This window comes from Mesorhizobium sp. M0598 (assembly GCF_040320865.1).
Classification (GTDB): domain Bacteria; phylum Pseudomonadota; class Alphaproteobacteria; order Rhizobiales; family Rhizobiaceae; genus Mesorhizobium.
This window is the reverse complement of the sequence record NZ_JAMYQL010000021.1, coordinates 57,672-111,794: the sequence shown is the minus strand read 5'-3', so window position 1 is coordinate 111,794 and position 54,123 is coordinate 57,672. Positions and strand designations below refer to the sequence as shown.

The window sequence follows — 54,123 nt, the reverse complement described above, 5'->3', positions numbered from 1 at the left end:
CAGGTGCTGAATCGAGTCATCATTCCGCTGTCGATGCCGGGGCTGGTGGCGGGCGCAGCGCTCGTCTTCGTCCCGGTTGTTGGTTCGTTCATGGAACCGCGCATCCTCGGCGGCCGTACCGGCACCTTTTACGGCACTGTCATCGAGGACCAGTTCGTCGCCGTGTTCAACTGGCCGCTGGGTGCTGCGCTCTCCTTTATCCTGTTGGCCGTCGTGCTGGTCATCCTGGCGGTTGCCTCGCCGGTGCTGCGGAGGGCTACGTGATGGCGACGACACGTGTTCTCGAATGGCTCGGCCGCCTCTACATCTGGCTATTGCTCGCCTTCCTCTATGTGCCCATCATCATCATGGCGCTAATGTCTTTCAACGTTTCGCCCTTCTACCAGCTGCCGTTCGAATGGACGACGGAATGGTATGTCTCGCTGTGGCAGAACGACCAGCTTATCTCAGCCACCTGGAACAGTGTCGAAATCGCAGTCATCACTACCATCATCTGCGTCGTGCTTGGCTCGGCGGCGTCACTTGCGCTCTACCGCTATGAGTTTCGCGGCAAGAAATTCCTGCAGGCGCTGCTGTTTCCGCCAATCGCCATTCCGTGGCTGATAACCGGCACGGCGATGTTGATCTTCTTCTTCGGCGTCGGCATTGGGCGCGGCCTGTTCGCTATCCTGCTTGGCCACGTCGCGCTTGCGCTTCCCTACGTCATTGTCGTCGTGTCGGCCCGACTGCAGACCTTCGCGCACGAGCTGGAAGAGGCGGCGCGCTCGCTCGGCGCCAATCAATGGCAGTTGACGAACCGCGTCACGCTGCCCTGGATCATGCCGGGCGTCATTGCCGGCGGGCTGTTCGCCTTCGCCGTGTCCTTCGACCAGTTCGTCGTATCCTACTTCTTGTCGACGCCCGGCCAGACGACGCTGCCGGTCGAAATCTACGCCGCGATCCGCAAGGGATTCACCCCCGAGATCAATGCGGTCTCGACGATCATCATTGTCGTGTCGATGGCACTGATGCTGCTGACGGCGCGCTTCTTCAAATTCGGCGGAGAGAAGTAATGGCTGGCGTCCAAGTAGCGAACGTGTCGCGCGCTTTCGGTGCCCACAAGGCGCTGGACGATGTGTCTATCGATTTCGCCGATGGCGGCTTCTATGCCCTGCTCGGGCCGTCAGGCAGCGGCAAGACCACGCTGCTGCGACAAATCGCGGGCTTCGACTTTCCCGATTCCGGTCGCATCACCATAGGTGGTGAGAGCGTCGAACGGGTGCCGGTCGAAAAACGGCGCATCGGCATGGTGTTCCAGAACTACGCCCTGTTTCCCAATATGAGCGTCTCCGACAATATCGCCTTCGGCTTGTCGGTGCGCGGCGAGCAAAAGGCGGTGATTGCCAGCGAGGTGCAGCGAGCACTCGACCTCGTGCAGCTCAGCAGGCTCGGCGGCCGACGGCCGCACCAGCTGTCCGGCGGCCAGCGCCAACGGGTGGCGCTCGCTCGCGCGATCGTCATCCGGCCGCGCGTGTTGTTGCTCGACGAGCCGCTCGGGGCGTTGGACAAGGCGCTGCGGGTCGACATGCAGATCGAGCTCAAGCGCATCCAGCGCGAGATCGGCATCACCACCATCTTCGTCACCCACGATCAGGAAGAAGCGCTGACGATGAGCGACCGTATCGGCATTCTGCGCGATGGCAAGCTGGTGCAGGAAGGCCCGCCCGAGGAGATCTACGATCGGCCGACGAGTGAGTTTGCCGCCACCTTCCTGGGCGACGCCAACATCCTTCGCGGCGACAGCACGGGCAACGGCATCCGGCTGCCGGACGGCACAGCGATTGCCGTCGGCTCCGGTACCAAGCTTGCCGCTGGGGCCAAGGCAAGCTGCGCCGTGCGGCCCGAACGCATCCGCATCTTCACCGATGCCGAGGCTCCGGATGCGGCCAACGGGAATCTGCTGCGAGGCCAGGTATCGAAGCGCATCTTCGCCGGAAATAGCAGCACCTACTTTGTCGAGCGTGCTGGCCAGACGCTCAAGGTGATTGTGCAGAACACCGGCGCTGTCAGGCTGGCGGAAGGTCAGGATGTCGTGCTGCGTTGGTCGCCGGAAAGCACCGTCTTGATCGTCGCGGGGTAGCAGGCCAGAGATACACCACTGACCGACTCAGATGGGGCTTTTGTGATGGCAAAAGATTGCGACCTCCTGGTTGAGGTCCGCGCCAGAAACGCCGATACGTCCCCCCTACGAGACCATCGCAATTTTTTGGTGGTCTTGCGGCCCGGAGCAACCGATCCCGGCAATGGGATGGACAACGACATGGTTGGCATCGCCAAGGTCTTGCCGATTGATAGTTTCACTCAGAAGCGGTGCGCCGGGCTTGCGGCTAGTGCGCCGTTTGCTGCTGTTTTGAGATTTGGCCAGGTGCGATTCATTGGCCTCGAAGACAAGCCTCCGTCAAGCCAGGCATCACGATCTTTGCCTCTAATCCTCCCACATTCAATGTCGCTTTCGGGACCCGGCAAACCGATCCAAGCCACGGCTGCGAGCACGCGCCCTGGGGAGCCGGAGTAGACCTTTGAGCGGGGTGCGGATGGCAGCTTTGAACGTGCGATCCCATCGTCCCGAACGATGTAGATTTACCAGCAAGTCGTTATTGTTCCTGGGCTCCTTCGCCACGTTCGCTCACGACTGGTCGCGTTTCCTTTCGCCGTTTCTGTGGGAAACCTGTGGGATGAGCACACCGCGTTTGTGCCTTGTGATTTGAGTTATACTCGGAACGGTTTGCGGCGACTTGGAGAAAACTGGCTTCTTCGTGATCTTCTCGGCGGCGTCTGCCAAGAAATTAGGATGATGATGGCCGTAAGTTTCGATCAGGACATCCACTGTAATGCCAAGAAAGCCCGCAGCCTGCCACATATCGGTGCCGGCCTGCATCATCCAAGTCGCCGCGGTGTGGCGGAACACGTGCGGAGTAACGTCGGGCCCTAGGCCGGCGATTTCGCGCGCCGTCTTGAAGCTCTTGTCTATCGACTGCACCGGCTTTCCATTCCATTCCACGACAAAATCCTGCGATATCTTGCGACCGATGTTCGCACTTTTGCCGCCCGATTTGGTCTCGATGTGAAGATCAGTGCGCGCCCAGCGCCGGAGGTGCGCCAGCAGCCGCTCGGGCAACGGTACAGGGGGTTGGCGCTTCTTGGTCTTCCTTGTGCCGGTGGCACCGCGATAGAAGATACCGCGGTCTAGGTCCACATGACCGCGCCCTTTCGTTGGGCGCATGGCGGCACCGCAGATTGCGGCCGAGCGCGTTCCTGTATAAAGTGCGACGAGGATGAAGCGCGCGAGATGTCGCCCAGTGCGCCGGCCGCTCTCTTGGCCCTTCCATGTCTGCTTCATACGCCAAGCTGCCCAGATCAGTGCGGCCGCCTCACTGCGGGTCAACCAGCGTTCGCGGGCGGCGGCCTTGTCTGGCAGGGTGATGACCGGTGCGGCGGTTGTATAACCCTCCTTGCGGTAGTAGTTGATGGCGGCACGAAGATCCTCGAGTTGGCGGCGCGCCGCGGCTTCGGTGGGGCGCGACGCAATGTACTCGCGGCAGAGTTTGCCATTGATGGCGGCGAGAGTTTTTTCCCCGAAGTAATCAAGGACCTTGTCCAGCCGAGCCGCCGTCTCTTCTGGTGTCGCGTGCTTCGGTGCAACCTCTTTAAGGTAGAGGTTGACCACATCGGCAATTAAGACGTCCTCGGCTCCCCGCGCTCGGTGGTATTTGCTTCCGATGTAGGCGGCGAGCGCCTTTTCAGCTTCAGTTCCTGGACGGCCTTTTTCGCCGCCGCCAGCGCTGATGAAGCTGGATCCATCGCGGATAAACCATCCAGCTTTGTTTCGGCGCGTTCCATCTTTTTTCCAGCTTTCGTCACGCCATACCAGGCGTGGCCCTTTCGACGTCCGCGGCATAGTTCCCTCATCCTCGCGATTGCCATCAAGCTCACGTATTCCTTTCCGGCGATTAGCTCCGTTTCAAGTCGACCGGCGTCACGTTCCTTGCGTAGGCCTGCTGCGCTCATCGAGCCGTCGGGAAAGGCAATTCGCGCAGCGATTTCGACGCGCAGTGGTGTGGTCTCGTCGAATTGGTCGGGGATTTTCATAAGAAGTCCTCAGCAGTTCTTAGGTCCGAGCTGTTCGCCGACCTCGTTGAGCACTCCGTCCTGTCTCGCCGTTCTGGACATGGTCCTGCCGGAGAACTCTTCTCCAAAAAACCGGCTGCGAAAACCGCCCGCCGGAGGTGCTGCGGCGAAGAGGCGCCTTCGACCTGTCAATCGGAGTGGTTGCGCAACAAGTCTATGGCTGGCCTCTGCTTCCAGTCCGGCCAGACACACTCCTAAAGGGATCCGACCGTCGTTCCAGTATCAATACTGCCGGCAGGGCCTATTGCGTCGCAACGCCCGCGCGCGCCGCGCCGCCTTCAGGCGAGCAGGGCAGCGGAGTATCTCCTTCGCTTCTTGGCTGGCAGCGTCATTGCTGGCGACGATTAGCGGCAGGCCGCCCGTGATGACCAACCACGTCCAAATCGATTTCCCGTCGCAAAAAGCGCTCTGTTCGCTCTCGAACTCAGCCGCATGCCCTCGGTGTCGCACGCCACAGCGCCGAAGGCGTGATGAAGAACGCAGATGCTTCCAATGGGGCGACCGGCCCCGCTCGTCGTTCATCGCCGCGCTGTGGTCCTTAATCGCTACTGCTGCACGTTTGTATGTTGCAGCCGCGTTTGTAAACAGGAACGCCGTCACTGAGTTGCTACCCCGCGACAACCTCGGTTGGCTGCCAAGCACAAGAGGACGAGGAGTGCCGGGATCTCCATGACGAGTTTGAAGGTCGAGAGAGAGGCTCTCGACTGCCCGTCTCGGAGTACATCCCGATGGCGACTACCCCTCAGAAAATTACCCTTCTGTCCTCGCGAGACATTGCCTTCAAGAACGTGGAGTTCTCCATGTCCCAGGTCCGCGTCAAGGCTGACATCTGGATCGAGGACCTACCTGACCTCGTAGCTGAAGTGACGACCCACTCGCACCTCATCGTGCGCAAGACGACCAGTGGTTGCATCGAGCGCCTTGCCGTCGAGATTCGCGCAGGGTCGGCCAGTCCCACTGAGCCACAGGCGCCCGAACCCGCAATTCTGGGCAAGCTGCTGGAGCGCTATCAGCGCATCGACGCGCGGGAGGATGCATGATGCCCCGACACGATGCGTCCGAACTGGCCCACCGCCTGGGCCGACAGGCCGAAGCGGTTTGTCGCCACTATCTTTCGAGCGGACATCGCGAGGGACGCTACTGGCTTGTTGGCGATGTCCGAAACACGCCGGGTCGCTCGATGTTCGTGCGGCTCGTCGGCTCGCAGAGCGGAAAGCGCGCAGCCGGCAAATGGACTGACGCGGCGACCGGGGAGTATGGCGATCTTCTCGATATCATCCGCGAAAGCCGCGGCTTGAGCGACTTCAGGGACGTTGCCCATGAGGCAATAACGTTTCTCGGCCTACCCCATCCCGAACCAGAGCAGACATCAATCCGGTCGAAGTTGCTGGCCGCGCCGTCGGAAATGTCGGAGAAAGCGCGTCGGCTATTTGCGATGTCGCAGCCGATTGCGGGTACGGTCGTAGAGGCGTATCTGCACAACCGCAGTATTGCCGCTTTGCACGGGACCGGAAGTCTGCGTTTTCACCCGCGCTGCTACTACCGGCCCGACGAACAAGCGCCGACTGAGACCTGGCCGGCGATGATCGCTTCCGTCACCGATCTCGACGGCCATTTGACTGGCGTACATCGCACATGGCTTGATCCTTCCGGCAGGGGCAAGGCACCGGTCGGTACGCCGAGGCGCGCGATGGGCGATCTTCTCGGTCACGCGGTTCGCTTTGGCCCGCCGGGCGACGTCATGGCGGGCGGCGAAGGCATCGAGACCGTCTTGTCGCTTCGGTGCATCCTGCCCGATATGGCCATGGCAGCGGCACTCTCGGCCGCCCATCTTGCTGCCATGCTGTTCCCCCCCACACTGAGACGGCTCTACATCGTGCGCGACGCCGATCCAGCCGGTAACGGCGTGCGTGACATCTTGATCGAAAGAGCGAATGCTGCCGGGATCGAGCCGGTCGTGCTCTCGCCGGCACTTGGGGACCTCAACGAAGATCTCTGTACGCTAGGCGTGGATGCCGTTCGAGCAGCAGTCCGTGTTCAGCTCGCCCCCCAGGACATCGCCCGTTTCATGGCAGTGGCGGGATAACTCGGAACGAACAGCCTGTCCGCTGTCGCTTGCATCACTTGGATGCTCCTGAAGTCGAAGAGAACCGCGCCTGCGGGCCTTCCAGAGGGCGATCGGCCAGCAAACGACCCGGACCCGCAATGTCTCCGGCCGACTATTTTCCGGCGCGCTCCCCAAGGGAGCGCTTTCCATCGCGAAGCAAAATAGCCGGCCTTCACCCTCCTCCGCTGACACTCCGGCCCTTCGCTTCGCTGCGGGTGCAGGTCCGTCCCGTCCGCCGGCTTCCGTCGCCATGAAGGCCGCGAGGGTCGCGGTCCAACCGGCGGAGCATCCAATGAGCGAGCATGACGACTACGAACCACAGCACTCGTCTTCACCCATCGACCACGTCCTCACCGAACTCCAGCTCTATGGCTACCGTCCCTTCGTGGATGAGCCTGATCCTCGACCGCTTCCAGAGGGCCACTGCGTCGCCGGCGCGATGGCCGACATCTTCGACGCCCTCATCGTGGCACTGCAAGACACTCGCCTCGAGCCCGATCTCGACGATCTTCTGTGGTCGACCGTCAACATCTTTCACCGCGCCGCAGATCGGATCGAGCGCGAACTCGATCACAACGAGCAGGCGCAACGCCGCAGCCAGCGTGAGCAGGACGGCAGCGAAGTGAAATCGGTCGAGCTGGAACGCCTGACGGCCGAAGGGCAGACGCTGATCGAACGCCAAAGCGCCTTCGAACTGATGCGTGATCAGGCCGCGGAGCACTACGAGCGCCACACCGGATCGAGTTGGCGACCGCGCAGCGGATCGATGGTCAACCATCGCAACATGACCTCTGCGCTCATCGACAGCCGCGATTTTCTCAGCGCCAAGAAACGCGCCTCGCAGGAAGTCCTTCTGCCACCTGGCCCGAAAATCGCCTTCACCGCTGGGCTCGACTTCAATGACCACCAGCTGATCTGGGCCAAACTCGACCAGGTCCACGCCAGGCATCCCGACATGGTATTGATGCACGGGAAATCGCCGAAGGGTGGCGAAAAGATCGCCTCCTGTTGGGCAGACCATCGCAAGGTACCCCAAATCGGCTTTGCCCCTGATTGGACAAAGCATGCCAAAGCCGCCCCGTTCAAGCGCAATGACGCAATGCTGGAGGCGCTGCCGATAGGCGTCATCGTCTTTCCCGGGACCGGAATTCAGGACAATCTTGCAGACAAGGCAAAGAAGCTCGGCATCCCAGTCCTCGACTTCCGCCCCAAGGGAGGCGGCGCGTAAGCGCTGCCCGCCCTACCCTTTTTTCGATTGTACGATACGGCCGCGGTCGGGCAGCGTGTACTGTATTTGCAGTTCGCTGGAGTGCTTGGCCCGGGATGCCGGATCTCCGCCCGGCGCCGCCCGTCTTTTGCGATACTCAGTCCGCGCCCTAGCAAAGGCGCGCGACGCCGTCACGCTTGCCGTCAACGTTTCAGCTGCGTCGCAGCTGGCATCACAGCTGCGAATAACGACGCCCGTTCAACCGAACAGGGGCTGGATCTGGGCGAATTCACCGAACAACCGGCGCGGGCAGGATGTTTTTTTCTGACCGGCCGTCGCATTGTTAACGTTGTCGCTGGCACGGCATCGCGCGACGCACAGTTCGAATCCACGACGGCGTGCCGTCTCGTTCCAAAGATAGCGGATATCCGGTGATGCACGTCAGCCGTGACTTGAACCATCACGTGCGTGCCTTAAGCGCGGTGCCGACAACAGCCTGCGACTTCGCGATGCCTGTACAGAGGAGCATCGAGGCCGGTGATCGTCGTAGCCGGGATTTCGCCAGCGACGGTATCGCCAGGTTCTCCGTTGATGTCTCTATCTGGTGGGCCGCTCCAAACGGCCTCTTTAATGGGCTGATCTGGCCGAAGGTCGGCTGCGCCTCGATCGCCTAAGCCGCAATGGCGCCGATCGACTTTCTTCCCCTGCCGGCTGCGCCGTCATTCCTCGCCAAACAACAAAGTCGCTTGGCTGCCATCCTCCGCTGGCGCTGCGGTCGCAAGCGATGCGGCGTCGATCGCCTCCGGCCCGCGGATCGCCATCGAGGCCGCAATGGTGCGGGCTCGAAACAGAGTTCAAGGAGAAAACTCATGGCGATAATCGGAACCTTCAAGAGGACCGGCAACAACGAGTTCACCGGCGAAATCGTCACCCTCTCGCTCCAGACCAAGAACGTCCGCGTCGTGCCCGAGACCAACCGCTCTGGCGACAGCGCCCCCAGCCACCGTGTCTTCGTCGGGCGGGTCGAGATCGGCGCCGCATGGTCCAAGCGCTCCAATGACGGCCGCGACTATCTCGGCGTGAAGCTGGACGATCCGAGCTTCACTGCTCCGATCTACGCGAACCTCTTCAACGATGAGGAAGGCGAAGGCTACAGCCTCATCTGGTCGCGCCCCAACGGCCGCCGCAACGCGGAGTAAGGCCCCGACCAAGGCTCCGCCCGGACGAACAGGGCGGGGCCGTCCTCCTTTTCACGACAAGGTGAGCGCAGTCGCTGCGCAACGAGCTCCGTCGGACTTGGGGCGACTACCTGTCGTGTTCGCGACTGGAGACTTCATTCCTGCATGTTGCCTCGCCGATCATCGAAAATTGGCGGTGTTTCCCGCGTCAACTCACGGTGCCGATTTTCTGATCAACTCGCATGGGTCCACATTCAGCGCAGTTGCGATCCTCCCAAGAACACTGATGCTGGCCGAGACCCGAGCGCGCTCGATCGATCCGACGTAACGCATGCTCAGTCCAGAGCGGGCGGCCAGTTCCTCCTGCGTCACGTTCTGGTCATGGCGCAGACGACGCATGTTGGCCGCCATGATCTCCTTGAGATTCATGACGGATTAGGGACCAGAAAGGGAACTATCGTTCTAGGAATGATCGTTCCTATTCGCTATGATTGGTGCTCGATCTAAAGGACGGCTCCTTCGAGATCGCGATCGAAATATGAACGGTCAAATACAATGCTTAAACCGCTGCTCGATCCTGATGTCGCCGACATTGCGCCGGATGCCCCGGTCCTGACCGGCTATGACGAGGAGCGTCTGCTCACCTACATTCGCCTGCTTGACGCGGCAGCGGAAGATGCCGATTGGCGAGAGGTGGCCAGGATCGTCTTGCATATAGACCCGGAGCAGGAGCCGGAACGAGCGTTCCGGTCCTGGGAGACCCATCTTGCCCGCGCGCGATGGATGACGACCAGCGGCTACCGATATCTTCTCGCTGGCGGCGCTCCGCACTGACGCGGCCGGCGCTCCATTTTGCTGAATCGGCATAATGGTTTGCCGACTCTCAAACTATCCAACTTCCTTATGCCCCTGAATGTTGACGCCGACGCCTCACATCCGGGTACGCGGAGAGGACAGGAACAGTGCAAGGCGATTGGACCGATCCGGCGGCGTATTCACACATGTGCAGCTACCAGGCTACGGAGTTCGCTGCCGAGTATCTGATCCGGAATGACGAATTCGTGGCAGAGTGCAGCCAGCTTGCATCGCAATTCGCTGGTTCTGGAGAACCTGCCGGTCAGCCCGATCTCGCCGCCCGTTGGGGCGCGCGATTTCAAAACTGCCGGTGCCGGACTTCCGAAAGCTGACAATATCATCTGGACAGAACAGGCCTCGCCGCGCGTGCTCCGGGTCATGCGGGTATCTGCATCCCATCAAACAGTTCGACCTTCCAGCCTTGCCGGAGCCAGCGTTTGGCCGCAGGACGAAGGCCTTCACATTATTTGGTCTACCTTAATTGGGAAAAGTCATCTCGTCGCTGACGACCGCGCCGGTGAATTCAACGCTATCCTTCTGCCGCTCGACGCTGCATTCGAGACGCGGCTCGATGCAGCGCGCCGGTTCTGGCGCGCACTGAACGGCCGGGCAGCCAGTCCATCTTACGGCGCGCTGCCGCAACAGACCAAGACCAGGCATATCCTCAATTTACGCGCACATGATGGTCACCGCACGGGTGCAACCTATCGTCAGCTCGCGGAGGTGCTGTTTTCGCAGGAGCCGATTGTGCCGCGAGATTGGCGTGATCATCATCTCCGCCACAAGGTCCGAGCTATCTTACGCCGTGCAGCTTTTTTAGTCGCCGGCGGCTATCGCGATCTTCTCTTCTACCCCCACAACCGTAGCGAAAAGTCCGGCCGCCGAAGTCCTTCTTCGGGGTAGCAAAAACGCGCCCCCCAATCTTTGCCCTCCCTCGCCTTTCCTGATTTCGATCATGGTCCACTTCGCGCGTCCCGGCAGGCCAGGACGACAGCAGAACCGAATGGAGATCGAGCGATGTCGAAGGGTCCCGCGGACGCGCCCCAAAAGTATTTGCGCACGAAGGAGGCAGCACCCATCGTCGGGCTCTGCGCCCGCACACTCGAAAAGCACCGGACCTACGGCACCGGCCCAAAATACCGAAAGGTCGGCGGGCGCGTTCTCTACGACATCAACGACCTGCACGCCTGGATAGAGCTGGGGGCACGCACCTCCACCAGCGATGTCAACGCGACCTATGTTCCGCCGGCAAAACCCCATGCAGCCCGCGCGCCCGCCTATGTCGGCAGACGCGACCGCAGCTCCTGATCTGTGGCGCACCGAAAATGCAGTATCGCGAGACCGTTCAGCAGCAATTTGCGCTGCCTCATGTCCCCTCATCCGGCTTCCCTCCACGCGGCACGGAGGACGTCGTGGCGCGGCAGCTCGTCTTATTGGTGAAATCCCGCCGCCTGACACCGATCCACTCTCATGCGCGCGACCTGCGTTGAGGCGGCAAGTGTGCACGGCATGGCAACGATTTGGAACGCTGCCATCCTGGTCTGGGCTGTGTCGCAAAACATCCACGCGCAAGCCAGGAGATTGCAACCGCGCCGCCTGGTAGCGGCGAAACAGCAGCAAACCCTGACCTTCATGTCGCCGCGTAAACGGCGGCACGTCCACAGCCGGATAGCCGCACGCGAGCAGCCGAGTCCATACACGGGCAAGCGTCTTAAAGCTTGCCTGCTGCGCCCCGGGATCGAGTCATGAGCAAGCGCACAAAGATCATCGCCACCATGGTTGGCGGCGCAGTGCTCGCCGCGGCGCCGGCATGGATTAGCCATCCGCCGATATCCATCTGGAACGCATCGGGGAGCATCCCCGTCGGGCTCTATCGCGTCCAGCCGGCCGACAAAATCGGTATTGCCAATATCGCCGTCATCATGCCGCCCGAGCCCTTGGCGGCCTTCATGGCAAGACGCGGGTATCTGCCGAAAAATGTGCCGCTCCTGAAGCGTATTTTGGCACTCGGGGGCGCAACCGTCTGTCGCCAAGGCACAACCATCATCGTCAACGGCAAGACGTATGGACATGCGCGCGAGCGTGACAGTCGCGGTCGACCCCTGCCCATCTGGCAGGGCTGCCGCGACATTGCAGAGGCCGACGTCTTCCTTATGAACCTGGGTGCAGCCGACAGTTTTGACAGCCGCTATTTCGGCCCGCTCCCGCTCTCATCGATAGTTGGCCGCGCGGTTCCCGTCTGGACCACGGAGCGCACCACTCCGGTGCTGGATATCACCAACGATCCCCTCGCTAGCGAGCCGTGACGGCTTGGCTCGACGCGCACTAACACTCAGAAAGGAGCACTGCAATGACCCAGATCGGAACCTTCACGCGCAACGATGACGGCTTCTTCGGCAATCTCTCCACGCTAACAATCGAGGCGAAGATTGCCATCCTGCCTGCCGAGAAATCCAAAACCGAAAACGCGCCCGACCATCTGATCTATTGCGAAGGGATGGCGGTCGGTGCGGCTTGGGACCGCGCTGGAGACAAGGCTGGGGATTACCTCTCCGTCTCAATTGACGACCCGTCCTTTACGCAGCCGATCCGCGCCAAGCTGTTCCGGTCCGATGCAGAGAACAACGTCTGGAGCCTGCACTGGAACCGATCATCGAAGCGCGACGGGCGAGGCTGAACAGATGCTTCTGGAGCCCTTCGACGAATCTTTCTCGCCAACCCTTTTGATCCATTGCGCGCCGGTCAAACCCTTCGATCTGACCGCCCGCGAGGCAGCCCAGAGGGGGCCGGACACTTGCTTGTGGCTGCGGACGCCGATTTCATCACAGTTTTGGCAAAGCCGGTTCGATTGGCAAGCCCCTGCCCTTAACGGAAGCGAACACCGTCGCAGGCTGGCAGCGCATCGGTTCTGCGGTCTGCGGGATGCAGCCCACAGAGGCATGACGACGTTTGCCGCATGTGTCATGCTCGGCTTCGTGGCGCCCGAAACTGGTGCAGCGGCTTCCTCTGCTGGTGAACGGCCGGCGCACTCCGAGTCGACGATCTTGTCGGCTGGCCCGTGGTCGCAGCATATCCGGGAAGCGTCAAAACGCTTCGCCATTCCAGAGCGGTTGCTGCGCGGCGTCATGCATGTTGAGAGCGTCGGCGATGTTCGTGCGCTTTCAAGCAAGGGCGCAATGGGCTTGATGCAGATCATGCCGGCGACGTGGGAAGAACTGCGCATCAAATACCGTCTCGGTGACGATCCCTATCAACCGCGTGACAACATTCTTGCAGGTGCAGCATATCTTCGCGAAATGCTCGACAGCTTCGGGCGCAGCGGCTTTCTTGCCGCTTACAATGCCGGTCCTGGTCGGTACACGGAACATCTCTTAACCGGCCGTCCGCTGCCACGCGAGACGGTCGACTACGTCAGGAAACTCGCGCCGCTGCTCGATGGTGCAGTTCTCAGTCCGCGGCGCGCGCGGCAAGGAAGGGGCAGAGCCAGCTCTCTCCGTCCAACGATCTTTGCGCATCCCCATGACATTCGGAACGCCACTGCATCGGATGGCAATGGTTATGGCGAGACGATCTTTGCGGCGATTCATTCGTCCGCAATGCGGTCGCCAATGGGCAATCCTGTTGCGGACCTGACCGCGATCGAGCCACGGCCGGGTGAAACCGATTTCCAATCGAACCACGCTGTTTCCGGCCTATTCGCTCAACCCTCTTTAGCCATATCGCGATGATCGCCACGTTCCTCCTCAATTGCATTCCGGCCTGTTCCGTCGCGGAAATTGCGGCGGAAGGGTTGGCTGTGGATGAGAACAGAGAGATTGGCAGGATAAAGGGCCGCGAGGTGCGGCTCGGTTCGGCCGATTGTTTTCCTTACGATTTTCGTCTCATTTCGCAATGTGCTGGCACAATCAGCGATGTGCGCTATTCCCAATTTTTCAGTCTTTCAATGGAAACCGCACCTCGTGGCCGTCTAGCATGAAGCGTGACGATAGCTTTCGCGTCCGCCCCGGTCGCATCCGCTCCCGCGCCGGCCAGCGCGCACGACCCTTCATCTTCCAGGCTCTTGCGGCCACACAGCGCGCCGGCGGGCACCTTACACGCGAGGGTCGGATCACCTCCCCGCGAGCTTCAACGTTTGGCCGCGGCCGGTCAGCGAGCATCCGCGCCAGTCGCCTCATCTCTGACAGCTCACGCGGCGCCGTCGTCAAGACCCGTGTGGTACGGCAGTTCAGAGGGTCTGCGCCACTCGCCACCCATCTCAAATATCTTCGCCGCGAAGGTGTTACACGTGATGGTGAGAAGGCGAGGATGTTCGGTCCCGACACCAAAGATGCAGATCATGACGCCTTCTGCGACCGCTGCAAGGATGATCGGCATCACTTCCGTTTCATCGTTTCGCCGGAGGATGCAATGGAGCTCGGCGACCTCAAGAACTTCGCTTGTGACCTGATGGTCGACATGGAGCGCGACCTCGGCACGAGGCTCGACTGGATAGCCGTCGATCACTGGAACACCGAACATCCGCACGTTCACATCCTCGTTCGCGGCGTTGCCGACGATGGCGAGAGCCTTGTCATCTCGCGCGACTACATCCGCCAGGGCATGCGCGATCGGGCGAGCGACATTCTCACCCAGACGCTTGGGCTCCGCACGGACCTCGACATCCGCCAGGCCATCGAGCACCAGGTCGACACTGAGCGCTGGACGCAGCTCGATCGCCAGCTTGTTCGTGACGCCGACCGTCATGGTATCATTGATCTCGCGCCACACCCTGATCGCCGGCCCGACGAGTTCCTGGGGCTCAAAGTCGGCCGGCTGCGGCAACTGGAAAGCCTGGGCCTCGCGAACGAGATCCGTCCCGGCCAGTGGATGGTGGTCGAAGAGGCCGAGGCCACTTTGCGCGCCCTCGGTGAACGCGGCGACATCATCAAGCGCATGCACCGCAGCCTCACTGTGCATGGGCTAGAAAAAGGGACGGCCGACTATGTGCTGGCCGCCGAAAGATTGATGCGCCCGTGATCGGCCGACTGCTCGAACGCGGCCTTGATGACGAACGGCGCGGCGCGGCCTATGCCATCGTCGATGGCATTGATGGACGCACGCACCACATTCGCTTCCATGACCCTGATGCGGCCGGAGACTCCGACCCGGGCTCGGTCGTGGAGTTGTGCCGCGATGCGAGTGCAAATGGCGGTGGCCGGGTCACGCTCGCGGTCCGCTCCGACCTCTCAATCGAACAGCAGGTCCATGCTTCCGGCGCGACTTGGCTCGATCGCCAACTCGTTGCACGCGAGCCTGCCGAATTCGGTGACGGCGGCTTTGGCAGGGACCTAAGACAGGCACTGCAAGATCGGGTCGACCACCTTGTCAGCCGCGATCTGGCCAGGCGCGAGGGACAGCGCGTCATTCTTGTGCGCAATCTGATCGATACTCTACACGATCATGAGGTGGAATCGCTCGGTGCCCGCCTCGCCGCCGAGACGGGCCTCTCATTCACGAAGGCTGCCAACGGCGATCATGTGGCTGGGATTTACCGGCGGCGTTTCTCGCTGGCTTCAGGCCGGCTCGCGATGATCGACAATGGGCTCGAATTCAAGCTCGTGCCCTGGTCGCCGTCGCTCGAAAAGCGATTGGGTAATCAAGTCATCGGGATCGTGTGCTCGGATACGGGGGGCGTGGATTGGAACCTGGGAAAGAAGCGCGGCATCGGGCTATGAAGGTTACAGGCGTATGCTCTATCCTGATGCTGGGAAGCCAGCACGGTCGCACATTCTATTTGTACCCGCGCAGTGAAGCGCCGATTGCCTCGCAAAACAGGGACTTTGCGCATCCTCGATTCAGTCTGGCGCCCGCGATCGCGGCACTGGCGCTGTTTGCCTTCGTCTATCATTGGAACAGCTATCTGTGGCCGCTGACAGTTTTGCAGGGCAATGCAGAGGATTATCCGATCGTCATTAGCCTCAGCCGCCTGCTCAGCTACAACAGAGGCGCCCTCAATACAGGACTGGTCATGGCCGGCGCCACGCTCGCCGTGCTGCCGCCATTGATGCTCTTCGCCTTCCTGCAGCGCTTCTTCGTGGATTCGATCGTCGGCTCGGCGGTCAAGGGATAATGGACCAGCGCGGCGCTCTGTGCTAAGGTGTACACAGATCAACACAGGACACCGCTATGGCCGCTAGCACCACTATGACAATTCGCGTCAGTCCCGATGTAAAGGAAAAGCTCGACCGGATCGCAACCGACACCCGGCGTAGCAAGTCGTTCCTCGCAGGTGAAGCCGTCGCAGCGTATGTCGATCGCGAGCTTGAAATCATTGAAGGTATCAAGCGCGGCCTTGCTGATGTCGAAGCTGGGCGCATCGTGTCTCATGATAAGGCCATGGCAGAAATTTATGCCGCGATTGATGCAGGCACGGGCCGCAAGGTGTGACGCGAGCCGTTCAGTGGTCTCGCGGTGCGCTGGACGACATCAAGGAACAGATCGCCTATATCTCGCAGGATAATCCGCGCGCTGCGCGCCTGGTCGCAGACCGGATTCTGGAAGCAGGGGCCGCGCTTGGGGAAATGGCAACCGGGCGACCCGGCCGTGTATCCGGCACCTATGAAAAGCCTTTGAGTCGCCTGCCCTACATCATCGCTTACGCCGTGACCGCCAAGGGCGGCCGGGAAAGCATTTCAATTTTGCGGGTGATCCACGCAGCGCGCGGTTGGCAGGACGAGGAATGGCCGAACTGAGCGAGATCTCGCGACGAAGGGGCTTTAATCGCGAGCGGATTTGCTGCCAACAATTTTGACAGCAAGCTGCCGGGTATTGCTCCCGAGTTTAACCGGAGACCTGGGTGGGAGCATATACGTCGAGCACGTTCTGAGTTTCGTCCGTTCGCAATGAGTTATGGCTGCTAACGATCTGGCAAAAACCACGATTCAGTCCGCGGTCAGCACGACCTTGACACTCTGTGAACGGTCGGCGGCAAGTCGGAAGGCATCGGGGGCGCAAGAAAGCGTGCGCTCCGCTGTCATCAGCTTCAGGACGTCCACCTCCCCCGACACGATGAGATCGACCGCCCGGCCGAACTCCGTGCCGAAGCGGAATGTGCCTTTGAGGTCGATCTCCTTGGCCATCACCGCATTGGCCGGCAGCGGGATCTGGCCACCGGGAAGATTGCCGACCTGGACCACCGTGCCGCCGCGCCGGACACTGGCGATCGCCGCGGCAAGGCCGGCGGCAGTGCCTGAAATCTCGAACGCCACATCAAGCGAACCGCCGGCAGCAAGCGCCTGGAGTTCGGCGTCGCCGCCGGAAAGGTCGATCGTCCTGTCGGCGCCCAAACTGCGGGCGAAGGCGAGCGGCGCGGCGGCGATATCGACGACGGTCAGTTCAGCGCAGCCGGCAAGCCTGGCCGCGAGCATGGTCAAGAGACCGATGGGGCCGGCACCGAACAGGATGACGTTGCGGCCCCTGATGTCGCCCGCCCGCGCGGCGGCGTGCAGGCTCACCGCCAGTGGTTCGGCAAGTGCCGCCGCCTGGTAGGCCACATCAAGTGGAACCTTGAAACATTGCGCGGGCGTGGCGTCGAACAGACTGACGAAGCCGCCCTGCATATGCGGTGTCTTCGATGCCGAGCCCATGAAGTAGATGTTTTCGCAGAGATTGGCCCGCCCCTCCAGGCATCGCGCGCAATGCCCGCACCAGCGCGACGGATTGACCGCGACATGGTCGCCGACGCCCAGGCCGGGCGCGGCGCCGTTGATCTCGACGATTTCGCCCGAGATCTCGTGGCCGAGGACAAGCGGCGAGGTGACGACGAAGTCACCGGTACGGGCATGGCGGAAATAATGCAGGTCGGAGCCGCAGATGCCCCCTGCCCCGAAGCGCACACGCACCATGCCTGGTGCCAGCGGTTCGAGCGGATGCTCCACGACGCGAAGGTCCTGCGGGCCGAACAGCGTCGCGGCAATCACCTGGCCACTCACCGGATCAGTTCCATCTCGGTCGGCAGCCAGAGCGTAATGGCGGGTATGAAGGTGATCAGAAGCAGCGCCACGATCAGCGGCACCAGCCACGGCAGGATCGCCATGGTGGTGCGCTCGACCGAGAGCTTGGCGACGCGCGACAGCACAAAGAGCACCATGCCGAGCGGCGGGTGCAAAAGCCCGATCATCAGATTGAGCGTCATGATCAGCCCGAAATGCACAGGGTTGATGCCGTAGACGGCAGCGACCGGCAGCAGGATCGGCACCAGAATCGTGATCGCGGCGATCGTATCGAGGAAGCAGCCGACCACCAGCATCAGGATGTTGACCAGGATCAGGAAGACCCACTTGTTTTCGGTGAGCGCGAAGATGAAGTTCGAAAACAGCTGTGCTGCCTGGCTGACGGTGAGCAGCCAGGCGAAGATCGATGCGGCGGTAACGATGAACAGCACCGAGGCGGTCGTTTCGATCGTGTCGAAGCTGGCCTTGGCAAGCAAACGCAGCGTCATCGTGCGGTAGCGCACCAGCCCGAGGAAAAGCGACCAGATCACAGCCGCCATCGCCGCTTCGGTCGGCGTGAACCAGCCCATCGTCATGCCACCGATCAGGATGACCGGCGTCATCAGCGCCATGACCGCAGAGAAATCGAAATACCAGTCCGCCACGATCAGCACCAGCAGCGCTATGCCGACCGCGATATTGATCGACAGGCCAAGCTGCACCAGCACATAGCAGCCAATCGGAAAGGCAGCCACCACCAGCACCTCGCCCGCCGCTTCGGCCAGCCGCCGAAGCTCGAAGGATGTGTCGGAGCCCCAGCCGCGCCTGTAGGCGAAGATGGCGACCGTGATCATCATCAGCACGGTCATGACCACGCCGGGCAGGATGCCGGCCATGAACAGCGCGCCAATAGAGACATTGGCCATCATGCCGTAGATGACGAAGGGCAGCGAAGGCGGGAAGATCGGTCCGAGCGTGGCTGAAGCGGCGGTAACCCCGACCGCGGCGTCTATCGGATAGCCGTGGTCCTTCATCGCCTTGATCTCGATGGTGCCAATGCCGGCAGCGTCGGCGAGCGCGGTGCCCGACATGCCGGAAAAGATCACCGATCCGATGATGTTGACCTGCGCCAGGCCGCCTTTCATCCAGCCGACCAGGGCAAGGGCGAAGGAATAGATGCGCCCGGTGACGCCGGCGATGTTCATGAGGTTGCCGGCCAGGATGAAGAACGGAACGGCGAGCAGCGGAAAGCTCTCCACCCCGGCGATCATGCGCTGGGCCGCGATGATATCGGGCGCGACGCCGTAGATGACGAGGTAAAGGATCGACGCGGCCGCCATCGAAACGGCGACCGGCACGCCGATGAGCATCAGGACAAGAAAGCCCCCTACCAGAAGCAGCATCGCTCAGACCCCCGCCGTCTCGAACGCACCAGGACGCTCGAGCACCGAATAGCCGCGCCTGTAATTGCCGATGAAGACCTGGATCGAGCGCAGAAGCATCAGCACGAACCCGGCCAGTACGGCGTAGAAGAACCAGCGCCGCGGCAGGTTGACGGTGACCATGCGCTCATGCGCCACGATCGTGACGTAGCGCCACATCAGCCAAGATCCGTAGGCGAAGAATGCGATGCGGATAACATCGACGGCGAGCGCCAGCCAGCGGCCGACGCGCTCCGGCAGATAGTGGTAAAGCACGTCGACATGGATATGGCGCGAAAGGCGCACGCACATGGCGGCACCCAGAAAAACGACGACGACGAGCGCGTTGATGGCGATCTCCTCGGTCCAGGCAAGGCTGTTGTTCAGCGCATAGCGGGTGAAGAACTGCAGGAAGACACACACGACCATGCCCCAGAAAACGGCAAGCGTGATCCAGTCCTCGATGCCGTGGTCCGACAGGTCGACGTGTACCGGCACCTCCTCGAAGGCGTGCGCGATCTCTTCGACGGTGATCTCGGTGTGGTGTTCCTCGGCCATCGGCGCGGGCTCCCGAAGCTGGTGGGTCGTCAAGGATTGAAAAGGCCGTCCGGCGCAATTTGAAGCCGGACGGATGGGCAGGTTAAAGCGGCGATTCCGATTGCCGCCCTATCCTCTTGATTGAGCATCGGGTTTCCGATGCTCTACTTGATAGCGCGGATCGCTTCCCAATCGGCCTTGTTGTAGCCGAACTCCTCGAAGGTGACCTTCTCCAGCACATTCTTCTCGAAGTCGGCACGGTCGACATCGGTTACGCTGATGCCGCGGTCCTTGAATACCTGCACCAGTTCCTTTTCGCGGGCGACGATCTTTGCCGTGGCGCGGGCGGCAGCCTCCTGCATCACCTCGGTGAAGATCTTCTTGTCCTCATCGGAAAGCGAGGCCCAGCGCGACGCCGATATGATGGTGTTGAGATGATCGACTATATGGCCAGTGAGCACGATGTTCTTCTGCACCTCGTAGAATTTCTTCGCCTCGATGGTGGTCAGCGGGTTCTCCTGGGCCTCCACGGTGCCGTTCTGCAGGGCCAGATAGACCTCGGCGAAGGCAATCGGCGCCGTGTTGGCGCCGCAGGCACGCGGCATGGCCAGATAGGCCGGCACGTCGGGAACGCGCATCTTCAGGCCCTGCATGTCGGAGCACTTGGCGATCGGCCGGTTCGAGGTGGTCTGCCGCGTGCCGTAATAGGTGGTGGCGGCGATATGATTGCCGGTCTTGTCCTCATAGCCCTTGGTCAGGGCCTTGTAGACGTCGCTTTTGGTGTATTTCAGCAGATGGTCGGCATCGCGGAAAGTGTATGGGAAATAGGTGACGCCGATGGGTGGATATTCGCGCGCCGCGAAGCTCGATCCGGAAATGATGATATCGACGGTGCCGAGCATCAGGCCCTGGTTGATGTCTGCTTCCTTGCCAAGCTGCGAGGCCGGATAGACGTCGATGGCGTAGCGGCCCTGGGTGCGCTTCTTGATCTCGTCGGCAGCCCACACGGATTCGGTGTGGAAGGGCTCCGTCGTCTCGTAGACATGTGCCCATTTCAGGACCGTTTCCGCCGAGGCCGACGCCATGGGTATGGCAATTGCGGCGATCGCACCGAGCAGAACTGCGTATTTTCTCAGCATCTAATTCCTCCCTGGTTGAACTTGACGGCCGGATCTCCCCCCGGCCAACTGCTATTCCGCAACCTCCTTGGCTGCGGCTCTCTCATCGAAATTGCGTGAGAATCTGATTTGCGACTGGCGCAGATGCTGCTGCATGGCGGCCTTGGCCCGCTCGGGGTCGCGCGCGGCAATTGCATCGCGCACGGCACGATGTTCCTTTGCCGCGACCTGCCAGGAATCGCTGGTCTCGAAATAGATCGACAGGCGTTCGAAGTACGGGTTCATGCGCTGGTCGAAAAGCTCGCCGATGAAGCGCACCAGCACCGCGTTCTCGAGAATGCCGGCGACAGCGGTGTGGAATTCCCGGTCGAGCGCAATGGTCATCTTGTTGGGGTGACGCATGGCCTCCATCCGGCGCAGCACGTCGTCGAGCCGTTCGATATCTGCAGGCCGGACATGGAGGGCCGCTTCGGCGGCGATCGCGCCTTCGACGAATTCGCGCGCGCGCAACAGCTCGAACGGGCCTTCCTCGACTTCGGGTTCGGAGGCGGCGGCGCTCGGCGGATCGGTGACGTAGATACCCGAGCCGACTCGGATGCGTATGCGGCCTTCGACCTCCAACGCTATCAACGCTTCACGGACCGTCGGGCGGGAAATTCCGAGCTGGTCGGCCAGATCCCGCTCGGTCGGCAGACGGTCGCCGACGGAAAACTCGCCGGCATCGATCAGCTGCCTGAGCTGATCGGCGACCTGTCGGTATAGCCGGCGAGGTTCAACGGCCTGGATCGGCATGCGCGTTTAGTTCCCTCCCGGGCCAACCCTGGTACATTGGTCTGACCCATTGACCGCAGCTTAGACAGAGGATGCGGAGAGTCAAGCTCGATAGAACCGCGGCCCGCACAACCGGAACTCGGCGGCATTGCGCAAGCATTCCATGCGTCAGCGCCGTCCCCCGCGAATGACCAGGACGTTCCCGGCGGCGACGAGGACGAGCCCGGCGATCGCGTAAGCGGTCCAGGCATAGCCTTCCAGCGCCGTGGAGATCAAAAGCGCAAAGACGGGAAATATGACGGTCGCATAGCCGGCGCGGGCGCCGCCAATGCGTCCGAGCAGCGTCAGGTAGGCAGCGAAAGCCACGACGGTCGATATGACGGCGAGGAAGACCAGCGAGCCGATAAAAGAGGCGGTCGTCGCGAACACGAACGGCTCACCAAGCAGCAAGGCCAGGAACGTCGACCACAGAGTGCCATAAAGCATGCCCCAGGCGCTCGTTGAAACGAGCGGCAGGCCGCGGCGCTGGTTTGCGACGGAGACGAGATTGCCGACGCAGAAGCTCAGCGTGCCGCAGAGGCACAGAAGAAGGCCCACCAACGTGCCGCCGGAAAGCCCGTTGGCGGCGATTTCGGGAAAGAACATCAGCGCTATGCCAGCGAAGCCGATGAGGCCGCCGGCGAGAATGCGCGGCGCCGGGCGCTCGCCGATGACCAAGGCACCGAGCAGCATGTTGATTACCGAGGCGAGCGAGAAGACGACCGAGAGCAAGCCGCTGACGAGATAGCCGGCGCCGTAATAGAAAAACAGGAAGTTCGACGAGAAGATGAGGATGCCGAGCACTGCAAAGCGCAGATGATCGGTGATCGAAAAGCGGAGCCGCCGGCCGGAAAAACCTGCCCAGGCAAACATCAGCAGCGTGGCGATGGCGAAGCGCCAAACCAGATTGACCTCGTTCGACACGCCGCTGCCGACCTGAAGCTCGATCGCGAACCACGATGCGCTCCAGGCAATGACCGTCAGCGCGTAAAGCCCGTAGTCGACGGGTTCGAAGGGGCGGTCGCGCGTCGCCATGCGCATTTCCGCGTTAGCCGGCTCCGGGGCGTCGTTTGGTTCTCTGGTTACCGACATGCTGGCCAAGACGCTTCCGCTCACAAGACGTTTACAGACCAACCGCCCGCCTTCGCCGCTTCTGGCCCCAGACGACGAGACCGAGCAACAGCAGAGCCGGAATGGCGAACCAATAGCGCGACGTCCGTTCCGCAGGGACTAGCACCTGGTTGATTTCGTCGCCGGGCTGCAGGCCGAATTTGGCCGCCTGGCTGCCCAGCCGCACCACGCCGATCGTCATGCTATCGCCAAGCGCACTGACGTCCAGGCCCGCGGCCTTCAGGCGTTCTGCCGATGAATTTGCAGGCCCGAGTTGTAGACGTACCAGCTTCGATATCTCATCGCCGTTGAGGTTCAGTGTCGTCAGGCGCAAGCGAACTGCGCCCCCCTCGGCTGTCTCGTCGACGATACGGCTGAGTTGGGAGGCAGGTACTGCCCGATACGGTTCGCTCACCTGATCGAGCAATAATCCCGGCCTGAACAAAATGAAACAGGCCACAAGCAACGCAATCGTCTCGTACCAGCGGTTGCGCACGAGCATCCAATTCTGCGTCGCTGCAACAAACGAGACCATGGCCAGTGTCGATGTCACGACCATCGCGACGAAGTCGAACGGACCTTCGAGATCGATCATCAGCAGCCCGGTGTTGAAGATGAAGATGAACGGCAAGAGACCGGTACGGATCTCGTATTTGAAACCCTGAATTCCGGTCTTCACCGGGTCGGCGCCGGAAATTGCCGCAGCAGCATAAGCCGCCAGGCCCACTGGCGGCGTCACGTCCGCCATCAGCCCGAAATAGAAAACGAACATATGGACGGCGACCAGCGGCACAGCGAGATCGTTCTGCGCCGCCAAATCGACGATGACCGGCGCCATCAAGGTGGCGACGACGACATAGCTTGCGGTGGTCGGCATGCCCATGCCGAGAATGATGCAGATCACCGCGGTGAACAAAAGCATGACGATGAAGCTGCCGCCCGAGATGAATTCGACCAGCTCGGTCATTACCAGCCCGATGCCCGTGAGCAGAACCGTGCCGACGATGATGCCGGCCGTCGCAGTGGCGATGCCGACCGTCGTCATGTTGCGTGCGGCGGCGGACAGCCCACCGACCAGATCGTCGAAACCGTGAAGCCAATGCTGCGCCAGCGCGCGGTCCTTGCGGAAAAAGGCGGTGAGCGGCCGCTGCGTGACGATCAGCGCCATAAGGGCGACAGCGCCCCAGAATGCCGACAGGCCGGGCGACAACTCCTCCACCATCAGGCACCAGATCAGCAGGATCACAGGCAGCAGAAAATGCAGGCCGGTGCGCGCCGTCTCGCCGAAGTGGGGAATCCTGACGATCTCGCCCTCCAGATCCTCCAGCGGCAGGTCGGGATAACGCGCCCGGTAGGCGACAAGGCCGATGTAAACGGCGATCAGCGCGGCAGTGATCATCCAGGTCGCGGCCGCGCCCAAAACGATCTTCGTCCAGCCAATGCCGTAATAGACAAGCCCTGCGAGGATGATGAAACCGCATACGCCCATCAGCCCGCGCAGCGCGCCCTGAAATGCGGAGTGCGTGCTGCGTGACGGCAGGCCCTTCATCCCCGTCTTCATCGCCTCGATATCGACGATGTAGAACAGCGAGCCGTAGGTCAGCAGCGCCGGATAGAAGGCGTGCTTGACCACCTCGGCATAGGAGATGCCGACATATTCCGCGATCAAGAACGCGGCGGCGCCCATCACCGGAGGCATCAGCTGACCATTGACGCCGGCCGCGCATTCGATGGCGCCCGCCTTCACCGCAGAATATCCGACCCGGCGCATCAGCGGGATGGTGAAGGTTCCGGTGGTCACGACATTGGCGATCGACGACCCGGAAATCATGCCGGTCAGGCCGGAAGCCACGACACCGGCCTTGGCCGGACCGCCGCGGTATTTGCCGAGCAGCGAGAAGGCAAGCTGGATGAAAAAGCCGCCGGCGCCGGCGCGCTCCAGCAATGTTCCGAACAGAACGAACATGAAGACGACGTTGGTGGACACACCGAGGGCAACACCGAAGACCCCCTCCGACGTCAGCCACATCTGCGAGGCTGCGCGCGATAACGTCGCGCCCTTGTGGCCGAGCAGGCCAGGTAGGTGAGGCCCGGCGAAGATATAGATCAGCATGATCGCCGCGATGACGGTGATAGCAGGCCCGACGGCGCGACGGGCGGCCTCGAGCAGGATGAGGACGCCGGCGATCGAGACGACCAGGTCAGCCGTAGTAGGAAGGCCCGGCCGATGGGCGATATCGCTGTAAAAGACCAACAGATAGAGGGCGGACGCCGCCCCGGCGATGCCTAGCACCCAGTCGGGCAGCGGCACCCGGCTGCGCGACGAGGTCTTGAAGGCCGGAAACGTCAGCATCGCCAGAAACAGGGCGAAGGCCAGATGGATGGAGCGGGCGATGCCGTCGCTGACGACACCAAAATTGAGCATGAACGGAAGGGGCGAGGCATACCAGAGCTGGAACAGCGACCATGCCAGCGATACGCCGAGGATCAGCTTCGCGGTGCGGCCGGTCGGCTTGCGCCCACCGGTGTCGGCTTCGGCGACGATCTCGCTAAGCTTGTCAATGCCGATAACGGGTTGGTCAGGCCCTGCCGCCCGCTGGCTTTGATCTGTCATCGTTCCCCACAATTATTTGCGATGCGAGGCGCCTGTGGCGCCTCGCATTGAAGGCCTCAGAGCCAGCCCTTCTCCTTGTAATAGCGCTCCGCGCCCGGATGCATTGGCGCCGACAGACCGGTCTTGATCATCTCCTTGGGATCGAGATTGGCGAAAGCCGGATGCAGTTTCTTGAAGTCGTCGAAATTTTCGAAGACCGACTTCACCAGTTCGTAGACCACCTCATCGGGCGTGCTGGCATTCGTCACCACTGTCGCGCGGACGCCGAATGTCGTCACGTCGTCCGGATTGTTGGCGTACATGCCGCCCTTGATGGTGGCGACTGAATAGTACGGATGAGCTGCCAACAGCGCGTCCACTGCCGGACCGGTCAGCGGGATGAGTTTGGCGCCACAGGCCGTGGTCGGATCCTGGATCGCGGCGGAAGGATGACCGACGCCGTAGAAGAAACCGTCGATCTTGTTGTCGCACAGCGCGCTGCCCTGCTCGTCCGCCTTCAGCTCCGCGGCAAGCGAGAAATCGCCGAGCGTCCAGCCCATCTGCTTGAGCAACTCCTCCATGGACGAGCGGGTGCCTGACCCGGGATTGCCGACGTTGAAGCGTTTGCCTTTGAAATCCTCGAATTTGGTGACGCCGGCGTCCGGCCGCGCTAGCACGGTAAACGGCTCGGGATGGACGGAGAACACGGCGCGCAGATCCTTGAACGACTTGCCGTCGAAATTTCCGGTCCCCTCATAGGCCTGGTACTGGACGTCCGATTGGGTCAAGCCGAAATCGAGGTCGCCGGTCTGGATGGAGTTGACGTTGAAGACCGAACCGCCGGTCGACTCCGTCGAGCATCGGATGCCGGTTTTCTGCCGGTCCTTGTTCATCAGTCGGCAAATGGCGCCGCCAACAGCGTAGTAGACGCCGGTGACCCCGCCGGTGCCGACCGTGACGAAGTGCTGCTCGGCAGCGACGGATGGCAGCGCCAGCAGCATGCAGGCCGCCGCGCCGATCAGGGTTTTCATTGAATTAAACATGGTTGCTACCTCTCTGGTGGTTGTCCCGGCCCCGTCGCCGATGACGCGTTGGAACTGGGTTGAGGCGGTCCGCGTCGTGCGGGTCAGGCCGCTGAAGCGATCGCAGCGTCGATGGCCTCACCGAGCCGTTCGACGATCCGATCGATATCCTGTTTGGAAATAATGAAAGGCGGCGCCACAAGCACATGAACGCCCCGCACGCCGTCAATCGTCCCGGCCATCGGATAAATCATTAGGCCGCGGGCCATTGCTTCGCGCTTGATGCGGGCGTTGAGTTCAAGCCTCTGGTCGAATGGTTCCTTGCTGGCGCGATCAACCACCAGCTCGATTCCCCTAAATAGACCCCGCCCGCGAATGTCGCCGACGTTATGGTGGTTATCGAAGCGTTGGTGCAGGCGTTCGTCCAGCTGCGCGCCCATTGCGCTGACGTTGTCGAGCAGACCGTCACGCCGGATGACCTCCTGCACGGCAAGGCCGGCCGCCGCCGCCATTGGATGGCCCATATAGGTATGCCCATGCTGGAAGAAGCCCGAGCCTTGGGCAAAGGCGTCGAAGATATGCCGGCCGAGCAGCACCGCGCCAATCGGCTGGTAGCCACCGCCGAGTCCCTTGGCGATGGTCAGCAGGTCGGGAGCGATGCCGTCCTGCTCGCACGCATGCAGCGTGCCGGTACGGCCCATGCCGCACATCACCTCGTCGAGAATGAGCAGCACGCCGTAGCTGTCGCAAATCGCGCGAATGTGCTTGAAGTAGTCCGCGACCGGCGGCACCGCGCCGAGCGTGGCACCCACCACCGGCTCGGCGACGAAGGCGATGACCTCGTCCGCGCCGAGTTCGAGGATCTTGTCTTCGAGCTGCTGGGCGGCGCGCGCCGCATAGGCTTCGTCGCTTTCGCCATGCTTTTGATAGCGATAGGCGTAACAGGGGTCGATATGGTGGGTCTCGATCAGCAACGGCCTGAACTGGGCGCGCCGCCACTCGTTGCCGCCGGTGGCGAGAGCGCCGAGCGTATTGCCGTGATAGCTCTGCCGGCGTGCGATGAGATGGCGCCGTTGCGGCTCGCCTTTCTCGACAAAATATTGCCTGGCCATCTTGAGCGCGGCCTCGACCGCCTCCGAGCCGCCGCTGATTAGATAGACGTGGTCCAAGCCTTTCGGCGCGTCCTCGACCAGCCGATCCGCCAAGCGCTCCGCCACCTCGGTGGTGAAGAAGCTGGTGTGGGCGTAGGCGATGCGGTCAAGCTGGGTGTGCAGTGCAGCGATCACGTCGGGATGGCCGTGGCCGAGACAGGACACGGCCGCGCCGCCCGACGCGTCGAAATAGGACTTGCCCTCGGCATCGAACAGTTCGATGCCTTGGCCGCGAATGGCGACCGGCAGCATCGAGTGGATGGTTCGATGAAGAATGTGTGTCATCGACGGTCCCTCATGGGCATTTTCTTCGGCGGACGTTGGTTCAGATGGGTCTTGAGAGCGGCGCCCTGCTCATCGAAACGTCGCAGGGACTCAACAGCGCCCTCGCCTGCCTGCCCTGCGACAAGAGCACCGAGGATCTCAGCAACGATGAAAGCTGGCGTCATGGTGTGGAAAAAGGACGGGCTGCCGGTCGGCACGACGACTAGGTGATCGCCAAGCAGCGCCAAGGGCGCTACCCCGCTGTCGGTGATCGCAATGACCGGTACGCCGCGGCCGGCAGCGTACTCGACAAGCTCGATGGTGAAGCGCGTGTAGGGCAGGACGCTGGCGGCGATCAGCACGTCGTCCTTGGTCGCATGGGCCAGAGCGTCGCCATCGGTTCCGCCGATGCCGTGCAGCAGCACCGACTTCTCGCCGATCAGCGACAGGATGTAATGCAGATGCCAGGCGACTGCGTGGCTTGAGCGCAGGCCGAGGCAATAGACGCGCCTTGCCGCACTCAGCGCCCTGGCCGTCTCGACCAGACGGTCGATCGACCTACCTTCGGCCAGATGGGAAAGCTGGCTGGAAATCGAATCCAGAATATCGGCCGCCAGCGCGTGGTCGCCCTTGAGCTTTTGGCTGGCCACCTGGAGGCCCGCCTTGCCGGCGAAACCGATTTCGCCGTCCCGGATCGCGGCGGCGTAAATATCGCGTACGGTCTCGTAGCCATCAAGGCCGAGATGCTGGGCCAGCCGCGTCATCGTCGCCGGCTGCACTCCTGCGTGCCGGGCCTGCTCGCGCATGGACAACAGCGCGACATCATACGGTTTATCAAGGACATACCGCGCGGCGGACCGAAGCTGCGCCGACATGCCGTCGAAGGCACTGATGATCTGTCCAGCAAGCTCTCCCTGGTCCATGGATATTGCTAGCTCGCCAGACCGGCGATTGCAACGTCTGTTTCAATATGGTCAAAGATCGATTCATATGACTCTTATCGCCCGAAAACCGTCTCCATGAAGCCGGCCACTGGTCTCGGCCGCATCGCCATAGCCGTCGCGCCGAACGGGGGGCGTCGCAGCAAGGCCGACCATCCGGCGATTCCGCTCACACCGGCCGAGCTGGCGCGGACGGCCGCGGAATGCGCCGATGCCGGTGCGGCTATGATCCACGTTCATGTCCGCGACAGAAGCGGCAACCATCTGCTCGACGCCGACGCCTACCGCCAGGCAATCGCGGCCATCCGCGGTGCTGCCGGTGACCGGCTGTTAATTCAGATCACTTCCGAAGCGCTCGGTATCTATTCGCCGGTCCAACAGATGGCCGTCGTACAAGATGTGAAGCCGCAAGCGGTCTCCCTGGCGCTTCGCGAAATCGTTCCAGATGCCGGATCGGAACCCGCCTTCGCGCGCTTCATGGCCTGGCTGCATAAGGAGCGTGTGGCGCCGCAGATCATCCTCTATTCGCCCGAGGAGGCTGTCAGGCTTTCGGATATGCAGCAACGCGGACTGATCCCCTGGGCAAGCATACCGGTTCTCTACGTGCTGGGCCGCTACACGCCGGGACAGACGTCCGTTCCTGCCGATCTCCTGCCATTCCTCGCGGCGAACATGCCGCGCTTCGATCATTGGAGCGTCTGCGCCTTCGGCCGCAACGAAGGGGCGTGTGTGACGGCCGCGGCACTGCTCGGCGGTCATGTCCGGGTCGGGTTCGAAAACAATCTTTTCCTTCCGGACGGCAGCATAGCCTCGTCCAACGCCGAACCGGTAGCGACCGTCGCACGCATACTCGCCGACTGCGGCATCAAGATCGCCTCGGCCGCCGAGTTGGCGGCACAATGGAACGCGCCGTTTCGTTCCATATAACAAACCAAAGCCTATTTTCGGCGGCAAGCTCGCGCAAGGCATAGACAGGCGGCTGCAATGTCATCGCCACGGAAGAACGACGTGTCCCCGCCCCCGGCGCGGCGATTGCAACAACAGTGCCGGTCGTTGTAACCATTCCGGCGGCTTGATTTTGGAGGAGACGCAGCATGGACCGAATCACCGGCGGTTGCCTGTGCGGCAACGTTCGAATTATCGCGTCGGGGCGCCCATACCGGGTCGGCCTTTGTCACTGTCTTGACTGCCGCAAGCACCATGGCGCCCTTTTTCACGCTTCCGCGATTTTTCCTGAGGATGCGGTGACGATCGACGGCGAAACACGCGACTACGCCGGGCGGTTTTTCTGTCCCCGCTGCGGCTCGTCCATTTTCGGACGCACCGCCGACGAAATCGAAGTGAACCTGGGATCCCTGGATGCGCCTGACCAGCTGATGCCAACCTACGAAAGCTGGATCATTCGTCGCGAGTCCTGGTTGCCGCCGTTTCCGCTCACCAGACGATACGAGCGCGATCGTGACGCCTCGGGTCGCTTTGAGGAGTAGGTTGCACGAACGGTGCGAAGGCGCCGGCGCGCGTCACTCCGGAAGGCCGGCCTTGCGGAAGCCATCGACGAAATGCTCAAGCGCCGCAGCGTCGCGGAATGGCTCCGTCGTGGCCCAGTGGCGGGTTGTGAAATGCGGGTTGCCGACGAGGAACAGTTCGACCTCTGCGCGCGCCTCGTCGAGCCGCCCCAGTTGGGCAAGGCTTGCCGCCAGGAAACGGCGTGAGCTTGTACGATAAGTCTCGTCCCTGCGCAGTGTCCCGACAGCGGCTTCGTATTCGCCGGCCGCATATTGCGCCTGGCCGAGCGCGAGATAATACCAACTTGCCGGAAACGGATTCAGCCGGAACGCCTTGCGAATGTGCTCAAGACCCTCCTCGACCCGTCCGGCCAGGACCGCGATGTCGGACAATGCCGCCCAGGCATCGGCCTCGTTCGGGTCGAGCTCGATCGCCTTGGCGAATTCCGCATCCGCCTCGGCGAAGCTGCGCTCGTAGGCAAGCAGGTAAGCCAAAACCCAGCGGCAGCCGGCATCGTTGGGGTCGATCGCCACGGCTTTGCGCGCCAGTTCCAAACCAGCGCTACGGGATGCGTCGGTTGGTCCGCCGGAATGCACCCATCCCATCCAGTGGTTCATGGCAAGCCAGCGATAGGCCTCGGCATATTCCGGATCGAGTGAAACCGCGCGGGTCAGCATCAGATGCGCTTCCTGCGCCGTCTGCGGCGAATCATCCATCAGCTTGCGCGCCCGCACGCAGAGATCGTAGGCCTCGAGATTTTGGGGCCGATTGCGCGGCACGGTGCACGCAGCCGGCCGAGTAACGCCTCGACGATCTTGCCGGTGACCTCGTCCTGAACGGCAAAAATATCTTCCAGGCTGCGATCGAAGCGTTCCGCCCATAGGTGATCGCCCCTCACCGCGTCGACCAGCTGTGCATTGACGCGCACGTGCCCGGCGGCACGTCTTGCGCTTCCCTCCAGCAGGTAGCGCACGCCAAGCTCCTGTGCGATCCCGCGCACGTCCATCGCCTTTCCTTTGTAGGCAAAGGCCGAGTTGCGTGCGATGACGAACAGGCCGGAGACCCTCGACAGGTCGGTGATCAGGTCTTCGGTCAACCCGTCCGCGAAGGATTCCTGCTCGGGATCGTTGCTGACATTAACGAAGGGCAGCACGGCTATCGATGGTTTGCTGGGCAGCGGCAAAGTTTTCGCTTCGCGTCGCCGAGCTGTTCGACGGCGCCCGTGAAGCGGTAGCCGATGCGCGGAACCGTAGCGATCCATTCACCGCCGTCCGCGGCCGGGCCAAGCAGCTTCCGCAGCAGCGCGATCTGGACGGTTAGGTTGCCTTCCTCGACGGCCGCCGGACCGTCCGACGAGCGCCGCAAGCAGCTTTAGTCCGCGGTAGCTGACGGCAACGGGGACATCGTTCCGAAGGAGCGTTCCCGCACCCGGATCAAGCACGAACGGACCAAAGGCAAAGCGCGGTCCCTGCATACGGCGCATCTATAGCCCGTTTGGAAGTTTTGAGAACTATTTGGGAGAGCTTAATTACGACGCCGGTCGTATCCTGCAGAATTCAGCCTCTTTCAGGACGAGGCCCCCCCAAATCGTAAGGGCCCCCTCAAACCATATGGAGGTTGCCATGAGCGATATTCCCACCCTTGCCTCGGCCCCGCTTCAGGCAGCGCGGCCGGCGGAAGCGTCGCGTCGGCGCTACAGCCTGACGACGCTGCGAAGCATTATCGCGGCCGGGCGCGAGCCGACACGCTTTCGCTGGGACCTCAAGCGATTGGCGGAGACCAATCCCCATCTGATCGACGATATCGGTCTGACGAGACGACAGGCCGAGGAAGAGATCGCGAAGCTGCCCTTCTGGCAGCGATAGGCGAATGCTGCAAAGACGCCGGATCGCCAACGACCAGCGGCTGATGGCAGATGAAGACGAAGCCGCCGCCCCGAAACGACGTCACAGGCTACTGGTCGCGGCGACAATCAATCCGCCCAAGACGGCGACATTGATGGTGAAGACGGTACGAAGGGCTTCGCGTTCATCGCCGCTGTAGCGCCAGAAATTGAGCGCCATGAAGGACGCTGCAATGGTGAATACGGCCAATGCCGCGGCGGGAAAGGGCCCACCAAGGCCCGTTGCGAGGCAAAAGCCGCCTGGGATCTCCAGCACCGATCCGGCCGCGAGAAGAGGCCTGGGAGCAGGAAAGGCCGCTCGGCCAGGGACGCTACAATCGCCCGGAATCTGAGGAAAATGCCCGGCGCCCGCCCAGATAAAGACGCCGCCGAGCAAAAACCAATCCGAGGTGGTGGAAGAACGCGATCATTCCTTGCTGCCGTCCTCGGTGTAAACCGCAAGCTCGTAACCATCCGGGTCCGCGAAATGGAAGCGCCTGCCGCCCGGGAATCCATAGATCGGCTTGACGATCTTGCCTCCCGCCTGCTCGACCCGCTTGACCGTTCCCGGCAAATCATCTGCATAGAGGATGACGAGCGGGCCTCCTCCGGACCTCGCTGGGCCAGCGGCGAAGCCACCTGACAAGCGCCCGTCGTTGAACTCGCAATATTGCGGGCCGTAGTCAGTGAAGGTCCAGCCGAAGGCCTTTCCGTAGAAGTCGCGTGACCGCTGAATGTCTTTCACGTTGAATTCGACGTAGTCGATCCGTTGATCGTTGTTGTTGCTCATGATGCATACCTCTCGTGTGATGTACGACGCCGAAAGATAAGCACGCATCTCGCTTGCCGGATTGAACGAAACGGCCATCGCCGTATGAGCCGCACACGGCGCTGCCGATGGCGATGCACGTAGCATCACCCCTCACCTGCCCTCTTCCTTCCGGCCGGAAGAAAACAACCGATTCTTGCAACCGTTCTCGATTGGCAGACGTTGTCGGTCGTGCAGATTCTTGTCTCGAGCGACGGCGGGCGCAGCCACTGAGTCGTAGGTTCACCGCCGGTAATCCGAAGAGGAGCGAGATGAGCGATCCCGTCCCAGCGCAGGCAACGGGTTCATTTCAGCAACGTCCACCGTCGGCGCGGCTTCGCGGATGCTTTGCTTCGGTGTGGGTGCATCGAATGGACCCGGCGGGCGCACCGCCAATCGTCGTCATGCCCGACGCAACGATCGATCTGCAATGGATCGGAGGCAGCTTCCGAGTTGCCGGCCCCGACAAGGAGCCGCAGACCGAGGTTCTGGCGGCAGACGAGGTCGTGATCGGCTTGCGCTTTTATCCTGCCACGGCGGCGGCATGGCTCGGCGTGCCGCAAATCGAGCTTGTCGGCCAGAGGCTGTCCCTCGACGATTTATGGGGAGCGCGAGCCCGGCGCCTCGCCAGCCGCGTGCGCGCTGGTGACAATCTCGAGGATCTCGCCTGTTCGCTCGAACAGGTCGTCGCCGAGGAAATGGCCTCCCACGCGACAGACGTTCCCATGCAGGCGGCATATCGCTTGATCGAGCGCGGGCCGCCACCCGACGCGCCTCTCGTCCCCTGGTTGATGCGCGCGCTCGAGATGAGCGAAAGAACGTTGCGCCGGCGCTTCGACGAGAGCTTCGGCTATGGCCCCAAGACGCTTGACCGTATCCTCCGCTACCAGCGCTTTCTGCGGCTTTCGAGCCAATCGGACAGCGCTACGGCCATCCTGGCAGCCGAGGCGGGCTATTCCGACCAGGCGCATCTTGTCCGCGAGAGCCGCCGCCTGACGGGAAGCACCCCGCGACAGATTCATCACCTGCTGCAGAACGGGTGAAACCACGTCGCGCTCTTCATTGGCCGTTTTGTTCAAGTCTTCACTGTCGCCCGACTTTATCCTGGTGTCTCCGACAACCACAGGAGACTGCCATGAAACCGCGCATTTCGGTTTTGACTATCGCTGTCGCCAACCTCGAGAGTTCTCTCGCGTTCTACCGCGACGGTTTCGGCTTGCCGACGGAAGGGATCATCGGCCGCGAGTTCGAGCATGGCGCCGTCGCGTTCTTCACGCTGTCCGGCGGGTTGAAGCTCGCGATCTGGGCTCAGGACGACCTCGCCTGCGACACCGGCCTGCCCAAGGCGCCGATCAGCTCGACCTCGTTCACAATCGGCCACAACGTTGTGCGCCGCGAAGAAGTCGATCAAGTGATGGATGAGGCCGCTCGCGCCGAAGCCGAGATCATCAAGCCTGCTCGGGACACATTCTTTGGCGGGTATGCCGGATACTTCCGCGATCCGAACGGACACCTGTGGGAGGTCGTCTGGAACCCCGCCAACATACCGAATGAGGACGCTCTCTGAGGGCAGGTATGGGCCTGCAGGATCGGGCCGTTCTGGTCATTCCCGGTGCTGGCAAATTCTGTCGGGATCGGGGCGGGCGGCCTGCTTTCCCTGGCAAACGAAGCCAGTTCGACGGCAGTCCACTAGCACAATCTTACGGGGCTGATTATGTAGCTCTATCCAGATTCGCCTCGCCTGCATGGCGCATCATGCGGCGGAAGCTCATCGAGATATGCGCCCGCCTTATGTGCCCGATGGACTCCCAGTCGCCGATTTCGGCCGCGGCAAGGACCTCTTCCATTTCGCGGCGGAACGCGGTGAATTCCTCGACGAGGCCCAATTGCGGCATCAGCTTCAGGACGACGCGCGCGACCTGAAAATACAGGCGCTCGCTGATCTCGCGCAGTGGCTGGTTGCCGGTCATCGCCGTGAGCTCGTAGAAAAAATCCATGTTGAGGCGCAGGAAAGCGCGCTGGTCGGGATTGAGTATGTCGGAATCGCAGCGCGCGATGAGCGCCCGTATCCGGTCGAGGTCGTCCGCCGTGCGCGGGATCGGCGAAAGCTTGCCGACGAGGAGCGCCAGCTCCAGGCGCAGATGATAGACCTGCTGCAATTCCTCGATGTCGACGTCGGTGACGATCGTGCCGACGCCGTGGACGGATTGAACCAGACCCTCGGATTCAAGGCGCGCCAGCACGCGCCGGACCGGCGTGCGGCTGATCTCGAATTCCTGGGCAAGTTCTTCCTCGGACAGGTGGCTTCCCGGCGCATAATCGAGCAGGCAGATGCGGTCACGCAATATCCGGTAGATGCGCTCGAACCGCTCCCGCGCGGAGAGCGGGCGCGGCGGCGCGGCGGTCACCGTCGTGGGCGGCTTGGCCTCTGTCTCGATCGTCACCCAGCCTCCAGGACAGCGTGCAGGAATTGCCGTGTCCGCTCGTTCTTGGGAGCACCAAACAGTTCGCTTGGCGGCCCCTGCTCGCAGATCTTGCCTTGATAGAAGAAGCAAACGCGGTCGGAAAACTCCTTGGCGAAGCCCATCTGATGGGTGACCATCAGCATGGTTAGATCATGCTCGCGCCCGATCTGCCTTATCACCTGCAGCACTTCGCCGACAAGCTCCGGGTCGAGCGCAGACGTCACCTCGTCGAACAGCATGATCTTGGGCCGCATGGCCAGCGCCCTGGCGATGGCGACGCGCTGCTGCTGGCCACCAGAAAGCTGTGACGGATAGTGGTCCTTCTTCTGGGCCAGACCGACCAGCTCCAGCAGCTCGGCCGCTCGTGCCTCGGCGTCCGCCCGCTTCATTCCGAGCACCGTTATCGGCGCCTCGATGCAGTTCTGCATCGCCGTCATATGCGGAAACAGGTTGAACGACTGGAACACCATGCCGATCTTGGCGCGGATCTTGCGGATGTGGGCGAGATCGGCGGGAACAAGCTTGCCGTTCCTCTCCATATGGGTCAGCGGCTCGCCTTCGACCCAGATGACGCCGTCATTGATCGTCTCCAGCGTCATCAGCATGCGCAGCACCGTCGTCTTGCCCGAACCCGACGGACCGATGACCGAGACTTTTTCGCCGCGCGCTATTTCGAGATTGAGCCCGTCGAGAACGGTTAACGTGCCGTAGCGTTTCGATACATTGTCGAAGCGGACCATCGGTTGTTCAGTCATCGGGTGGTCCTCCGGTTGAGCAGCCCTTCGAGGGAGCGGATGAGCGCCGCCGAAACCAGGCTCATGGCAAGGAAAAACAGGCCGACCAGCGTGATCGGCTCGGTGTAGCGGAACGTTTCGGAGCCGATGATCTTGGCGGTCTGCATCAGTTCCATCACGGCGATTGCGGAAAGCAACGGCGTTTCCTTGAACAAGGCCACCAGATAATTGCCGAGCGCCGGAACGATCGGCGGGACCGCCTGCGGAATGATGATGTCGCGGAACGTCGTCCAGGACGAAAGATTGAGCGCGATCGAGGCTTCCCACTGGCCGCGGTGGATGTTGTCGAATCCGGCGCGATAAACCTCGGAGCAATAGGCGGCGTAGTGGATGCCGATGGCCAGCACCCCGGCGGTGAAAGCGTCGAGCACGACACCGAATTTCGGAAAGACGAAATAGAGAAAGAATATCTGGATGAGCAGCGGGGTCGAGCGGATCAGCTCGACCAGCACCGAAATCGTCCAGCTGGTCCATGGCACGGCGATGCGGACAACGGCCAGCACCAGGCCGAGCGAGGCGGCAAGCGCAAAGCCGATCAGCGTCGCTTCGATGGAAATGACGGCGGCGCGAGCAAGCACCGGCAGGATTTCCAGGGCAAATCCCCAATCCCAGATCATGCCGCCTTCCCCCGCGCCAGTCCGAGCGACGCCCGCCTTTCAAGAAGCCGCATGCCGATGGTCACAACCAGCGACATTGCCAGGTACATCAAAAGAACGAGGGTGAAGATCGGAATGGTCTTGAACGTGTTCTGGTTCATTTGCTGCGCCTTGAAGGCGAGGTCCGAAAGCGTGATCAGCGAGACCAGCGCCGTCGATTTCAGAAGCTCGATGAACAGATTACCCCAGGGTGGGATCATCGCGACAAAGGCCTGCGGCAGGATGATCCGACGCAACATCTGCGGGCGGCTCATGTTCAATGCAGTACACGCTTCCCACTGGCCGCGGGCGACGGACTGGATCGCGCCGCGCACGCACTCCGATCCGTAAGCGCCGACATTCAGGCCGAGCGCGAGCACCGCCACCACGAACGCGTTGATCGTGACGCCGAATTGCGGGAGCACGAAAAACAGCCAGAACAATTGCACCAGTGCCGACGTTCCGCGGAAGATCTCGACGTAAACCGTGGCCAGCCATCTGAGCGGCGTCGGGCCATACATCCTTGCAAGTGCTGCAAGCACGCCCATGATAATTGCGAGCAGGCTGCCGAGGACGGCGATCTCGATTGTCAGGACCGCGCCTTGCAGCAGCCCCGGCATAAACACTTGATATGATTCCTGTGTTGCCAAGGCACCGATCACGACAAGCGCGATGACCAGCATGGCAACGAGCGTACGGATACCCATGCGATTCCCCGAAGGAAAAGGGCGGCGCTTTCGCGCCGCCAGCAGTTGGGAGCCTATTTGCCCGCGCAGAGCTCTGCGGTGGTCTTGTTGGGGAGATAGTCCTTGCCGAAGCCGAGTGGCTCGACCAGCGCGATATGCTCCGGCGAACCGAGGAACTTCTTCAGTTCGGCGTTGAACGCCTCCTGCAGGTCGGTGTCTTCCTTGCGGAAGCCGAAGCCGCCATGGCCTTTCACCGACTTGCCGGCAACCTCGCCGAAGGGCTTGGTCGATTCGACACCGTCGGCTTTCTTGGCCATGTCGGCGATCGAAAGAGCGGTCAGCGCGGCAGCGTCGGCGCGGCCCGACTGGACGGCGGCGACCAGGCTGGACTGGTCAGGCAAGGAGACGATCTGCCCATCGGCAACGCCCGCTTCCTTGGCGAAGCCGCCTTCAACGGCGCCGGCCATTACGGCAAGCTTGAGATCCGGATTGTCCTTGATGCTGGAAAAATCCTTGATGCCTTTCGGATTGCTTTTTGCCACCAGCATAGCCTCGCCGATGCCGTAGGACGGCTCGGAGTAGTTGATCTCGGCGCAGCGCTTCGGAGTGATGAACATGCCGGCGGCGATGATGTCGAAGCGGCCGGCCTTGAGACCCGGAATGAGCGAGCCGAATTCGGTCAAAACACCGTCGACCTGCGATATGCCCATCTTGGCGAGCACCGCCTTGGCGACTTCAGGGGCCTCGCCGGTCAGCTTGCCGTCTGGCGTGGCGTAACCGAACGGCGCCTCGTTGGCGAAACCGACGCGGATGTAGCCGTCCTTCTTGGCCCGTTCGAGGGTGGTTTCCGCGTGAGCGGACAACGACGTCAATGACGTCGCGGCGAGCGCGATGCAGGCAGCCGCCTTCACGACCATACGGCGCGATATCGATGATTTGAGCATGCTTTTCTCCCATTGGACAACTGTGGATGGTTCCCAGGGCGCGGCCTTCTTCGAGGTCGACGCCTGCTTGATCAGACGTATACAACTCCTAGACATTTCGCAAGCAGAGATATAAAAACCATGAAAATTCGGCGACAATTCGCAGTTAGCCAGCAAATTGACGTCGAGTTGTGCACAATTTGGCCTAGTTGCCATTTACAAAAGGCAAACGGCGTACCTGGAAGGCAGGATTTCGGTGGCGACCGCGAACGGCTTCGGGACATTCACGCAAGCGGAGTATGGGCAGCGCCTCGCCGGCGTGAAGACACGTATGCAAAAAGCCGGCTTCGATCTCATCGTTTGTCAGGATCCCGCCAACATGTGCTGGCTGACCGGCTATGACGGATGGTCGTTCTACGTTCCGCAGTGCGTGCTCGTCCATCTGGAGGAGGACCGGCCGATCTGGTTCGGTAGGTCGCAGGATGCCAAGAGCGCACGCCTAACCACCGGCCTGCCGGAGAAAAACATCATGCCGTTCTCGGAACGGCTGGTGCAACAGCCCGTCGAGCACCCTTATGACGAACTCGCCCAACTGATCCGGTCGCGTGGTTGGGGAAAAGCCCGCATCGGCGTCGAGATGGACGCGCATTATTATACGGCGCGCTGCCACGCCCATCTGGTCCAATGGCTGCCCGACGCGCACTTCGCCAACAACCACGATCTCGTCAACTGGGCGCGGCTGGTCAAATCCGAGGCCGAGCTGGTGCTGATCCGCGAGGCGGGTGCGATCTGCACGCATGCCATGAACCGCGCCATCGAGAAAATGCGGCCCGGTGTGCCTCAGAACCATGTCATTGCCGAAATCTATCACGCGCAGATCATGGGGGTGCCCGGAGCGGGCGGCGACTATGCCGCGATCTGTCCGCTGATGCCCGTTGGCGAGGGCACCAGCACGCCGCATCTGACGTGGTCCGACGCGCCGCTGCCGGACAGCGGCCTCGCCATTCTGGAGATCGCCGGCGTGCGCCGCCGCTATCATGCGGCGCTGACCCGGACGGTACATTTCGGAAAGCCGCCGCAAGCCATCCTCGACATGGCCAAGGCGATCGTCGAGGGCGTCGACGCTGGCCTCGAGAAGGCGCGCCCCGGCTACACCGCCGAGGAGGTGGAAGCCGCCTGGCAGGCAGTGTTGAGGAAGAACGGGCTGAAGAAGGAAAGCCGCGTCGGCTATCCGGTCGGGCTCGCATACCCGCCCGATTGGGGTGAACGCACCGCAAGCCTTCGTCCCGGCGACACCACCGAGATGCAGCCTGGGATGTGCTTCCATTTCATGGCCGGCGTCTGGCTCGACGATTTCGGCATCGCCATCTCGGAATCGTTCGTCGTCACGGAACGCGGCGGCGAACGCCTCTGCGATGTGGCGCGCGAACTCATCGTCATCGACTGACATGGTGGCCGGGAAACCGGCTGCCGAAAAGAACCATGCCCGCCACCAACCCGGCAACAAGCACGAGGACGCCCGATGGACCGCAATCCGTTTTCCGAAGCCGAAATCGCCGGCCGCCTGGCAAAGGTCCGTACTGCACTGGTTGAGCGCGAGCTCGATGCGGCGGTCTTCGCCTCGCCGGAGAACGTCTTCTATCTCACCGGGCTCGATCACTGGGGGTATTTTGCCCCTCACCTGCTGATCGTCCCGCTCCGGGGAAAACCTGTTCTGGTCACCCGCTCGATGGAGAAGGTGACGATCGAGAAGCAGGTGAAGGCAGCGGAATTCCGTGGCCATTCCGACAGCGAAACGGCGGCCGAGCTTGCCGCGCGGGTACTTGTGGAGCTCGGCCTGTCCGGCAAGCGGATCGGCCTCGAATACTGGACGGCTGGCCTCAGCCATGGGCTTGCCGTTGCGTTCCAGACGCAGGCGGACGCCAAATGGAGCGATGTCTCCGGTCTGATCGACAAGATGCGGTGGGTGAAGAGCGCCGAGGAACAGGCGCTGATGCGTCGAGCCGCCAAGGTGACGGACGCCGCCGCCGGTGCCGCGATCGCCGCGATCTCCGATGGCGCTTCCGAACAGGAGGTCGCCGCCCAATGTGTTGCGGCAATGATCCGCGCAGGCGGTCATGCGCCGGGCTTCGGACCGTTCATCCGCCCAGCCGCGCGCCTGGGTGAAGAGCACACGACCTGGGGCGACGGGATCTACCGCAAGGGCGAGCCGGTCTTTGTCGAATTGTCCGGGTGCATCTCGCGCTACCACGCCCCGCTCGGCCGGCTCGTTCGCATCGGCCACATCAGCGACGAAGACGCCGCAATGGCGGAAGTGACCGCCAAGGCGTTCAACGCGGTCGTCGAGGCGTTGCGGCCGGGCGCCAAGGCGCGCGATGTCTACGCCGCCTGGCAGGCTGTCGTCGACGAGTCCGGTCTTTCCCACTATCGCCGCCATCACTGCGGTTACCTGGTCGGCGCCGGCCAGCCGCCATCATGGACCGGCGGCAATTCGGTGACGGGCTTGAGGCACGATTCCGACCTCGAGATCGAGACCGGGATGAGCTTCCACATCCTGTCATGGCTGATGGGCACCGGTCGCGGCGATGACTTCGTTTCCAACACGGTGCTGTTGACCGATGCGGGCGCCGAAGTGCTTACCCGCACGCCGGCCGGCCCGATCGTTCGATAGGCCTGCACACATGGCGCACTACTCGGCATTTTGGATCTTACGCAACGCGCTGTCCGGCCAGAAGAATTGGCAGCGCGCCTGGCGGGCAGCGGAGCCAAAATCGTCCTATGACGTGATCGTTATTGGCGGCGGCGGACACGGCCTCGCCACCGCCTTCTACCTCGCCGAGAACCACGGCATCCGTAACGTCGCCGTGCTCGAAAAGGGTTATGTCGGCGGCGGCAATGTCGGCCGCAACACCACCGTCATCCGCTCCAACTACCTGCTCGACGGCAATACCCAGTTCTACGAATTCTCGATGAAGCTTTGGGAGGGCATGTCGCGGGCGCTGAACTTCAACGTCATGTTCTCGCAGCGCGGCCAGCTCGTCACAGCGCATTCGGCCGATCAGCTCGACGGCTTCAGCCACCGCGCCAATGTCATGCGGCTGAACGGCATCGATGCCGATATCCTCGACCGGGAAGACGTGCGCCGGCTGGTGCCTTATCTCGACTTTTCCGACACCGCCCGCTTCCCGATCCATGGCGCTATCTTCCAGGGCCGGGCGGGCACGGCGCGCCACGACGCCGTCGCCTGGGGCTATGCGCGCGCCGCCGACGGCCATGGCGTCGACATCATCCAGAACTGCGAAGTGACCGGCTTCCTCCGCGACCGCGACAGTATCGTCGGCGTCGAAACGACGAAAGGCCGGATCGGCGCCGGCAAGGTCGGCCTCGCTGTTGCCGGTCATACATCCGTGCTCGGTGCCAAGGCCGGCCTTGAACTGCCGATCGAAAGCCACGTCCTGCAAGCCTTTGTCACCGAACCGCTGAAGCCGCTGGTAGATCACGTCGTCGCTTACGGCGCCGACCATTTCTACGTCAGCCAGTCCGACAAGGGCGGGTTGGTCTTCGGCGGCAATCTCGACGGCTACAATTCATACGCCCAGCGCGGCAATCTCGGCGTCGTTCGCGAGGTGGCGGAGGCGGCGATTGCATTGATGCCGTGCATTTCGCGCGTCCGCCTGCTGCGCCACTGGGGCGGCGTCATGGACATGACCCCCGATGCCAGCCCGATCATCTGCCCGACGCCGATCGACGGCCTCTATCTCAATGGCGGCTGGTGCTATGGCGGCTTCAAGGCGACGCCGGCTTCCGGCTGGTGCTTCGCCCACACGATCGCCACCGGCAAGCCGCATCCCTTGATCGCGGCCTACGGGCTCGATCGTTTCCGCGCCGGCCACACGCTCGATGAGGCCGGAGTCGGCCCTTCCGCCTGGCTGCAATAAGAGGCGGGACAAAATGCTGCGCATCGAATGCCCCTGCTGCGGCCCGCGCGACCATGACGAATTCCGCTATGGCGGCGATGCCTCGGTCACGCGTCCGGCCCATGACGATCCCGATCCTGAGGCCTGGTACCGTTATGTCTACGTCAGGAAAAACCCGGCCGGCCAGCATCGCGAATTCTGGCAGCACGTGACCGGTTGCCGGCAATGGCTGGTGGTCGAACGCGACACCCGCAACCACGCGATCGCATCCGTCGACTTCGCCAGGAAATCGACCGTCAGGAAACAACCGGCATGAGTTCGAACCGCAAACGCCTGCCATTGGGTGGCCGTATCAGTCGCGAGGTGCCGGTCAATTTCACCTTCGACGGCCGCAAGCTGGCTGGGTATCGCGGCGACACACTTGCCTCGGCGCTGCTCGCCAACGGCGTCGCGCTGGTTGGTCGCAGCTTCAAATATCATCGCCCGCGTGGCATTTTTTCCGCCGGGCCCGAAGAGCCGAATGCGCTGGTTACGCTCGGGAGCGCCGGCAGGCGCGAGCCGAACCTGCCGGCGACGACGCTGGAACTCGCCGACGGCATGGTCGTGGAGAGTCAGAACCGCTGGCCGTCGCTTGCCTTCGACGTGCAAAGCGTCAACGGACTGTTGGCACCGTTTCTGTCCGCCGGCTTCTACTACAAGACCTTCATGGGCCCGACGCGCCGCGCCTGGATGTTCTACGAACATTTCATCCGCAAGGCGGCCGGCCTGGGCAGGGCCGGCACCGACCCCGATCCCGACCGCTATGAGGTTCGTCATGCCTTTGCCGATGTCGCCATCGTCGGCGGCGGCCCGGCGGGACTGTCGGCGGCGCGGACAGCCGCCGCAGCCGGCGCGCGGGTCGCGCTGATCGAGCAAGATTTTCTGCTTGGCGGCCAGCTTTTGGCGGAACCGTCCGACAGCGCAGCGGCCGCATGGCTGAGGCAGGCCGAGGCCGAGTTGGAGGACTTCGAAACCGTCGCGCTGATGAAGCGGACGACCGCTTTCGGCAGCTATGACGGCAATGTCCTTGGACTGGTCAAACAGCGCGATCCAACCGATCAGAAGCCGAATGGCGAGGCCCGCCAAACGGTCACTATGCTGCGCGCCCGCTCGATTGTTTTCGCCACCGGCGCCATCGAGCGGCCGATGGTGTTCTCGAACAATGACCGGCCCGGCGTCATGCTTGCCTCGGCCGCCCGGACCTATCTCAATCGTTTCGCCGTCCTGCCGGGCAAGAAAATCATTGTCGCCACCACCAATGACGGTGCCTGGCGCACCGCCTTCGACTATGCCGCAGCCGGCGCGGAGGTGACGGTTGCCGATCTGCGCGCCGTCCCGCCCGCAGCACTTGCCGCGGAAGCCGCACGGCTCGGCGTGGTGGTGCGGGCCGCAACGCGCATCGTCGACCTGCACGGCGGCCATGCCGTCAGGCGCGTAACGCTCAATGGACCGGAGGGACAATCCTCGGCCGCCTGTGACCTGGTCTGCATCTCCGGCGGCTGGTCGCCAACCGTGCATCTCACCTCACACCTCGGTGTCAAACCTGTCTATCGCGACGACATTGACGGCTTCGTGCCGGGCGTCTTTTCAGCCAGCCAGTTCGGCGCCGGCGCAATGATAGGAGCCTATGCGACCGCCGCTGCCGTCGAGGACGGCCATCGCGCCGGCATCGAAGCGGCAGCCTACTGCGGCAAGTCGGCGCCGGTGCCCGCTCCGTCCAAACTCGATCTCGGCGAGACCGCTACGACGCTACTTCGCGAAGCCCCTTCGGTCGGACGTGAAAAAGCCTTCGTCGATTTCCAGATGGATGTGACAACTGGGGATATCGGGCTCGCCCATCGCGAGGGCTATGAATCGGTCGAGCACCTGAAGCGCTACACCACGCTCGGCATGGGCACCGACCAGGGCAAGACCAGCAATTTTCCCGCACTTGCCGCGATGGCAGCGCTGCGCAACGCAACGATTCCTGAGACCGGCACCACGACCTTCCGCCCGCCCTATACGCCGGTTGCCATCGGGGCGCTTGCCGGGCGCGCCATCGGCCATCATTTCAAGCCGATCCGCCGCACGCCGATGCACGATTGGCACATGGCGAACGGCGCCGAGATGCTCGAGGTCGGGCTCTGGATGCGGCCCTATTTCTACCGGCAGTCGGGGCGCCACGTGAACGACGCCTATGTCGCCGAAATGCGGAATGTGCGCCAGGCCGCGGGGCTGATGGACATCTCCACGCTCGGCAAGATCGATGTCCAGGGCTCGGATGCGGCAATCTTCCTCGATCGCGTCTACGCCAACGGCTTTGCCAAGCTGGCGGTAGGCCGCGCCCGCTACGGCGTCATGCTGCGCGACGACGGCATTGTCTTCGACGACGGCACCACGACGCGGCTAGCGGAAAACCGATTCTTCATGACCACTTCGACCGCCAAGGCCGCCGATGTGCTGTCGCGTCTCGAATTCCTGCTCGACACGGCCTGGCCGGATTTGCGCGTGACCGTCACTTCGGTCAGCGACGAGTGGGCGGCGATGTCGGTTGCCGGGCCTAACAGCCGCGCGATCCTGAATGCAGCGTTTCCCGCTCTCGACGTTTCCGAGGAGGCGCTTTCGCATATGGGGCTACTCGAAAGCGAATGGGAGGGCCGTGCGCTCCGCATCCTGCGTCTCAGTTATTCCGGCGAGCGCGCTTACGAAATCTATGTCGGCGCCACTGCCGGTGAACAGCTCTGGAGCCGCATGCTCGAAGCCGGCAGACCCTTCGACCTGAAGCCTTACGGTGTCGAGGCGCTTGGCGCGCTGCGGGTCGAAAAGGGCCATGTCGCCGGACCGGAGATCGATGGGCGCACGACGCTCGACGATCTCGGCCTCGGCCGCATGGCCGGCAAGCGCAGCGGCTTCGTCGGCGACGTCCTGCGACGGCGCCCTGCCCTCCGGGCGCCCAACCGGCAGCGTCTGGTCGGACTGGAATGCATCGAGGACGGAAAACGCCTGCGCGGCGGCGCCATCCTGTTCCTGCCGGATGAGAAACCCCATGGCCATGGGCGCGGTCGTGTCACCTCCGTCACTTTCAGCTCCGAACGCGGCCATTATGTCGGGTTGGCTCTGCTTGCCGGTGATGTCGCGGCAGAAGGAAGCGAGGTCGTGGCGGTCTATCCGATGAAGGCCGAAACGGTTCGCGCCCGCGTTGTCTCGCCGGTATTCATCGATCCGCAGGGAGAACGGCTGCATGGCTAGCTTGACCTCTTCTCGGGATTTCAGCCTGTCCGTGGCGGATTGTCCGCTTATCCAGATCGAGGGCTGGGACGCGACACTGAGACAATTCGAAAAGAGCGTCTCGGCGTCGCTCAACACGAAACTTCCCACCTCGGTTGGAGAGACGGTTCGCCACAAAGGTCTACTCGTCGTCCGCGTTGCACCTCGCCGCCTCTGGCTGGTTCTCGATGAGAGCGCGCAAGCGCCCGCGCTTGCCGTCGACCCCGACCTCGGCTGTTCGGTTCCCCTCGGCGAAGGTCGTGTTCGTTTGAAAATGGCCGGCCCTGGTATCGCAAGGCTTCTGTCCGGATGCATTGCCGTCAACTGGCACGCGCCGGCCGCCGCTCCGGGCCGCGCCGTGCAAACATCCTTCCATCACGTGCCCGTGCTCTTCCTGCGCATCGGCGAGACCGCGTGCGAACTCATCGTGCCGCGAAGTTTTGCCCGCAGCCTCTCGGATTGGCTTGCCGGCGGCTAGCCAATACCGGTTCCTCGGGCAAGGGCCGGCTTTAGCGGCGATCCAAGCCGCCATCACGAAGCCATCTACTCTCTTGCCGGCCAGTCCTGCAGAAGCGTAATCCCAAACTTCGGCGCGGCTACTTTGAGCCGCTCGATATCGGCAGGCGTCGGCGGCCCGACCACCTCTCCCTTGCTGCGTTCATGGCCACCTTCGGCGAGAAACTGCTCGAACACACTTGGCGTGTCTATCAGGATATAGCGAACGGGCTGATTGCCGGGATTCATGAGCTGGTGCGGGATGCCGCGCTTCAAAAACATGCTCTCGCCGGGCGAGAGCGTTCGGACCTCGCCGTCCACAATTGCGGTCAAGTGCCCTTCGATGACGTAGACCGTCTCGTCGTCATTCGCATGAACATGGATTGGCGTTTTCGTGTGCCCGTCGCTTCTGTTTTCGAAGAGACTCAACAAGCCTCCCGTCTGTTCGCCGGAGACCAGTCGCTTCATGACGATGCCTGCGAGCACGAATTCTTTTGGTTCAACATCCGTCATTGATCCAATCCTGCCAGGCACATTTGGTGGGCCCTCAAGCAGACGAGCTGCGCAGCGACATCCGGCAAACGTCGACCTGGCTCACGGGTTCCCTGTCGCCGGAGTTCCCTCTTCCCAAGCTCCGTTTGGACGAAAAGCCGGCTTCGTTCTCACCGGACATGCTGGCCGACATCCGCCAATTCGAGGGCGCCGCAGAGGTCCGCCTAACTGACGGCAAAGCTGCAACGGGCTGCCAGGCTCTCGCCAGGCCCAAGCACCGACAGTCCATTCCATTTGTCGATCGAACCACGATTGTGAGCATCGACAGTATGACTGACCGGTTCAAAACAGAAGAAGTCGCTCTCGTCCGATGGCGAATAGACCAGGTAGAAATTCAAGGGCGATGAAGCTTCAATCCGCAGGCTGCAACTGTGCTCCGGCCACGATATGGTAGCGACGCCGTTCCAACCGGCAAACAGATCGTTTATCCATCCGTTCGGCAATACGGCCGGGGCGCCGAAATCCCAGTCGGGACGAGTTTTGATATCGACAAACCGTTCAGGGAGATGGCTGGGCAGTTCGAGACAAACCTGCGAGGCCGGCGCATGAAGCGTGGTCCGTGCCGTTCTTGGGAACCATGGATGGATGCCAAGCCCGAACGGGAGCCTGACCGGCGCCTGATTGACGATGCGAAGCTTCAGCTCGAGCCCCTGCCCGGCCAGCGCGTAGCTCACCTCGGCGCGATATCGATATGGGCCGGGTCCGTTGCTGATGAGCGATAGCTTCGCTTTGTCCTGCGTCAGACTGTCGACGTTCCACGCGCTCGAAAATCCATTGCCGTGAACTGGAAATGGTTCGCCTGCGACGTTGGCAGGCAGTTCGTGGAATTTGGACTCGAATATGAAGCCGCCGCCCGAGATGCGATTTGACCATGGCAAAAGCAGGTTGCAGGCAAGGTCGAACGGTTTGCTGCTCCCGCCGTTTGGCCAAGGCCTGAAGAGCGGCACGCGCCCATAGTCGAACCTCGCAAGACCTGCCCCAAGCGATGGGACGATTTCAGCAGACAGGTCTCCGCTTCTGATCTTGATCGTCCCGACCATCCGCTTCAGACGGTATCGGCCTTGGCAGCGGCGATCGGCTGTTGATGGCGGCCTTTGCGAGCCACTGCAAGAAGGTCGTTCGACGCGATCCCGATGAGCGCCTTCATCTGATCGTGTGCATCGTCGGCCCTGCGCATCCGGATTGCCTCCAGCACGTCGCCATGCGCGCTCAGCGTCTGCTGGTAATTAGCGGTGGCCGATGTGGTCAAGCGGAAGGAGAAGCTGAGGGCGGCCGCAAGCATATTGCCGAGATTGGCGAACACCGGGTTGCGGCTGGCACGAAGGATGGCGGTATGAAACCTGACGTCGGCATCGAGACACGCAGCGAGATCGTCCTGCGGAGCAATGCGCATGGCTTCATAGGCCGCTTCGATGACTGCGAGATCGCCTGACGTCGCCATCTTGGCCGCAAGTTGGGCGGCAGCGGGTTCAATGACCAGCCGCGCCTCGATCAATCCGCGGACGAAATCGAGATCGGGCTCGATATCGCGCATCCATTCCAGAACCTGAGCATCCAGCCTGTTCCATTCACTCGACACGCGCACACGCGTCCCGGCCCGCTTGCGTGCCTCGATCAATCCTTTCGCCGAAAGCGTCAGAAGAGCATCGCGAAGCGCGGTGCGGCTCGCCCCGTAGATAACGCAAAGTTCGGCTTCCGTCGGCAGGACGGAGTGCTGGGCGTAGGAGCCGGCGAGGATGCGCTGTCCGAGATCGCGTGCGATGCGATCCTTGAGCGATGACGTGGTGCCATCTGCGGCAGGAATGTCCTGCTTGCCTTGGCCAGTCGAAGCGATCGCCGCGTCCATCGTCATGTCCTGTTCAAGTGGTACTCGGCAATTACCACAGCAAGTATCAGCAGCGAGCCCTTGGCAAGCAACTGATAGAAGGTTGGCACGGACGTCAGTATCATTCCGTTGTTGAGGACGCCAATGATCGCGACGCCCAGCAGTGCGCCGACGATCGTGCCCTTGCCGCCCTGCAAGGCGCAGCCACCCAGAACGGCCGCTGTGATGGCCTCGAGTTCCAGGCCTTGGGATCCGGATACTGGCTGCCCGGAGCCGGTACGGGCAGCCAACAGAATCCCGGCCAATCCGGCCGCCACTCCACTCATGATATAGATGCCGACGCGGTAGCGGTTGATGTTGATGCCGGAGAAGCGTGCGACAACGGGATTGCCGCCCAGGGCATAGATGTTGCGGCCAACGATCGAGCGGGCAAGGAAGAGATGGAACACGATCGCGGTCAGCAAGAGAATCCAGATCAGCAGAGGCAGGCCGAGGATTCGTCCGATCCCGATGAAGCGGAAAGTGTCGCTGAAAATCGCGATCGATTGCCCATCGGACATGATGAACGCGATGCCGCGGAAGATCGCCATCGTACCGAGAGTCGCGATGACAGCGTTGACCCGCCCATAGGTGATGATGATGCCGTTCACGAGGCCGGCAAGACCGCCCAGGACCAGGCCGGCAAGAATGCCCGCGGCGGGTGATCCGGTGGCCTGGATGGCCATTGCCGTCGATACTGTGGTCAGACCGACAATTGCGCCGACGGCAATATCGAGCCCTCCGGCGACAATAACCACGGTCTGGCTCATCGCCAGAACGCCCAGGATGGTAATGCCTAGACCGATGTTCAGCAGGTTTCGGCTGGAGAAGAACACGTCGCCTCTCAGGGTGCCGAAAATGAGCACGAGAATGGCGAGAGCAACAAGAAGGCTTATGTTGTGAATGCCGATGCGCTCTGCGATGCGCAAGGAAGCGCGCCTTTTGCCGGTTTGCGTTGTTGCTGTCCTGAGCTCAAGGCTGTTCACTGAATTTGTCCTCCAAGCGATGCTGCAGATTGAGGCATGGCATGTCTCAGGATCGTGGCCTCGTCGATGTCAGGGCGGGAAAGTTCGGCCGTGATCCGGCCTCCAGCCATAACAAGCACCCTGTCAGCCAGCCCGATCAGTTCCGGCATTTCCGAGGAAATCAGGATTATGCCGATGCCGCTGGCGGCGAGTTCGTCGATCAGGCGATAGATTTCCGCCTTGGCGCCGATGTCGATGCCGCGGGTCGGCTCGTCGAGGATGAGAAGCATCGGCTGCCGCGCAAGCCAACGCGCGAGAACGACCTTCTGTTGGTTGCCACCCGATAATTTCGAAACCTGTTCGTCGAGGTTGGGCGCCTTGATCGACATCTTTGCTGCAAGCGGTGAGACGATCTCCAGTGCCTTGCGCCGGTTGAAGAAGCCGAAGGTCGACGTTCTGTCGGGCACGCAAAGCGAGGCGTTATCAAGAATGCTTCGGAACAACAGCAGCGCCTCGTGCTTGCGGTCTTCCGGGGCAAAGCCGATACCGGCCACGATCGCTGCATGCGGGCTGTTAGGGCCAACGGGCGCACCATTCATCGTTATGGTTCCGTCGACGCGCCTATCATAGCCGACAATCGCCTTTGCCAGTTCGGATCGACCCGCACCCATAAGGCCGGCAATGCCGAGCACCTCGCCGCGGCGGACCTTGAGGCTCACATCGGTGACGTGGTCGGTGGTCAGGCCCGTCACCTCCAGCAACGGTTGCCCCGATTGCCACATCTCGCGCGTAAACAGATCGGCGATGTCGCGGCCCACCATGAGCTTGGCTATGGTCTGCTCGCTGGCACCGGCAGCGGGGGAATCATCGACCAGCCGGCCGTCCCGCAAGACGACAATGCGATCCGCAAGGTCGATGACCTCGTTCAGCCTGTGAGAGATGTAGACGATCGAAGTGCCCTCGCCGCGCAGCCGGCGAATTACTGAAAACAGACGGCGCGCTTCGTCGTCGGTCAGTGACGAGGTCGGCTCATCAAATGCGATCAGCCGGCCGCCGGCACGTATGGCGCGCATGATTTCGATCATCTGACGCTGTGCCGGACCGAGCGTGCTGCAAAGTTGCCGCGGCCGCATATCCTGCTGCATGCCGAAGGTCGCAAGCACCTTATCGGTCTGGTCCTCGAGCTTGTGCCAGTCGAGCAGGACGCCTGCCAGCCGCGGCAGTTCGCCGACGAAAATGTTCTCGGCCACGGTCAGGTTCGGAACGATCTCCGGCTCCTGATGGATGACCCGTATTCCGGCTCTGTGGCTGTCGCGCGGTTCGCTGAAAACGATCGGCGTGGAGCCATGCAGCACGGTGCCGGTGTCCGGTGCGAACACGCCCTCGAGAATTCGCATCATTGTCGACTTGCCGGCGCCATTCTCGCCAACCAGGGCAAGCACCTCTCCTGGCCGAAAGGCAATCGAGACATTGTCGAGCGCCTGCACGACGCCGAAGCGCTTCGATATCCTGTCGAGCGAGAAGAAATCCGATTGCATCAAAAGCTCACTCCCGAGGATCGATCCCGTGTGCCCGCCGACGAACTGCCGGCCCAAAGAGCGTCATGCGCACTGCGGCGCATGACGCATATCTGGTTCAGTGGCAGAGCTTCGCTTTGTAGTCCGACGCAAAATTGTCGGCGGTGATGTATTCCGGGTCAGTGAAGGATTGAACGGGAAGCTTGGTTCCGTCCTTGATGGAGGCCAAGAGAATCTTCACCGCCAGCGCGCCATGATTTTCCGAATTGAGCCACATCGTACCACGGAACGCCGAGGGCTTTCCGGATCCGAAGGCATCGCAGGCGCGGCTGCCGTCGATGCCGATCCCCATGCCCTGGTCTGCGGAATAGCCGGCATTCTCCAGTGCTCGCGCACCACCCAGCACGCCGTCATCGTTGCATGAATAGAATATCCAGTTCGTGACGCTGGGATTGGCCGTCAATGTGGTGGTCATCACATCGATGGCGTTGACCATCGTATTGTCGTAGGGGACGCGAACGATGCTGCCCGGCTTGAAATCGGGCACCGCCTTCAGGAACGCTTCTTCCGCGCCCTTGTTGCGCTGCATGCAGGTATCGGCCTTGCGGTCCTCGATCGAGGCGATGCGCACCTCTTTGCCCGCCCAGCCTTCAGCCTTGTAGAGCTTGGCAAGCTCTTCGCCCACCCGCGCACCGATATTGTAAGCATTCATGCCGACATAGGGGACCTGGGTGCCATCCTGGTAGTAGATATCGTCGTCCACCGCCACCAAGGGAATTTTTGCGGCCTTTGCTTTCTCAGCGATGACCGGTCCCAGCGCCTTGTCGGGGACGACGATGGCGATGCCTTTCACGCCATCGCCGACCATCGTATCGAAGGTCGTGATCGTCAAATTGGCGTCGAACTGAACGTCCTGCGACACGAACGCGGCCCCTGCCGCCTCAGCCGCTTTCTTGGCGCCGCCGACTTCGGCGACAAACCATGGATGGTCTCCCATCTTGTTGATGTAGCCGATCTTGATGTCGTCTGCGCTTGCTGCGCCACTCATCAGTCCGGCAGCCAGTACCGCAAATGTCGCCAAAGCCTTTGTTGTGGTTTTCATGAAGATCCTCCCTGAGCTCAATGGTGGTTGCTAGTCGTGGTAGAGAACCGAGCGCCCACCATCGATGGTGATCGTCTCGGCATTTATGAACGGCGCTTCGTCCGAAGCGAGGAAAACCGCCGTCATTGCAACCTCGTCCGGCCGGCCAATTCGCTTGGGCGGATGGAGGTCGTAGGCTCGCCGCTTCTCCTCGGCGGGGTTCGGGAATGTGTTCCAGTAGGCTTCCGCGATTGGCGTCTCGATATAGCCGGGGGCGATCGCGTTCACCCGGATACCGCGTGCGGCATATTCGATGGCCAGCGAACGGGTCAGGCCCAAAAGTGCATGCTTGGCGACCGGATACGGGAACGTATGGGGAATGATCTGGAAGGCGTGACAGCTCGCTATGTTGACGATGGACCCCGAGCCCTTCGCCAGCATCGTCGGCAAAACCGCCTTGGCGCAGAACCACGCGGCCTGGAGGTCGAGCTTGAGGCAGCGCTCCCATTCCTCATCCGGCATCATCAATGGTTCGTAGAAGACGTTGGCGCCGGCATTGTTGACGAGAACGTCGACGCCGCCATAGGCCGTGATCGTCCGCGCGATCATGTCCGCGACTGCGGATGCGTCGGTGACGTCCGTCTCGATGAACAGGGCGTCCGCGCCCTGGGCCCGCAATTTGTCGGCGACCGCTTTCCCGCTTGCCGCATTCAGTTCAGCAATGACGGTCTTTGCCCCATGCATCGCAAAAGCCCGGGCGGTGGCGGCACCTATGCCTTGGCCGGCGCCCGTGACGATTGCGACCTTTCCTTGCAGCCGGCCTGCCATTGCATTCACCAGTCAACCACGGTGCCGTCCGGCATGACGGCATTGCGGGCATGCAGCACTTCCTGCTCAAAGGGGTGACGCGCGATCACGTCCTCATTGACGGTGACGCCAAGGCCCGGCAGTTCGGGCAAGTCCCAGCGGCCTGGTTTACGCCGAATTGGCCAGGTAACGACCTCGTCGTACCAGGCGACGGCACCGGACATCTCCTCCTGAATGACGACGTTTGGCGTCGATATGCCGAAGTGAAGAGCAGCGACGCCAGCGATCGGACCGAGCGGGTTGTGCGGCGCAAGGCCGATGCCTGCCGTTTCCGCCATGGCCGCGATCTTCTTTGTCTCCAGCAGACCGCCAGTGTGGCAGATATCAGGCTGGGCAATGTTGAAGGCACGGGCTGCGATCGAGTGCGTGAATTCGCGACGTCCGATCAGCCGCTCGCCGGAAGCGATCGGCACGGCCGATCGCGCCGTGATATGCGCCAGTCCGGCAACATCTTCGGGCGGCACGGGTTCTTCCGCGAACATGATGCGGGCCGGCTCGATTGCCTTGAGGTAATCCATCGCAGCGTTAACGGATGCAGGGCGTCCATGGAAATCGACCATGATGCCGATGTCCGGACCTATGGCCTCGCGAAGTGAGCCAACCATGTTGGCGACAGAATCAACGGCTTTCGCAGGCGATACGTAGTGGGTGTAGGGAATGCAGACGACCTTGACAGCGTCGTAGCCTGCCTGCGTCACGATGCGTCCGCGTTCCACGATCGCGTCCGCGGATCCGGTCTCATAGACCGCCTTCATGTCTCCGAGGCCGAGATGCGTGTAGGTGCGCAGATAGTCGCGAACCTGTCCGCCCAGAAGGCGCCAGACGGGGACTCCCAATGATTTGCCCAGGATGTCCCAGAGCGCGATCTCAATGCCGCTGACGGCAGACATTCCCTCGACGCCAAGACGCCAAAATCCGTGGCGCGTAAGTATCTGGTAGCACTGCTCCACGTTGCGCGGATCCTGCCCGATGAGCAGGGCCTCAAGGTCCTGAAGCGCCCCAACGACGGCTCGGGTCTTCCATTCCAGCGTTGCCTCACCCCAGCCAAACAGCCCGGGCTCGTCGGTTTCGACCCGGACGAAAACCCAGTTGCGCATTTCCGCATTGCAGACGCGCGCCTTGATGGCCGTAATTTTCATTGGTCCTCCCAGACCTGCCGCCTTTTTTTGAAGGCGATATGTATGATTTATTATGGATAATATGGACGAGTCAAGCGCAACGTCGATGTGGAGCAAGGCCGCGCCTCGATGTTCAGCTCGCAACCATCATGTCCTCGCCGCCCATCCAGCGCAGGCATCAGCAGCTCACTCAGCTTGCCTGATCAGTATTCGTCAACGTCGATGACAGCCTGGGCAAAGGCTTGCGGGCTTTCTTGAGGCAAGTTGTGGCCGATACCGCCGGTGATGATCCGGTGCGTGTATCTGCCCGAG

The 54,123-nt window shown here is 62.0% G+C and carries 58 protein-coding genes and 3 pseudogenes (1 of these 61 cut by a window edge); 32 read left to right on the top strand and 29 right to left on the bottom strand.

All coding sequences use genetic code 11. The features are described from left to right. The 3 genes and pseudogenes from NKI59_RS23400 to NKI59_RS23390 form a co-directional block, all read left to right on the top strand. A pseudogene (locus NKI59_RS23400) lies at window positions 1–264 on the top strand (ABC transporter permease); the annotation flags it as partial. Then, window positions 264–1,052, top strand: coding sequence for an ABC transporter permease (locus NKI59_RS23395; protein ID WP_352622846.1), 789 nt, complete (start codon window positions 264–266; stop codon window positions 1,050–1,052). The pseudogene NKI59_RS23400 and the gene NKI59_RS23395, both read left to right, overlap by 1 nt. Beyond that, window positions 1,052–2,119, top strand: a complete 1,068-nt coding sequence (locus NKI59_RS23390) for an ABC transporter ATP-binding protein (protein ID WP_352707120.1) — start codon at window positions 1,052–1,054, stop codon at window positions 2,117–2,119. Before NKI59_RS23395 ends, NKI59_RS23390 begins: the two co-directional genes overlap by 1 nt. A gap of 546 nt (window positions 2,120–2,665) precedes the next feature. Here NKI59_RS23390 and NKI59_RS23385 read toward each other — a convergent pair. Next, entirely contained in the window at window positions 2,666–3,937 is a 1,272-nt protein-coding gene (locus NKI59_RS23385) for a tyrosine-type recombinase/integrase (RefSeq protein ID WP_352622847.1), read from the bottom strand. A 958-nt stretch (window positions 3,938–4,895) separates the two neighbouring features. Between NKI59_RS23385 and NKI59_RS23380 the strand changes: the two genes are divergently transcribed. From NKI59_RS23380 to NKI59_RS23360, 5 genes are all read left to right on the top strand, one after another. Then, window positions 4,896–5,207 (top strand): hypothetical protein, encoded by a 312-nt coding sequence (locus NKI59_RS23380; RefSeq protein WP_352622848.1) that lies wholly within the window; start codon window positions 4,896–4,898, stop codon window positions 5,205–5,207. After that, window positions 5,207–6,253: a DUF7146 domain-containing protein gene (locus NKI59_RS23375; RefSeq protein ID WP_352622878.1), complete on the top strand. Its 1,047-nt coding sequence runs from the start codon at window positions 5,207–5,209 to the stop codon at window positions 6,251–6,253. The genes NKI59_RS23380 and NKI59_RS23375 overlap by 1 nt, the downstream gene beginning before the upstream one ends. A 313-nt stretch (window positions 6,254–6,566) precedes the next feature. Continuing rightward, window positions 6,567–7,502 carry an SLOG family protein gene (locus NKI59_RS23370; RefSeq protein ID WP_352592630.1) on the top strand — a complete coding sequence of 312 codons (936 nt, stop codon included), beginning with the start codon at window positions 6,567–6,569 and terminating at the stop codon, window positions 7,500–7,502. Window positions 7,503–7,912: 410 nt separating this feature from the next. Next, window positions 7,913–8,155: a hypothetical protein gene (locus tag NKI59_RS23365; RefSeq protein ID WP_352592627.1), complete on the top strand. Its 243-nt coding sequence runs from the start codon at window positions 7,913–7,915 to the stop codon at window positions 8,153–8,155. A gap of 195 nt (window positions 8,156–8,350) precedes the next feature. Further along, window positions 8,351–8,680, top strand: coding sequence for a DUF736 domain-containing protein (locus NKI59_RS23360; RefSeq protein WP_023674291.1), 330 nt, complete (start codon window positions 8,351–8,353; stop codon window positions 8,678–8,680). Window positions 8,681–8,872: 192 nt separating this feature from the next. On the opposite strand, the gene NKI59_RS23355 is transcribed toward NKI59_RS23360, so the two are convergent. Then, window positions 8,873–9,088, bottom strand: coding sequence for a helix-turn-helix domain-containing protein (locus tag NKI59_RS23355; RefSeq protein WP_023674290.1), 216 nt, complete (start codon window positions 9,086–9,088; stop codon window positions 8,873–8,875). A gap of 126 nt (window positions 9,089–9,214) precedes the next feature. Here NKI59_RS23355 and NKI59_RS23350 point away from each other — a divergent pair, with 126 nt between their 5' ends. The 13 genes and pseudogenes from NKI59_RS23350 (at window position 9,215) to NKI59_RS23285 (ending at window position 16,245) form a co-directional block, all read left to right on the top strand. Further along, on the top strand, window positions 9,215–9,493 hold the full coding sequence (locus NKI59_RS23350) for a DNA -binding domain-containing protein (RefSeq protein WP_023674289.1): 279 nt from the start codon (window positions 9,215–9,217) through the stop codon (window positions 9,491–9,493). 167 nt (window positions 9,494–9,660) lie between these two features. Beyond that, complete coding sequence (locus tag NKI59_RS23345) at window positions 9,661–9,846, top strand: transcriptional regulator domain-containing protein (RefSeq protein WP_352455880.1); 186 nt, start codon at window positions 9,661–9,663, stop codon at window positions 9,844–9,846. Window positions 9,847–9,892: 46 nt separating this feature from the next. After that, window positions 9,893–10,417, top strand: coding sequence for a DUF2285 domain-containing protein (locus NKI59_RS23340; protein WP_352452158.1), 525 nt, complete (start codon window positions 9,893–9,895; stop codon window positions 10,415–10,417). Window positions 10,418–10,531: 114 nt separating this feature from the next. Then, window positions 10,532–10,822: a helix-turn-helix transcriptional regulator gene (locus NKI59_RS23335; RefSeq protein ID WP_352576619.1), complete on the top strand. Its 291-nt coding sequence runs from the start codon at window positions 10,532–10,534 to the stop codon at window positions 10,820–10,822. Window positions 10,823–10,984: 162 nt separating this feature from the next. Beyond that, window positions 10,985–11,263 (top strand): replication initiator protein A, encoded by a 279-nt coding sequence (locus NKI59_RS23330; RefSeq protein WP_352622850.1) that lies wholly within the window; start codon window positions 10,985–10,987, stop codon window positions 11,261–11,263. Next, entirely contained in the window at window positions 11,260–11,820 is a 561-nt protein-coding gene (locus tag NKI59_RS23325) for a S26 family signal peptidase (protein ID WP_352592625.1), read from the top strand. The genes NKI59_RS23330 and NKI59_RS23325 overlap by 4 nt, the downstream gene beginning before the upstream one ends. Window positions 11,821–11,864: 44 nt before the next feature. Further along, window positions 11,865–12,191, top strand: coding sequence for a DUF736 domain-containing protein (locus NKI59_RS23320; protein WP_352592622.1), 327 nt, complete (start codon window positions 11,865–11,867; stop codon window positions 12,189–12,191). Between the two features lie 4 nt (window positions 12,192–12,195). Next, window positions 12,196–13,242 (top strand): lytic transglycosylase domain-containing protein, encoded by a 1,047-nt coding sequence (locus tag NKI59_RS23315; RefSeq protein ID WP_352592620.1) that lies wholly within the window; start codon window positions 12,196–12,198, stop codon window positions 13,240–13,242. Next, window positions 13,239–13,490 (top strand): hypothetical protein, encoded by a 252-nt coding sequence (locus NKI59_RS23310; protein WP_156937256.1) that lies wholly within the window; start codon window positions 13,239–13,241, stop codon window positions 13,488–13,490. Before NKI59_RS23315 ends, NKI59_RS23310 begins: the two co-directional genes overlap by 4 nt. After that, window positions 13,487–15,228 (top strand): annotated as a pseudogene (locus NKI59_RS35160) (relaxase/mobilization nuclease domain-containing protein). The gene NKI59_RS23310 and the pseudogene NKI59_RS35160 overlap by 4 nt, the downstream one beginning before the upstream one ends. A 26-nt stretch (window positions 15,229–15,254) precedes the next feature. Further along, window positions 15,255–15,623, top strand: coding sequence for an ABC transporter permease family protein (locus tag NKI59_RS23295; protein WP_352707118.1), 369 nt, complete (start codon window positions 15,255–15,257; stop codon window positions 15,621–15,623). A 56-nt stretch (window positions 15,624–15,679) separates the two neighbouring features. Then, complete coding sequence (locus NKI59_RS23290) at window positions 15,680–15,940, top strand: CopG family ribbon-helix-helix protein (RefSeq protein ID WP_352452153.1); 261 nt, start codon at window positions 15,680–15,682, stop codon at window positions 15,938–15,940. Continuing rightward, on the top strand, window positions 15,937–16,245 hold the full coding sequence (locus tag NKI59_RS23285; RefSeq protein WP_352592611.1) for a type II toxin-antitoxin system RelE/ParE family toxin: 309 nt from the start codon (window positions 15,937–15,939) through the stop codon (window positions 16,243–16,245). Before NKI59_RS23290 ends, NKI59_RS23285 begins: the two co-directional genes overlap by 4 nt. A 189-nt stretch (window positions 16,246–16,434) precedes the next feature. Here the strand turns inward: NKI59_RS23285 and NKI59_RS23280 are convergent, their stop codons facing one another. The 10 genes from NKI59_RS23280 to NKI59_RS23235 all read right to left on the bottom strand — a co-directional run bounded on the left by NKI59_RS23280 (window position 16,435) and on the right by NKI59_RS23235 (window position 28,433). After that, complete coding sequence (locus tag NKI59_RS23280; protein ID WP_352592608.1) at window positions 16,435–17,484, bottom strand: L-idonate 5-dehydrogenase; 1,050 nt, start codon at window positions 17,482–17,484, stop codon at window positions 16,435–16,437. Then, a complete protein-coding gene (locus NKI59_RS23275) occupies window positions 17,481–18,887 on the bottom strand; it encodes a TRAP transporter large permease (protein ID WP_352622855.1) in 1,407 nt (468 codons plus the stop codon). The genes NKI59_RS23280 and NKI59_RS23275 overlap by 4 nt, the downstream gene beginning before the upstream one ends. 3 nt (window positions 18,888–18,890) lie before the next feature. Beyond that, window positions 18,891–19,463 (bottom strand): TRAP transporter small permease, encoded by a 573-nt coding sequence (locus NKI59_RS23270; protein WP_352455843.1) that lies wholly within the window; start codon window positions 19,461–19,463, stop codon window positions 18,891–18,893. A gap of 143 nt (window positions 19,464–19,606) precedes the next feature. Beyond that, window positions 19,607–20,581 (bottom strand): sialic acid TRAP transporter substrate-binding protein SiaP, encoded by a 975-nt coding sequence (locus NKI59_RS23265; protein ID WP_023717039.1) that lies wholly within the window; start codon window positions 20,579–20,581, stop codon window positions 19,607–19,609. A gap of 51 nt (window positions 20,582–20,632) precedes the next feature. Next, window positions 20,633–21,352, bottom strand: coding sequence for a FadR/GntR family transcriptional regulator (locus tag NKI59_RS23260; protein ID WP_352452148.1), 720 nt, complete (start codon window positions 21,350–21,352; stop codon window positions 20,633–20,635). Window positions 21,353–21,499: 147 nt separating this feature from the next. Next, on the bottom strand, window positions 21,500–22,405 hold the full coding sequence (locus tag NKI59_RS23255) for a DMT family transporter (protein WP_352592604.1): 906 nt from the start codon (window positions 22,403–22,405) through the stop codon (window positions 21,500–21,502). Window positions 22,406–22,493: 88 nt separating this feature from the next. Beyond that, entirely contained in the window at window positions 22,494–25,094 is a 2,601-nt protein-coding gene (locus NKI59_RS23250) for a TRAP transporter permease (protein WP_352622856.1), read from the bottom strand. Between the two features lie 56 nt (window positions 25,095–25,150). Beyond that, complete coding sequence (locus tag NKI59_RS23245; RefSeq protein WP_352592598.1) at window positions 25,151–26,104, bottom strand: TAXI family TRAP transporter solute-binding subunit; 954 nt, start codon at window positions 26,102–26,104, stop codon at window positions 25,151–25,153. A 95-nt stretch (window positions 26,105–26,199) separates the two neighbouring features. After that, window positions 26,200–27,531 carry an aspartate aminotransferase family protein gene (locus tag NKI59_RS23240; RefSeq protein ID WP_352707116.1) on the bottom strand — a complete coding sequence of 444 codons (1,332 nt, stop codon included), beginning with the start codon at window positions 27,529–27,531 and terminating at the stop codon, window positions 26,200–26,202. Then, window positions 27,528–28,433 (bottom strand): MurR/RpiR family transcriptional regulator, encoded by a 906-nt coding sequence (locus tag NKI59_RS23235; protein WP_352622858.1) that lies wholly within the window; start codon window positions 28,431–28,433, stop codon window positions 27,528–27,530. Before NKI59_RS23235 ends, NKI59_RS23240 begins: the two co-directional genes overlap by 4 nt. Window positions 28,434–28,529: 96 nt before the next feature. Here NKI59_RS23235 and NKI59_RS23230 point away from each other — a divergent pair, with 96 nt between their 5' ends. Continuing rightward, entirely contained in the window at window positions 28,530–29,378 is an 849-nt protein-coding gene (locus NKI59_RS23230) for a beta-keto acid cleavage family enzyme (RefSeq protein WP_352592592.1), read from the top strand. A 167-nt stretch (window positions 29,379–29,545) separates the two neighbouring features. Then, window positions 29,546–29,938, top strand: a complete 393-nt coding sequence (locus tag NKI59_RS23225; RefSeq protein WP_352592589.1) for a GFA family protein — start codon at window positions 29,546–29,548, stop codon at window positions 29,936–29,938. Window positions 29,939–29,971: 33 nt separating this feature from the next. Here NKI59_RS23225 and NKI59_RS23220 read toward each other — a convergent pair. After that, window positions 29,972–31,431 (bottom strand): annotated as a pseudogene (locus NKI59_RS23220) (winged helix-turn-helix domain-containing tetratricopeptide repeat protein). 148 nt (window positions 31,432–31,579) lie between these two features. On the opposite strand from NKI59_RS23220, the gene NKI59_RS23215 reads away from it, so the two are divergent. Further along, window positions 31,580–31,822 carry a DUF1127 domain-containing protein gene (locus NKI59_RS23215; RefSeq protein ID WP_352592586.1) on the top strand — a complete coding sequence of 81 codons (243 nt, stop codon included), beginning with the start codon at window positions 31,580–31,582 and terminating at the stop codon, window positions 31,820–31,822. Between the two features lie 81 nt (window positions 31,823–31,903). Here the strand turns inward: NKI59_RS23215 and NKI59_RS23210 are convergent, their stop codons facing one another. Then, window positions 31,904–32,236 carry a DoxX family protein gene (locus NKI59_RS23210; RefSeq protein WP_352592583.1) on the bottom strand — a complete coding sequence of 111 codons (333 nt, stop codon included), beginning with the start codon at window positions 32,234–32,236 and terminating at the stop codon, window positions 31,904–31,906. Between the two features lie 30 nt (window positions 32,237–32,266). After that, window positions 32,267–32,632 (bottom strand): VOC family protein, encoded by a 366-nt coding sequence (locus tag NKI59_RS23205; protein ID WP_352592683.1) that lies wholly within the window; start codon window positions 32,630–32,632, stop codon window positions 32,267–32,269. Between the two features lie 287 nt (window positions 32,633–32,919). Between NKI59_RS23205 and NKI59_RS23200 the strand changes: the two genes are divergently transcribed. Next, window positions 32,920–33,690: a helix-turn-helix domain-containing protein gene (locus NKI59_RS23200; RefSeq protein ID WP_352707113.1), complete on the top strand. Its 771-nt coding sequence runs from the start codon at window positions 32,920–32,922 to the stop codon at window positions 33,688–33,690. 92 nt (window positions 33,691–33,782) lie between these two features. After that, window positions 33,783–34,214, top strand: a complete 432-nt coding sequence (locus tag NKI59_RS23195; RefSeq protein WP_352592577.1) for a VOC family protein — start codon at window positions 33,783–33,785, stop codon at window positions 34,212–34,214. 145 nt (window positions 34,215–34,359) lie between these two features. Here NKI59_RS23195 and NKI59_RS23190 read toward each other — a convergent pair whose 3' ends face one another. Genes NKI59_RS23190 through ehuB form a run of 5 tightly spaced genes read right to left on the bottom strand, consistent with a single transcriptional unit; the run spans window position 34,360 to window position 38,171 of the window. Further along, window positions 34,360–35,091, bottom strand: coding sequence for a GntR family transcriptional regulator (locus NKI59_RS23190; protein ID WP_023674261.1), 732 nt, complete (start codon window positions 35,089–35,091; stop codon window positions 34,360–34,362). Further along, window positions 35,088–35,867 carry an ectoine/hydroxyectoine ABC transporter ATP-binding protein EhuA gene (gene ehuA, locus NKI59_RS23185; protein WP_023717024.1) on the bottom strand — a complete coding sequence of 260 codons (780 nt, stop codon included), beginning with the start codon at window positions 35,865–35,867 and terminating at the stop codon, window positions 35,088–35,090. The genes NKI59_RS23190 and ehuA overlap by 4 nt, the downstream gene beginning before the upstream one ends. After that, entirely contained in the window at window positions 35,864–36,523 is a 660-nt protein-coding gene (gene ehuD / locus NKI59_RS23180; RefSeq protein WP_352592574.1) for an ectoine/hydroxyectoine ABC transporter permease subunit EhuD, read from the bottom strand. The genes ehuA and ehuD overlap by 4 nt, the downstream gene beginning before the upstream one ends. Then, entirely contained in the window at window positions 36,520–37,248 is a 729-nt protein-coding gene (gene ehuC / locus NKI59_RS23175; protein WP_352592572.1) for an ectoine/hydroxyectoine ABC transporter permease subunit EhuC, read from the bottom strand. The genes ehuD and ehuC overlap by 4 nt, the downstream gene beginning before the upstream one ends. A gap of 53 nt (window positions 37,249–37,301) precedes the next feature. Then, window positions 37,302–38,171: an ectoine/hydroxyectoine ABC transporter substrate-binding protein EhuB gene (gene ehuB, locus NKI59_RS23170; protein ID WP_352592569.1), complete on the bottom strand. Its 870-nt coding sequence runs from the start codon at window positions 38,169–38,171 to the stop codon at window positions 37,302–37,304. 235 nt (window positions 38,172–38,406) lie between these two features. On the opposite strand from ehuB, the gene NKI59_RS23165 reads away from it, so the two are divergent. The 6 genes from NKI59_RS23165 to NKI59_RS23140 all read left to right on the top strand — a co-directional run bounded on the left by NKI59_RS23165 (window position 38,407) and on the right by NKI59_RS23140 (window position 45,830). Then, entirely contained in the window at window positions 38,407–39,597 is a 1,191-nt protein-coding gene (locus tag NKI59_RS23165) for a M24 family metallopeptidase (RefSeq protein WP_352707111.1), read from the top strand. A 75-nt stretch (window positions 39,598–39,672) separates the two neighbouring features. After that, window positions 39,673–40,821 carry a M24 family metallopeptidase gene (locus NKI59_RS23160; RefSeq protein WP_352592563.1) on the top strand — a complete coding sequence of 383 codons (1,149 nt, stop codon included), beginning with the start codon at window positions 39,673–39,675 and terminating at the stop codon, window positions 40,819–40,821. A 10-nt stretch (window positions 40,822–40,831) separates the two neighbouring features. Beyond that, a complete protein-coding gene (locus NKI59_RS23155; RefSeq protein WP_352707109.1) occupies window positions 40,832–42,088 on the top strand; it encodes a sarcosine oxidase subunit beta family protein in 1,257 nt (418 codons plus the stop codon). A gap of 13 nt (window positions 42,089–42,101) precedes the next feature. Beyond that, on the top strand, window positions 42,102–42,383 hold the full coding sequence (locus NKI59_RS23150; RefSeq protein ID WP_352622860.1) for a sarcosine oxidase subunit delta: 282 nt from the start codon (window positions 42,102–42,104) through the stop codon (window positions 42,381–42,383). Then, window positions 42,380–45,334 carry a sarcosine oxidase subunit alpha family protein gene (locus NKI59_RS23145; RefSeq protein ID WP_352707107.1) on the top strand — a complete coding sequence of 985 codons (2,955 nt, stop codon included), beginning with the start codon at window positions 42,380–42,382 and terminating at the stop codon, window positions 45,332–45,334. Before NKI59_RS23150 ends, NKI59_RS23145 begins: the two co-directional genes overlap by 4 nt. Next, window positions 45,327–45,830 carry a sarcosine oxidase subunit gamma gene (locus tag NKI59_RS23140; protein WP_352707104.1) on the top strand — a complete coding sequence of 168 codons (504 nt, stop codon included), beginning with the start codon at window positions 45,327–45,329 and terminating at the stop codon, window positions 45,828–45,830. The genes NKI59_RS23145 and NKI59_RS23140 overlap by 8 nt, the downstream gene beginning before the upstream one ends. Window positions 45,831–45,895: 65 nt before the next feature. Here NKI59_RS23140 and NKI59_RS23135 read toward each other — a convergent pair whose 3' ends face one another. The 9 genes from NKI59_RS23135 to NKI59_RS23095 all read right to left on the bottom strand — a co-directional run. Continuing rightward, entirely contained in the window at window positions 45,896–46,360 is a 465-nt protein-coding gene (locus NKI59_RS23135) for a cupin domain-containing protein (protein WP_352592548.1), read from the bottom strand. 203 nt (window positions 46,361–46,563) lie between these two features. Continuing rightward, window positions 46,564–47,439 carry an aldose 1-epimerase gene (locus tag NKI59_RS23130; protein WP_352592545.1) on the bottom strand — a complete coding sequence of 292 codons (876 nt, stop codon included), beginning with the start codon at window positions 47,437–47,439 and terminating at the stop codon, window positions 46,564–46,566. Window positions 47,440–47,444: 5 nt separating this feature from the next. Then, window positions 47,445–48,245, bottom strand: a complete 801-nt coding sequence (locus NKI59_RS23125; protein ID WP_245274602.1) for a FadR/GntR family transcriptional regulator — start codon at window positions 48,243–48,245, stop codon at window positions 47,445–47,447. A gap of 2 nt (window positions 48,246–48,247) precedes the next feature. Continuing rightward, a complete protein-coding gene (locus NKI59_RS23120; protein ID WP_352592539.1) occupies window positions 48,248–49,192 on the bottom strand; it encodes an ABC transporter permease in 945 nt (314 codons plus the stop codon). Between the two features lie 53 nt (window positions 49,193–49,245). Further along, window positions 49,246–50,766: a sugar ABC transporter ATP-binding protein gene (locus tag NKI59_RS23115; protein ID WP_352592536.1), complete on the bottom strand. Its 1,521-nt coding sequence runs from the start codon at window positions 50,764–50,766 to the stop codon at window positions 49,246–49,248. A 97-nt stretch (window positions 50,767–50,863) separates the two neighbouring features. After that, entirely contained in the window at window positions 50,864–51,847 is a 984-nt protein-coding gene (locus NKI59_RS23110) for a substrate-binding domain-containing protein (RefSeq protein WP_023674245.1), read from the bottom strand. 30 nt (window positions 51,848–51,877) lie between these two features. Next, window positions 51,878–52,654 (bottom strand): SDR family oxidoreductase, encoded by a 777-nt coding sequence (locus NKI59_RS23105; RefSeq protein WP_352592529.1) that lies wholly within the window; start codon window positions 52,652–52,654, stop codon window positions 51,878–51,880. A 5-nt stretch (window positions 52,655–52,659) separates the two neighbouring features. Next, window positions 52,660–53,832, bottom strand: a complete 1,173-nt coding sequence (gene dgoD / locus NKI59_RS23100; RefSeq protein ID WP_352592526.1) for a galactonate dehydratase — start codon at window positions 53,830–53,832, stop codon at window positions 52,660–52,662. Between the two features lie 182 nt (window positions 53,833–54,014). Beyond that, a protein-coding gene (locus tag NKI59_RS23095; RefSeq protein WP_352707102.1) for an alpha/beta fold hydrolase crosses the window boundary here: on the bottom strand, window positions 54,015–54,123 show its final stretch. Its footprint extends 947 nt past the window's final position; the window shows 109 of its 1,056 coding nt (coding positions 948–1,056); its start codon lies beyond the right edge, outside the window — the gene reads right to left on this strand; its stop codon occupies window positions 54,015–54,017.

Excerpts from the sequence above, each read along its gene's own strand:
- NKI59_RS23395 (WP_352622846.1), top strand. The coding sequence starts at position 264 with ATGGCGACGACACGTGTTCTCGAATGGCTCGGCCGCCTCTACATCTGG.
- NKI59_RS23390 (WP_352707120.1), top strand. The coding sequence starts at position 1,052 with ATGGCTGGCGTCCAAGTAGCGAACGTGTCGCGCGCTTTCGGTGCCCAC.
- NKI59_RS23385 (WP_352622847.1), bottom strand. The coding sequence starts at position 3,937 with ATGCCGCGGACGTCGAAAGGGCCACGCCTGGTATGGCGTGACGAAAGC.
- NKI59_RS23380 (WP_352622848.1), top strand. The coding sequence starts at position 4,896 with ATGGCGACTACCCCTCAGAAAATTACCCTTCTGTCCTCGCGAGACATT.
- NKI59_RS23375 (WP_352622878.1), top strand. The coding sequence starts at position 5,207 with ATGCCCCGACACGATGCGTCCGAACTGGCCCACCGCCTGGGCCGACAG.
- NKI59_RS23370 (WP_352592630.1), top strand. The coding sequence starts at position 6,567 with ATGAGCGAGCATGACGACTACGAACCACAGCACTCGTCTTCACCCATC.
- NKI59_RS23360 (WP_023674291.1), top strand. The coding sequence starts at position 8,351 with ATGGCGATAATCGGAACCTTCAAGAGGACCGGCAACAACGAGTTCACC.
- NKI59_RS23355 (WP_023674290.1), bottom strand. The coding sequence starts at position 9,088 with ATGAATCTCAAGGAGATCATGGCGGCCAACATGCGTCGTCTGCGCCAT.
- NKI59_RS23350 (WP_023674289.1), top strand. The coding sequence starts at position 9,215 with ATGCTTAAACCGCTGCTCGATCCTGATGTCGCCGACATTGCGCCGGAT.
- NKI59_RS23345 (WP_352455880.1), top strand. The coding sequence starts at position 9,661 with ATGTGCAGCTACCAGGCTACGGAGTTCGCTGCCGAGTATCTGATCCGG.
- NKI59_RS23340 (WP_352452158.1), top strand. The coding sequence starts at position 9,893 with ATGCGGGTATCTGCATCCCATCAAACAGTTCGACCTTCCAGCCTTGCC.
- NKI59_RS23335 (WP_352576619.1), top strand. The coding sequence starts at position 10,532 with ATGTCGAAGGGTCCCGCGGACGCGCCCCAAAAGTATTTGCGCACGAAG.
- NKI59_RS23330 (WP_352622850.1), top strand. The coding sequence starts at position 10,985 with ATGCGCGCGACCTGCGTTGAGGCGGCAAGTGTGCACGGCATGGCAACG.
- NKI59_RS23325 (WP_352592625.1), top strand. The coding sequence starts at position 11,260 with ATGAGCAAGCGCACAAAGATCATCGCCACCATGGTTGGCGGCGCAGTG.
- NKI59_RS23320 (WP_352592622.1), top strand. The coding sequence starts at position 11,865 with ATGACCCAGATCGGAACCTTCACGCGCAACGATGACGGCTTCTTCGGC.
- NKI59_RS23315 (WP_352592620.1), top strand. The coding sequence starts at position 12,196 with ATGCTTCTGGAGCCCTTCGACGAATCTTTCTCGCCAACCCTTTTGATC.
- NKI59_RS23310 (WP_156937256.1), top strand. The coding sequence starts at position 13,239 with ATGATCGCCACGTTCCTCCTCAATTGCATTCCGGCCTGTTCCGTCGCG.
- NKI59_RS23295 (WP_352707118.1), top strand. The coding sequence starts at position 15,255 with ATGCTGGGAAGCCAGCACGGTCGCACATTCTATTTGTACCCGCGCAGT.
- NKI59_RS23290 (WP_352452153.1), top strand. The coding sequence starts at position 15,680 with ATGGCCGCTAGCACCACTATGACAATTCGCGTCAGTCCCGATGTAAAG.
- NKI59_RS23275 (WP_352622855.1), bottom strand. The coding sequence starts at position 18,887 with ATGCTGCTTCTGGTAGGGGGCTTTCTTGTCCTGATGCTCATCGGCGTG.
- NKI59_RS23270 (WP_352455843.1), bottom strand. The coding sequence starts at position 19,463 with ATGGCCGAGGAACACCACACCGAGATCACCGTCGAAGAGATCGCGCAC.
- NKI59_RS23265 (WP_023717039.1), bottom strand. The coding sequence starts at position 20,581 with ATGCTGAGAAAATACGCAGTTCTGCTCGGTGCGATCGCCGCAATTGCC.
- NKI59_RS23260 (WP_352452148.1), bottom strand. The coding sequence starts at position 21,352 with ATGCCGATCCAGGCCGTTGAACCTCGCCGGCTATACCGACAGGTCGCC.
- NKI59_RS23255 (WP_352592604.1), bottom strand. The coding sequence starts at position 22,405 with ATGGCGACGCGCGACCGCCCCTTCGAACCCGTCGACTACGGGCTTTAC.
- NKI59_RS23250 (WP_352622856.1), bottom strand. The coding sequence starts at position 25,094 with ATGACAGATCAAAGCCAGCGGGCGGCAGGGCCTGACCAACCCGTTATC.
- NKI59_RS23245 (WP_352592598.1), bottom strand. The coding sequence starts at position 26,104 with ATGAAAACCCTGATCGGCGCGGCGGCCTGCATGCTGCTGGCGCTGCCA.
- NKI59_RS23240 (WP_352707116.1), bottom strand. The coding sequence starts at position 27,531 with ATGACACACATTCTTCATCGAACCATCCACTCGATGCTGCCGGTCGCC.
- NKI59_RS23235 (WP_352622858.1), bottom strand. The coding sequence starts at position 28,433 with ATGGACCAGGGAGAGCTTGCTGGACAGATCATCAGTGCCTTCGACGGC.
- NKI59_RS23230 (WP_352592592.1), top strand. The coding sequence starts at position 28,530 with ATGAAGCCGGCCACTGGTCTCGGCCGCATCGCCATAGCCGTCGCGCCG.
- NKI59_RS23225 (WP_352592589.1), top strand. The coding sequence starts at position 29,546 with ATGGACCGAATCACCGGCGGTTGCCTGTGCGGCAACGTTCGAATTATC.
- NKI59_RS23215 (WP_352592586.1), top strand. The coding sequence starts at position 31,580 with ATGAGCGATATTCCCACCCTTGCCTCGGCCCCGCTTCAGGCAGCGCGG.
- NKI59_RS23200 (WP_352707113.1), top strand. The coding sequence starts at position 32,920 with ATGAGCGATCCCGTCCCAGCGCAGGCAACGGGTTCATTTCAGCAACGT.
- NKI59_RS23195 (WP_352592577.1), top strand. The coding sequence starts at position 33,783 with ATGAAACCGCGCATTTCGGTTTTGACTATCGCTGTCGCCAACCTCGAG.
- ehuA (WP_023717024.1), bottom strand. The coding sequence starts at position 35,867 with ATGACTGAACAACCGATGGTCCGCTTCGACAATGTATCGAAACGCTAC.
- ehuD (WP_352592574.1), bottom strand. The coding sequence starts at position 36,523 with ATGATCTGGGATTGGGGATTTGCCCTGGAAATCCTGCCGGTGCTTGCT.
- ehuC (WP_352592572.1), bottom strand. The coding sequence starts at position 37,248 with ATGGGTATCCGTACGCTCGTTGCCATGCTGGTCATCGCGCTTGTCGTG.
- ehuB (WP_352592569.1), bottom strand. The coding sequence starts at position 38,171 with ATGCTCAAATCATCGATATCGCGCCGTATGGTCGTGAAGGCGGCTGCC.
- NKI59_RS23160 (WP_352592563.1), top strand. The coding sequence starts at position 39,673 with ATGGACCGCAATCCGTTTTCCGAAGCCGAAATCGCCGGCCGCCTGGCA.
- NKI59_RS23155 (WP_352707109.1), top strand. The coding sequence starts at position 40,832 with ATGGCGCACTACTCGGCATTTTGGATCTTACGCAACGCGCTGTCCGGC.
- NKI59_RS23150 (WP_352622860.1), top strand. The coding sequence starts at position 42,102 with ATGCTGCGCATCGAATGCCCCTGCTGCGGCCCGCGCGACCATGACGAA.
- NKI59_RS23145 (WP_352707107.1), top strand. The coding sequence starts at position 42,380 with ATGAGTTCGAACCGCAAACGCCTGCCATTGGGTGGCCGTATCAGTCGC.
- NKI59_RS23140 (WP_352707104.1), top strand. The coding sequence starts at position 45,327 with ATGGCTAGCTTGACCTCTTCTCGGGATTTCAGCCTGTCCGTGGCGGAT.
- NKI59_RS23135 (WP_352592548.1), bottom strand. The coding sequence starts at position 46,360 with ATGACGGATGTTGAACCAAAAGAATTCGTGCTCGCAGGCATCGTCATG.
- NKI59_RS23130 (WP_352592545.1), bottom strand. The coding sequence starts at position 47,439 with ATGGTCGGGACGATCAAGATCAGAAGCGGAGACCTGTCTGCTGAAATC.
- NKI59_RS23125 (WP_245274602.1), bottom strand. The coding sequence starts at position 48,245 with ATGGACGCGGCGATCGCTTCGACTGGCCAAGGCAAGCAGGACATTCCT.
- NKI59_RS23115 (WP_352592536.1), bottom strand. The coding sequence starts at position 50,766 with ATGCAATCGGATTTCTTCTCGCTCGACAGGATATCGAAGCGCTTCGGC.
- NKI59_RS23110 (WP_023674245.1), bottom strand. The coding sequence starts at position 51,847 with ATGAAAACCACAACAAAGGCTTTGGCGACATTTGCGGTACTGGCTGCC.
- NKI59_RS23105 (WP_352592529.1), bottom strand. The coding sequence starts at position 52,654 with ATGGCAGGCCGGCTGCAAGGAAAGGTCGCAATCGTCACGGGCGCCGGC.
- dgoD (WP_352592526.1), bottom strand. The coding sequence starts at position 53,832 with ATGAAAATTACGGCCATCAAGGCGCGCGTCTGCAATGCGGAAATGCGC.